Source organism: Ruegeria sp. E1, from assembly GCF_056534225.1.
Genome location: NZ_JBQFPE010000007.1, coordinates 166,563 through 222,354 on the forward strand (window position 1 = coordinate 166,563; position 55,792 = coordinate 222,354).

A 55,792-nucleotide genomic window follows, 5' to 3' on the forward strand; every position below is an offset into this window, starting at 1 on the left:
GCCCAGAATATTCGGGCTAAGCGTGACCGGATCACGGAAGATCGAAAGCAGTTGCGGGCTCGAACCAACAGCCCAGGCCACCGCAAACGTGATCAGCATACCTACGGACATTGTGCCGTAGACTTTGTTCATGTGGGCGCGAAGGCCCTCGTCAATCTCGGCAGCGCGCGCACCGGCCGCCGTCCGGATCGTGTCGAATTGTGCCATTAAAAGGGTCTCCCTTCATTCATCTGTTCCCGGCCCGCGAATGCAGGCAGGTTTCTCAGCAAATATCGGAGAGGATGGCCTCTGTTTCAAGGGTTTTACGCCCAAAACTCGGCAAAACTGTCGGTAATTTGCCATGGCCGCCCAAACAGGCGGCCCTGGCATCGGATCGAGGCGATTAATACAGTTGCTTTAGCCAGTTATCGGGCGCGTCCCAGATCGGGCGGGCGGCCTCGGATTGGGCGTCCTGACGGGTCAGGCCGATATCGCAAAGCGCGTCATCGTCCAGCCGTGCAAGGGCGCGACGCTGCCGGGCCAGGTTCAGATAGTCCAACAGTTTACCGCGAACTGCGGCAGCTGCGCAGCGTTTAGTTTGTGAAAGTGCGATTTGGGTCATATCTATTGCCCTTTCATGCTTTGTTGATGTTGATCCGGTATTGAATCAATTCTGTTGATCTATATGGCGTGACGTGGCACATTTTAAAAATGAATGTTTTTGACGTGTCCCATAAGGAATCTTGAAGATGCGAAATCTGGACATCACGACGCTTCGCTCATTCGTCGCAGTTGCCGATCATGGGGGCGTCACCCGGGCTGCGGGTTTTTTGCACCTGACGCAGTCTGCTGTGTCGATGCAGCTTAAGCGGCTGGAGGAATTGCTGGGGCTGGAACTCTTGGATCGCAGCGGTCGGACAATCGCTCTGACCGCATCGGGCGAGCAATTGCTGGCCTACGCAAGGCGCATGATCGCGCTGAATGACGAGATCATCTCGAAACTCACGGATCAGGCCTTTGAGGGCGAGGTGGTTCTGGGCGTGCCCCACGATATCGTCTATCCGGCGATCCCGCGCGTGCTGCAGCGGTTCAATGCTGATTTTCCACGGGTTCGCGTGCAGCTGGTGTCGTCCTACACCGTACAGCTTAAGGAAATGTATCAGCGCGGCGAATGCGACCTGATCCTGACCACCGAGGCGACCGGATCGGATAGTGCCGAGGTCATCGCCGAATTGCCGCTGCGCTGGATTGGCGCACCGGGTGGATCGGCATGGCGCAAACGGCCGCTGCCTCTGGCACTGGGACGGCGCTGCATGTTCCGACCGCAGGTGATTGCGGCGCTGGATGCGGCGGGTGTGTCCTGGGAGCTGTCCGTCGAAACCGAAAACGACCGCACGATCGAGGCCACAGTCAGCGCCGATCTGGCCGTACACGCCATGCTAGATGGAACCGAGGCCGCGCATCTTGAACAGATCGACTCGGGCGGTGTGCTACCGGAACTGCCCGCGCATTGCATCAACCTATATGGCGGCGACAGCGGGCGCGATTCGGTTGTCGATGCGCTGGCCGTGCTGGTACGTCAGAACTTTCGTATGCTCGGGGGCACGCCCCTTAAGGCTGTGGTCGGGTAGGGATCACGGGATTATCACGATCTTTCCGGTCGATTTCCGATCCCTCAGCAATTGCATCCCGTGTGCGACGTCGCCCAGCGGCAGAACGTGGCTGATATGAGGTTTGATGCGCCCCTCACTGTGCCATTGAAACAGCGTCGAGAAACTGTTGCGCACGATTTCGGGGCGGAATTTCAGGTAGCCGCCGATATACAGCCCAATCACGGTCAGGTTCTTGACCAGCAGGTGATTGGCCGGGATTTGCGGCACTTCGCCGCCCGCAAACCCGATGGGCAGCAGGCGGCCTTCGGGGTTTGTGGCGCGAAAGGCGGCTTTGAATACATCGCCTCCGATGGCGTCATAGACCACATCAGCCCCGCCAAGGTCCAGAACGCGGGCGCGCAGGTCTTCGTTGGCATCCACCAGATGATCGGCCCCCGCCTGACGAGCAACGGCCAGCTTGTCCGCTCCGCGCGCATGGGCGATCACCGTGGCCCCCATCAGTTTACCGATTTCGACGGCGGTAAGCCCAACGCCTCCTGCAGCTCCCGTGACCAAAAGCGTTTCACCCGGTTGCAGGTGTGCACGGTGATCCAGCGCGATATGGCTGGTGCCAAAAGCAATCTGCATCGCGGCGGCATCTTCAAAGCTGGTGGTCTCAGGCATGGGAATCGCGCGATCCGCGTCGAAAACGCCAAACTCGGCCAGACCGCCCTGGCCTGAATAGACAGCGACACGGTCACCCGGTTTGATGTTCGACACATTGTTTCCGATTTCGTCAACAATACCGGCGACTTCCAAACCCAGCGTAAAGGGTTGTTCCGGCGTGTCCTGATAGGTGCCTTTCTGCATCAGCAGGTCGGCAAAGTTCAGGCCACAGGCCTTGATTCGAAGGCGAATCTGCCCGTCCGCAGGTGTAGGGACATCCATTTCACAAAGCTCAGCCCTACAGCCTCTGGAGTCTACGCGGTAAGCAAGCATATCGGTCCTCCGGCCTTTTGGGGTATAGGCAGACCAGGCCGAGGGAAAGTCAATTCCAAAGGTAATTGTTGTTTGTATCCATGCTCGGCTGAAGTCACTTTGTTGCGCACATGGAAACAATTCATGCCTAGCTGCATTTTGTACAACCATAAACAACTGTTCGGAAAGACGAATACAACCCGCTTGAAAAAAAGACAAAATGCGTCAATATAGCCAACAGGTGCCGTTCGGGGGGCATGTTCCGAGTTAGGGAGTTGTTAACGGGCGACCCGCTAGGATTGCGGGGTGGCTAACGTAACGACGTCCCGAATGGTTGTTTGAGTTACAGAGGAGAGTTCCAATGACCCATCACGTCGATGTCCATGTGGGCAAACGCGTCCGACATCGCCGCTGGCTGATTGGCATGACCCAACAGCAGCTGGCACAGCAAGTTGGGATCAAGTTTCAGCAGATTCAGAAGTATGAAACAGGTGCCAACCGGATCAGCGCGTCTCGCCTGTGGGACATTGCCGAGGCATTGGAGGTTCCGGTCAGCTTTTTCTTCGAAGGTCTCGAAGAGGTTCAGAAGGACGACGCCGATAAAACATCGGTTCCAGCAGATCTGATGGGGGATAAAGAGGCTTTGGATCTTGTGCGTTCGTACTACGCCATTCCGGAAAACCAGCGCCGCCGCCTGTTTGAACTGGCCCGCGTGCTGAGCGAAGTCGCCTGATCGTTCCGGCTTGACAATATGGTGCCTTGGTCGCACGGGTATGCCATGCGATACACACCGTCCAGCGATCTAGAGATTGCCGAGAAAATGGCCGACGCGGCGCGCGCGGCCATTCTTCCTTATTTCCGCCAGCCAAGCCTTGTCGCGGATAACAAACTGTCTTCTGGCTTCGATCCCGTGACCATTGCCGACCGCGCGGCGGAGCAGGCAATGCGTGCGGTTCTGGCCGAATATCGACCGGATGACGGGATTCTGGGCGAAGAATTTGGCGAAAGCACGGGCACCAGCGGGCGAACCTGGGTGCTTGATCCCATCGACGGTACGCGCGGCTTTATCAGCGGTACTCCAACATGGGGCGTTCTGATCGCGCTTAGCACCGAAACAGGTCCGTTTCTTGGGGTCATCGATCAACCCTATATCGGCGAACGCTTTCTGGGCACCGAAGGCGTGGCCGTCTCCAAGGGACCAACCGGGCAGACCAATCTTGCAACTCGTAGCACCAGCGCAATCAGCGACGCGATTGTATTCACAACCTTTCCCGAAGTCGGCACACCGACCGAAGGTGAAGCGTTTCGAGCTGTTGCGGATCAGGCCAAGCTGACCCGGTACGGCATGGATTGCTATGCCTACGCGTTGCTTGCCGCCGGACAAGTCGATCTGGTGATCGAGGCGGGATTGAACTCCTACGACATCCAGGCCCCCATTGCGTTGATCCAAGCCGCGGGCGGGGTCGTCACCGATTGGCGGGGCAACCCTGCACATCAGGGTGGGCGGGCTCTGGCCGCGGCCAACGAAACGCTGCACGCCAATGCGCTGGAGATTCTGCAACAGTTCTGAAACCTGTTGCCGCCAACCAGCTGCGGGCGTAAACTGTCAGCGGCTGGTTCTTGAGTCCGTTTTCCACCAGCCAAGCACTTCTTTTGCATGAGACGGGCAAATGCAGGAGTGCGAAACATGCCTGAAATACTGATCCGAAATGCAGATACCATTCTGACAATGGATGACGCGCGCCGGGAACTTGTCGGTGCCGATATCCTGATCCGCGATGGTCAGATTGCGCAAATAGGTCACCGGCTTGAAACAAATGGTGAAATCCATGATGCAGCAGGATGCGTTGTCACGCCGGGGTTGGTGAATACGCATCACCACTTGTACCAAACCCTGACGCGAGCCGTACCTGGTGGTCAGGATGCCTTGCTGTTTGGATGGCTGAAAACGCTCTATCCGATCTGGGCGCGTTTCGGCCCGGAGCAGATGTTCACCTCGGCCCAGATCGGTTTGGCCGAACTGGCGCTGTCTGGTTGTACGCTAAGTTCCGACCACCTGTATCTGTATCCCAACGGCGCACGGCTGGATGATACGATTGCTGCAGCCGCCGAATTGGGGCTGCGGTTCCAGCCAACGCGCGGTGCCATGAGCATTGGTGAAAGTAACGGCGGCTTGCCACCCGACTCTTTGGTTGAGGCTGAAGGTGCGATTCTCAAAGATATGATCCGCGTGGTGGATGCGTTCCATGATCCCTCCGAAGGATCCATGTGCCGCGTCGGATTGGCCCCATGTTCGCCGTTTTCGGTAAGTCGTGGATTGATGCGGGATACGGCCTTGCTGGCGCGCGACAAGGGCGTGATGCTGCACACCCATCTGGCCGAAAACGACGAAGACATCGCCTATTCCCAGGCGCAATTCGGATGCCGTCCGGGGCAATATGCCGAGGATCTGGGTTGGACCGGGCCGGATGTCTGGCACGCCCATTGTGTCAAACTGGATGGGGCCGAGATTGATTTGTTTGCAAAAACCGGAACCGGTGTTGCGCATTGCCCTTGTTCGAATTGCCGCTTGGGCTCGGGCATCGCTCCGATACGCACCATGCGCGACCGGGGCGTCAACGTGGGTCTCGGCGCGGACGGTTCAGCCAGCAATGACAACGGCAACCTGGTGCTTGAGGCGCGGCAGGTGTTGTTGTTGCAGCGCGTTGCGAACGGTGCAGATGCCATGTCATCCCGCGAAGCGCTTGAGATTGCCACGCGCGGCGGTGCTGACGTGCTGAACCGCCTCGATTGTGGTCGCCTGATGCCGGGAAAACGGGCGGATATTGCCATATGGGATACGCGAGGCATCGAAAGCGCAGGCAGTTGGGATCCCGCCGCGCTGCTGCTGTCGGGACCGACAACAGTCAAGCACCTTTTCGTCGAGGGTCGTCAGATCGTCCGCGACGGTCAGATCACGACGATTGATCTGCCCAAAGCCATCGCGACCCAAAACCGCATGGCACAGGCGTTGATGCAATAGCGGATCCGCCCTTCATCTGTCCAAAAATATCCCCGCCGGAGGCATGTGCCGTCAGGCACATTCCCCGGCGATCCAAACTTCGACCACAGCCCGGTCGTCACCCATCATGATGGTTGGAAAAACCGCTTCCCAAAGACTGTCAGCCATTGCTTCGCGCTGGGCAATGCCGGGGGTCGAAGCCAGATCAAGCACCACCAGATCGGCCTCCATCCCCGGTGCGATATTGCCGATGCAATTCTCCATCCGCAGCGACCGGGCCGAGCCAATGGTGCCCAGCCAAAGCAACTGCGCCGGATGCAACGGGGTGCCGCGCAACTGACCGATTTCATAAGCCGCCGCCATAGTGCGCAGCATCGAGAAACTGGACCCCCCGCCGGTGTCGGTCGCAAGGCCGACACGGTGCCCCTGTCGCATCAAACCTTCCATGTCGAACAGGCCCGAGCCGATGAAGGTATTGGATGTAGGGCAATGGATCAGCGCCGCGTCCACTTCGCGCAACCGATCCCGTTCGCGCGCCTCCAGATGGATAACGTGCCCGTACAGTCCGTTTTTGCCCAGCAATCCGAATTGTTCATAGGTATCCAGATAGTCCCGCGCCTTCGGGAACAGCGACCGAACCCATTCGATCTCATCCGTCTGCTCACACAGATGCGTTTGCATCAGACAATGCGGATAGCCTGCCCACAGCGCCCCCATTGCCTCAAGCTGCTCTGGCGTAGACGTCGGTGAAAACCGTGGCGTAATCGCATAGGACAGGCGATCTATCCCGTGCCATTTCTCCAACAAGGCCTGAGACTGATCGTACGCCGTTTGCGCAGTGTCCTGCAGTCCGTCAGGTGCGTTGCGGTCCATGCAGGTCTTGCCTGCAACGACACGCTGCCCGCGTGCCTGCGCGGCGGTGAAGAACGCATCGACGCTTTCTGGATGGATCGTGCAGAAGCTGCACATGGTCGTGGTGCCATGCGCGGTGGTCAGGTCCAGATAACGGTTGGCAATTTCCGACGCATAGTCCACATCGCCGAACTTCATCTCTTCGGGGAAGGTATAGGTGTTCAGCCAGTCGATCAGCCTTTTGCCCCAGCTCGCGATCATAGCCGTCTGCGGGTAATGGACGTGCGGATCAATAAAACCCGCCATGATAAGGCGGTCGCCGTGATCCGTTACATTAGCGTCGGGATGCGCCTGCAACAGGTCCGCCGCTGATCCGACCGCCGCTATTCGGCCATCCTGAAGCAGCACCGCCTCATGTGTTTTGGCAGCCTCGGTTGGCTCAACCTCAAAAGGTGAAGCGTCGAAGCTGAGAACGCGACCTTTCAAGAGCGTCTTTTGCGTCATGTCATCAATTCTCCACCCGTTTCATTGCCGCGAGACAGCATAGGCGGGCGAAACTTGTGGGTAAATTGGCGCATTGTCATTGTTTTCCGGTAGCTGCTTCTTCTAATTAGGGGCCAATCGACGAGACAAGAGGGCAGCGCATGACCACAGGTATTGACGAGGCCGGACCAGAACAGCCCTCGGAAGGGGACGCCTACGCGTTGGACCAACGGACCGTGTCGGCAATTCTGTATGCGGTCGATGTCGAGGACCGCGAGAAGCTGATCGAATTGATGGATCCGCTGCACGCGGCCGATATCGCTGACCTTCTCGAACAGATTAACCCGTATGATCGCGCTCAGCTGATTCGGCTTTACGATAAAGAGTTCGACGGAGACATCCTGTCCGAACTGGATGAAGCCGTCCGGGAAGAGGTCATCAGCGTTTTGCGCCCCGACGTTCTGGTCGAAGCCGTCCGCGAGATGGAAAGCGACGACGTTGTTGACCTGCTGGAAGATCTGGAAGAGCCGCAGCAAGAGACAATCCTTGACGCGCTTGAAGATTCCGAGCGTCACGCAGCCGAACAGGCGTTGTCATATCCCGAAAACTCGGCCGGTCGTCTTATGCAGCGCGAAGTTGTCATGGCGCCCGAGCATTGGACGGTGGGTCAAGCCATCGACTTTATGCGGGCCAACGACGATCTGCCCGAGCAATTCTATCACGTCGTTCTGGTCGATCCCCGGCTGAAACCGATTGCGCAGGTAACATTGGGCAAGCTGATGGCGGCGCGGCGCGACAAGCCCCTGCAAGAGCTTGTCGAGGATGAGTTTCACACGATCCCCGTCGATCAGGACGAAGAGGATGTCGCCTATGCGTTCAATCAGTACCACCTGATTTCGGCTCCGGTGGTGGACGAGGACGGGCGTTTGGTCGGTGTGATCACCATCGACGATGCCATGGTCGTACTGGACGAAGAATACGAAGAGGACATGTTGCATCTGGCCGGTGTCAGCAATGAAAGCTCGTTGTCTGACAGTGTTGCCGCCACAAGCAAACGCCGCCTGCCATGGCTTGCGGTCAACTTGTGTACTGCGATCTGTGCCTCACTGGTGATTTCCCAGTTCGAGGCGGCGATTGATCAATTGGTGGCCCTTGCCATTCTGATGCCGATCGTTGCGTCAATGGGCGGAAATGCGGGCACGCAATCCCTGACCGTTGCGGTGCGGGCGCTGGCGACCCGAGACCTTACGGGGGCGAACGTCGCCCGCGTCATTCGGCGGGAATTGCTGGTGGGTCTGCTGAACGGGCTGAGTTTTGCAATCATCCTGGGCACGGTTGGCATGATGTGGTTCGATTCACCGATGCTGGGCGTCGTGATTGGAACGGCTTTGGTCGTGAACATGATCATCGCAGGCTTTGTTGGCACGGTAGTACCGGTGGTGCTGGACAAGCTGGGTGCAGACCCGGCGCTGGCGTCTGGAACTTTTGTGACGACGACAACGGACGTCATGGGGTTCTTCATCTTTCTGGGCCTTGCAAGCGTGGTGCTGTTGTGAACGATCTGACCGAAATCAAAGCTGCGGCCCGCAAGGCCGCGTTTGCCCGCCGCAAACAGGCATTCGACGCGCGCCCACCGGGTGCTGCCGGGCGCTTGTCCGAGGTTCTGGCGGGGCACCGGGGCGTATCTCTGTCGGGCTACATGCCGATCCGGACCGAGATCGATCCCCTACCTGCAATGGCCGAGGCTTCGGCCTATGGCCCGGTCGGGGTTCCGGTCATTCAGGGGGCAGATCAGGCGCTGCGGTTTTCCCGCTGGACGCCCGAAGGCCTGCTGCGCGACGGGCCGTTTGGCGCAAAAGTCCCCGAGGTTGACGACTATTTCGACCCGGAGATCCTGATCGTTCCTCTGGTCAGCTTTGACGCACAGGGTGGGCGGCTGGGCTATGGCGGCGGCTTTTATGACCGCACGCTGGAAGGGCTGCGCGCGAAACGCCCGACGCTTGCCATCGGATTTGCGTTTGACGCGCAAGAGTCCAGCGAACTGCCGCTGGAGCCCACGGATCAGCCGCTGGATATGGTGATCACCGAAAGCCGCGTTCTGACGTTCTGACCCGGATCAGGCCGGGTTGTTTTCGCGGAAATAATCCCACGCATCCACTTCGCGCCCATCGGGCAGGATGCAGACACCTGTTTGACCGTCCGCACCATCACGGATCTCGTACTTCGCGCCGTTTTCCACGCAAAAGGTTGCAGCGGGATTGGCTAACCCGGTTGACTGCTCTGGCGCGGGGTCACAGGCGGCGAGGGGCGTCAAAATTGCGACTGAAACAAGAAAACGATGCATTGGGTCTCTCCGGGTGAATGAATTTCGGCAGATTATGCAGACAGCTTAACCCCTTGTGCTTGGGGGATGCCACACTTAGGACGGGTCAGATGAGAATATTGTTTCTGGGTGACGTCATGGGGCGCGCGGGCCGCGCTGCCGTACAGCAGCATCTGCCGCGTCTGCGCGACGAATGGCGGCTGGATTTTGTCGTGATCAATGGCGAAAACGCATCGAACGGCATGGGGCTGACCGGGGATCACGCCAAGCTGCTGCTGGATGCCGGGGCCGATTGCCTGACGCTGGGCGATCATGCGTTCGACCAGAAGGACATGCTGCAGTTCATCGAGAAAGAGCCGCGCATAGTGCGCCCTGTGAATTTTGCCAAAGGCGCGCCGGGGCGGGGGCATCGCCTTTATACCGCGCCGGGTGGGCGCAAGGTGCTGGTGGTTCAGGTATTGGGGCAGGTTTTCATGAAACGGCCCTTCGACGATCCGTTCTCCGCTATCGAGCCCATCCTCAAGTCGCACCCCCGCGGCGGGCAGGCGCAAGCGATTATCGTGGATATGCATTGCGAGGCCACGTCCGAGAAGATGGCGATGGGCCACTATTGCGACAAGCGCGCCAGTCTGGTGGTGGGAACGCACACCCATGTTCCAACGGCAGATGCACAGGTTTTGCCCGGTGGTACCGCCTATCTGACCGATGCCGGGATGTGCGGCGATTATGACTCGGTCATCGGGATGGACAAGGTCGAGCCGATGCGCCGCTTTATCACCGGGATGCCCAAGGCCCGGTTCACCCCGGCCAACGGCGAGGCGACGTTAAGCGGGGTGTTTGTTGAAACGGATGATCGCGACGGTCACGCCAAAAGCGTGCAAATGGTCCGTGTGGGCGGTCGGTTGCAGCAGGCGGGTCCATAAAGCTTGCCCTGTAGCCTGCAATGCGTGAAACTGAACGTTAGGCGCGTAAGCCAGACCAGGGTTCGGACAGAATACCAAGAATGCAATTCCTTCAACTGACAGAGATGGGCAGTGCGGTACTGGCGCTTGTGATCGTTTCAGGCATGTTCGTCATGTTCCTGCGCGAGGTCTATCCGACCGAAGTTGTGGCCATCGGTGGCGTTGCCCTGATGTTGCTGACGGGGATTTTGCCCTATCAAAGCGCGTTGGCGGTTCTGTCCAACCCGGCACCATGGACCATCGCGGCGATGTTCATCATCATGGGGGCATTGGTGCGAACCGGTGCGCTGGATGCGTTCACCTCGGTGGCGCAGAAACAGGCGCAGGTGAACCCGCGCATCGCCATCGGTCTGCTGATGGCGTTTGTCATTGTCGCCTCGGCGGTTGTGTCGAATACGCCCGTCGTTGTGGTCATGATCCCGGTCTTCATTCAGATTGCCAGAACGCTGAATGTACCTGCATCGAAACTGCTGATCCCGCTGAGTTATGCGGCCATCCTTGGCGGTACGCTGACACTGATTGGAACCTCGACCAACCTGCTGGTCGATGGTGTGGCGCGCGCCGAAGGCATGGCGGCCTTCACCATTTTCGAGGTCACGCCGCTGGGCATCGCGCTGGTGATCTATGGCATGGTCTATCTGCGTTTCATCGCCCCGCATCTGCTGCCTGAACGCGATAGCATGGCATCGATGCTGAGCGACCGTTCAAAGATGAAGTTCTTTACTGAGGCCGTCATTCCCCCCGACAGCAACCTGATTGGACGCGAAGTAACGGGCGTGCAACTGTTCAAGCGTCAGGGTGTACGCCTGATCGACGTTGTGCGCGGCGACATCTCACTGCGGCGGAACCTCAAAGGGGTGACGCTGAATGTCGGCGACCGCGTGGTGCTGCGCACCGAAATGACCGAGTTGCTGAGCCTGCAGACCAACAAGGAACTGAAGCGGGTCGATCAGGTCTCGGCTGTTGAAACCAAAACGGTCGAGGTTCTGATCACCCCCGGCTGTCGCATGGTGGGTCGTACGCTTGGCGCGATGCGCCTGCGCCGCCGCTATGGTGTTTATGTGCTGGCGGTTCATCGCCGGAATCAGAATATCGGGCAGCAACTGGACGATCTGGTGGTTCGTATCGGTGATACTCTGCTGCTTGAGGGCGCGCCGGGTGATATTCAAAGGCTGGCAGCAGACATGGATATGGTCGACGTCACCCAGCCATCGGCCCGGGCATTCCGGCGCGGCCACGCACCTATTGCTATCGGGTCGCTGGTGGGGATCGTCGTGCTGGCGGCGCTGGGTCTTGCGCCGATCCTGCTTTTATCTGTGGTGGCTGTGGCCGTTGTTCTGATGACCCGATGTATCGACGCGGATGAGGCGTTTTCTTTTGTCGAGGGTCGCCTGCTGGCGCTGATCTTTGCCATGCTGGCCATTGGTGCCGCGTTGGGAGAATCCGGTGCCGTGTCGTTGATCGTCGAAGCGGTTGCCCCGGCGCTTGGCAACCTGCCGCCATTCCTGATCATCTGGGCAGTCTATCTGCTGACCTCGGTCTTGACCGAACTTGTGTCGAACAATGCCGTGGCCGTGGTTGTGACGCCCATTGCAATCGGTCTGGCACATGCGGTTGGAATTGATCCGCGCCCGATGGTGGTGGCCGTGATGGTGGCAGCATCCGCCTCGTTCGCGACACCGATCGGGTATCAGACCAACATGATGGTCTATGGCCCCGGCGGTTATCGGTTCACGGATTTTCTGAAGGTGGGCGTGCCTTTGAACCTGACCGTCGGGTTGCTGGCTTCGCTGCTTATCCCGCTGATCTGGCCGCTTTGAAACCAGCGCGGAATCGCCGATCTTAAGGCACGGGTCTTGTAAACGCTCAGCGGGCCACAATCTTTTAGTCAAAGAAAGATGTGAAAGGACAGGACGATGCCTTTTCCAAAGCTTGGGCAGGTCATTGTGGTTGGCGCAGTCATACTGGCGCTGTTGGGCAGCGAAATCCGTGCCGAGACCGTATCGGGAACCGCGACTTATCGCGAACGGATCGCCGTGCCCCAGGATGCGACGCTTTATGTCGAAGTTCAGGATATCTCGCGAGCAGATGCCCCGGCGGTGACTTTGGCAGCGCAGCGTTATGCACTGACAGCCGTGCCTGCTGCGTTCGAGTTGCAGGTGGATGATGCCCTGATCCGTGATGGGATGACCTATGCGGTCAGCGGGTCGATCTATCGCGGCGATCAATTGCTGTTTACCACCGATACCGTTCATCCGGTACTGACCAACGGGGCCGGGGATACGACCGACCTTGTGCTGGTCCAGGTCTCGGGCGATTCAGCGACAACGCTGGAAGACACCAACTGGACCGCAATCGGTATATACGGAGAGATCGTGGATGCTGAGCGCCCGCCGCAGCTTTCGTTTACGCAAGGAGGTGCATTCAATGGTTTCGGGGGCTGCAATCGCTTTATGGGTCAGGCGGACCTGACGGGTGAAACCCTTGAATTCCCCGATAACATGGCTGCCACTCTCATGGCCTGCCCGCCTGAACTGGAACAGATCGAGGACCAGTTCTTTGCCGCGTTGCAGAGCGTGACAACCTATGCAGTGGCTGGTGACAGTCTGGTACTTCTGGATGCCTCGGGCGAACCAGCGCTGAAATTCATCCGCACGCAATAATCACGCGACGGCGCGTGACCGCCCTGCGTTGCGGCCCGAAAAGATACAGCCACCCAGAAACGTGCCTTCGAGCGCGTTGTAACCGTGATAGCCGCCGCCCCCGAATCCCGCGACTTCCCCGGCTGCGAACAGGCCGGGGACGGTCTGACCGTCGGCGCCGATCATCTGACTGTCCAGATTGGTCTGCAGCCCGCCCAGCGTTTTGCGGGTGAGCACATGCAGCTTGACCGCGATCAGCGGGCCGTTCTTAGGGTCTAAAAAGCGGTGAGGCTTGGCTGTTCGGATCAGCTTATCGCCACGATAGTTGCGCGCGGCCAGAATGGCCATCATCTGCGCATCCTTCGAGAACGGATTATCGACCTGAGAATCCCGTGCTTCGATCTGTGCGCGCAGATGGGTCTCATCAATAAGCGCACCACCCAGATGGTTCATGCCCCGCACAAGCTCGGTCAGGGTGTTGGCGACGACAAAATCCTCGCCCTTTTCCTTGAACGCTTCGACCGGTGCCGTCGCCTTTGAACCTGAAAGGATGCGCTGGCGGATCACCTCTTTCCAACTGCCCGACGTGAAATCGGGGTTCTGCTCGGACCCGGACAGGGCGAATTCCTTCTTGATGACTTTCTGCGTCAGGACAAACCAACTGTATTCATGACCAGTTTTCAGAATCTCGCGTAGCGTGCCCAGAGTATCGAACCCCGGCAGGCAGGGCGGCTGCAAGCGGTTCCCTTCTGCGTCAAACCACATCGAGCTTGGACCCGGTAGAATACGAATGCCATGTGCAGGCCAGATCGGATCCCAATTGCGGACACCTTCGGTATAATGCCACATGCGGTCGCCATTGATAACGTGGCCCCCTGCCTTTTCGCTGATCGGGATCATGCGCCCGTCCACATGGAACGGCACACCCGCCACCATGTCTTTCGGAGGCTCACCCAAACGAGCCCGAGGCCAGTTCTTGCGCACCATTTCGAAATTGCCGCCAATCCCGCCCGAGGTGACGATGACCGACGGGGCATAGACCTCGAACTCGCCCAGTTCGTCCCGGTTTGTCTTGCCGCCGCGTTGCGCTGTGTCATCGGCAAGCACCTCGCCCGATACGCCCTTGGCTGCGCCGTTCTGCATGATGATATGGCTGACCTGATGGCGGAATTTCAGCTGGATCAACCCGGCATCCACATGTTCCTTCACACGGCGGACAAAGTGTTCCAGCACGCCCGGCCCGGTGCCCCAGGTGATGTGGAAACGCGGGACCGAGTTGCCATGGCCATCCGCATACGACCCGCCGCGTTCCGCCCAGCCAACCACCGGAAACCAGCGCAGGCCCATATCGTGTAGCCATGGGCGCATTTCCCCTGCGGCGAACTCGACATAGGCTTCGGCCCATTTTCGCGGCCAGGCATCTTCTTTTCGATCGAACTGAGCACTTCCCAGCCAGTCCCGCAGGGCCAGATCGTGACTGTCACGGATGCCCATGCGGCGTTGTTCGGGCGTGTCGACCATGAAAAGCCCGCCTAGGCTCCAGAACGCTTGACCGCCCAGAAAGTGCTCGGGCTCCTGATCCAGAACGATCACTTTTTTGCCGCGATCGCCAAGCTCGGCAGCGGCGGCCAGACCGGCCAGGCCACCACCCACGATAATCGCATCGGCAGTATTGTTGGTCATGAAATGTCCTTTCAGCGGTTGCGGAACCAGACAAGAAACGGGATTGCCACCAAATACATTGTAATCCCGTAGACCGCGGCAGGCAGCGCCAGAGGGCTGAACCCGCTGTCGGTTCCGGTGATCAGCGCCGCAAGCGTGATGCCCAGAGTTGAATTCTGTATGCCGGTTTCGATGGAAATGGTCTTGCTTTCCTTCCAGGACAGATTGGCGGCCCGAGCCACGCCCAACCCGATCAGCAACAATGCGACGTTCAGCGAAATCAGCCCCGCGCCCATGATGCCCAGATTGTCGACAAACAATTGCCAGTTCCCGGCCAAAGCTGCGATGACGATCAGTACGAACAGGATCGTGGCGAGTTTTGTAAGACCGGCTTCGATCCGGTTTGCAAACCCGGTTGCAAAGCTGCGAAGTGCCACACCGATCGAGACGGGCAGCGTTGTGATCAGAAACATCGCGATCGCAAGACCTGTGATTGAGACCTCAGGCGCAGCTTCGCCCATGAAATGATTTATGGTCCAGGCAACCAACACGGGCACCGTAACAATCGACAGCAGACTGATCACCGCCGTCAGACTGACCGACAACGCCACATCGGCTTTGGCGAGCTTTGAAAGGATATTGCTGGTCACACCGCCGGGGCAAAAGCTGAGCAGCATAAAGCCGACGGCAATCTCCGGTGGCAGGGCAAGCAGCTTGACCGTCACAAAGGCCGCAATGGGTAGCAGGACGACCTGCGATATTGCACCGATGGCAAACGGGTACCGGCGGCTGAGGACGCGCCTGAAATCGGCAAGTTCGAGCCCGACGCCAAGCGACAGCATAATGATGGCCAGCGACAGTGGCAGGCCCACATTGATAAGAAGATCCAAGAACAACTCCTCCCAAAGTCATTCCGATCAGCCTAGGCGAGGGGGCAAGGCGCAGGCAACCGCGCCGCTGCGTCATCCGTATCGTTGCGCGAACCTTCGCAGGATTTCACCGGGTTGGGTGACGTCGGCTGCGTGACAAATCTCGATCAGGCGCTGGGCATCCTCGGGTGGGAAATAGCCGTGATCCTTATAGATTTGGATACGCTCTTCAAAGTCATGCGCATCCGCTTCGGGGTGGAACTGCGTGGCGTAGACGTTCTTGCCCCAACGGATCATCTGATACGGGCAGGGGTCCGAGGCGACCAGATGTACGCAGCCATCGGGCAGGGATTGAACCGCTTCTTTATGGCCCACGAAGGCTTCGAATTTCGGGTTTAATCCGGCAGTCAGCGGATCTTCGGCACCAGCCTCGGTCAGGCGACAATCGGATGGCCCGACCGGTTCACCATATTTCTGTTTGCTGACATCTCCACCCAGATGCGCGGTCAGAATACCCAAGCCGTAGCAACAGCCCATGAACGGGTGATCCTGCGCGGTGATCTGCGGCATCAGACGCATGATCGCTTCTTCTATCTTGGCATCCAGTGCGGATTTGCTGGCCGGATCGTCACTCACGCACCCCGGACCACCACCGACGATGACGCCAGCATATTCGGTTACATCCAGCCCCTCGGGCAGGGTTTCGCAGTCCAGCCGAACGCGATGGGTCCTTTCAGGCGGCAGACCGGTTTTGTCCAGAATCGAGGCATACTCGGCATCTGACGCATCCGTTTCCGGGCGCAATTGCAGGATCAGAAATCGTTTCATGCGCTGCCTTTACTCACTACAGCGGCCAGAAGACAAGGATCGCGGGTATCGAAACCGCTATGATGAGGATTTCCAGCGGCAGCCCCATGCGCCAGTAGTCACCAAAGCGATAGCCTCCGGGCCCCAGCACCAGCGTGTTGTTCTTGTGTCCGATCGGTGTGAGAAATGCGGCCGAGGCGGCCACCGCAACCGTCATCAGAAACGGATCAGGCGACACTTCCAGCGTGCGGGCCATCTGTATGCCCACGGGGGCAGCGACAATTGCGGTGGCCGTATTGTTCAACACATCCGAAAGAGTCATCGTAACCACCATCAGCACGGTCAGAATAGCCCAGGCTGGCAGACCATTGGTCAGTTGGATCAATGCGTTGGCGATCAGCTCGGTCCCGCCCGAACTTTCCAGCGCACTGCCCAAGGGGATCATGGACCCCAGCAACACCACGACCGGCCATTCGATTTGGTCATAGAGGTCGGCAATGGGCATGATCTTGGCCAGCACATAGGCGATGACCACCAACCCCAGCGCGACAGGCAGATAGATTAGCCCGATGCTGGCCGCCAACACGGCGGCGGCGAACAAGCCTATGGCCAGCCAAGCTTTTTCATTCGCGGTTACGTTCAACCCGCGTTCCGCCAGCGGCAGACAGCCCAGCCATTCGGTCACATCCGCTCCCCGGTCACGCGGGCAGAGCAGCAGCAGGATGTCGCCCGCCTCAACCTCGGTCTTACGCACCTGGCTGGTGATACGGCGATCCTGACGCGAGATACCCATCAGCACAGTGCTTTGACGCCACGCCAACCCCAGCGCCTGCGCAGTGCGTCCGGTGATGCGCGCGTTTTCCGTCGCAACCACCTCGATCACTTCCAGCCCGTCGCCTTCGGCGGTCAGCACCTCTTGTCGGCGGGAATCCGAAAAATCAAGGTTGAGTGCTGCGCGGAATTCGTCCAGTGCCTCGGGCTTGGCTTCAAGAACCAGCGCGTCGCCCTCGTGCAGGATTGCGTTTGCGGCACGGCCGTATCGGCGTTTTCCATCGCGGATCAGACCGATCACGGCGACGTCGGACTTTTCCGCTGTTTCGTACAATTCGGCAACGCGTTTGCCGATATGGGTGGACTCGGCAGGAATCGTCAGTTCAGCGATGTAATCCGCCAGAACCTCGGATGTCTCTTTTTGCTCTCCCCGATCCGGCAGCAACCGCCAGCCGATCAAAGCCACAAACGCCAAACCGGCAAGGGCCGCAATCCCGCCGACCGGTGCAAAGTCGAACATGCGGAATGGCTCACCCAGCGTCTCAGCCCGGATCGAGGCGATGATGATATTCGGCGGTGTTCCGATCAAAGTCGCCATGCCCCCCAATATGGTGGCAAAGCTCAGCGGCATGAGGCTGAGGCCCACCGAGCGGCCAGCCTTGCGGGCCGTCTGAATATCGACCGGCATCAGCAGCGCCAAAGCGGCTACGTTATTCATAAACGCCGACAAGACAGCTCCGATCCCGCCCATCAGCGCGATATGCGCACCGAGGCCCCGTGAGGCATCGACCAGAGTGCGTGTGATCATGAAAACCGCGCCGGACCGGACCAATCCTGCAGATACGACCAGCACAAGGGCGACGATAATCGTCGCCGGATGACCGAACCCGGCAAAAGCATTGTCAACTGGCACGACGCCCAGAACAACGCCGATCATGAGGGCGGCAAAGGCCACAAGGTCGTACCGAAACCGCCCCCACAGCAGCATTGCGAATACAGTGATGAAAAGGGCAAAAAGAATGATCTGATCTGTCGTCATATCGCCACCATACCTTTGCGCGCGGGTCGGGCAAGCCGGTCTCTTGATCCCATCCCCCGCAAACGTCTATATGAGCGCCAAATACGCAATCACTGATGACGAGGACGCACTATGGCAGGCCATTCCAAATGGGCCAACATCCAGCACCGCAAGGGGCGTCAGGACGCCGCGCGGTCCAAGCTGTTTTCCAAGCTTTCCAAAGAGATCACCGTTGCCGCCAAGATGGGCGACCCCGATCCCGACAAGAACCCGCGCCTGCGTCTGGCGGTGAAAGAGGCTAAATCAAACTCGGTCCCCAAGGACGTAATCGACCGCGCGATCAAGAAGTCGGTCGCAGGCGAAGGTGATGACTACGAAGAAATCCGGTACGAGGGCTATGGCCCCAACGGCGTCGCGGTGATCGTCGAGACCATGACCGACAACCGCAACCGCACCGCGTCGACCGTGCGGTCCACCTTTTCCAAGAATGGCGGCAATCTGGGTGAGACCGGCTCGGTCGGGTTCATGTTCGACCGCAAGGGTGAGGTTGTTTATCCGGCGGACGCGGGCGATGCAGATACGATCTTTGAAGCCGCCATTGAGGCCGGTGCCGAAGATGTCGAAAGTTCCGAGGATGGTCACATCATCTGGTGCGCTGACACTGATCTGAACGATGTGTCAAACGCACTGGAAGGTGCGCTGGGTGAATCTGAATCGACCAAGCTGATCTGGAAGCCCACCACAACCACCGAGTTGGGCCTTGAAGACATGCAAAAGCTGATGAAACTGGTGGATGCGCTGGAGGACGATGATGACGTTCAGCGCGTCACAACCAATTTCGAAGCAACCGACGAGGTCATGGCGCAGCTTTGAGCCGCGTCAAAGCCTGAGTATTTGAAAGCCCTGGTCATATGACCGGGGCTTTTTTAATGCCCGATTGGGTGCTTGGCCGACAGCCATGAAGTCGATAGATTTGAAATCGAACGGCAATTCAGCCACCAAGAACGACCGGTCTCGGCACGAGCAAACACATGGCGGACAAATCCCCCGATCCTGCAAAGCGCAATGTTCCGATCCTGACCGGGCAAAGCATCCTTTCGCAGGTCGCGTGGACACTGGGTAGCCCGTCGGTGGTGCTGCCGTTTCTGGCGGTCTCGCTGGAAATGCCCATGTTTCTGGCGGGCGCGCTTGTTTCCATTCGTATGACCGGCAGTATGATCGCCGATGTTTTTCTTGCGCAGACCATCGCGGCCAGACAGCGAAAGAAACGTGCAATCGCTTTGACAGAAGTTGCGATTGGCGCCTGTCTGGTCATGGCTGTCGCGGTGGCTGCGACGGGCGTCGTGCCGATGATCGCGATTGCTTTTGTCCTGGCGTTTCTGCTGATCGGGCTGATCGAGGAAATTCAGGCGCTGATGTTCACCGATCTGTTGGGCGATCACGTCAAGTCCAAACATCGGATGGTGATGCGATACCTGCAACTTGGGGCCGGGGGTCTGGGTGCAATCGGTCTGGCGCTGCTGATCCACCAGATCACCAAGGACAATCCGCCCTTTTCGCGCCACTCTGCCGTTATCGCGGTGTCCGTCGGGTTTTTCATCCTGTCGGGGCTGTCCATTCTGGCCATGGCCGAGGCGGCGAAAAAGACGCCGGAAACCCAGAAAATTGCCAAAAAGCGCAGGTTTTCCGAGAATTTCACCGATATCCTGAAGATGTTCGAACAGCCCTGGTTTCGGCACTACATGGTCATGCGGCTGCCCATTGTCATTGTCTCGCTGTCCGTGCCCTTCTTTGCCCTGATCGCGGCCGAGGCGCATCACACATCGGCCAAGGGCCTGACCGCAATGATTGTGTCTTCGGCCTCGGGCTATCTGGTATCCGCGCCGCTTTGGCAGCTTGTAAACCTGAAATCCCATCGCGCGGTCATGGTCACCGGAACCCTGATGGTCGCTGTCACCGGCACGGTCTTGCTGGGGTTTCACTATCTCGGGGTGGATCACGACGTTCATCTTCACGCCGTAGCATTGTTCATTGTCACCGTGGCCGTCACCGGCGTCAGTTCTGCCCGCAAGTTGTATTTTATGGACGTGGCCCCCAGGGATCAGCGCGTGCAGGGGGCTGCGGCCGTCAAAAGCCTGTGCCGGATTTCGGCGGTCGTGATCTCATCCCTGCTGGCAGCGGTTGCGCACATGCACGAGGTCTCGCTAGCCGTGGCATTCATCAGCGCGGTCAGTCTGTTGGCCGCGGTTCTGTGCTATCGGGTCGTCGTTCCGAGCCAGCCCGAGGCGGTTGCCGACTGATCAGCCGTTCCGTGGCTGAGGGATCATATACACCTCCGCCGCCCGCCGGACCGCACGGGTCAAAGGCAGCAGCGCCGGGGACAGAATCCGCCCGACCTGCCATGTCAGCGGAACGTCCAGCGGAGCGTTTGGGTCTAACGCACGCAACCGCCCATCCTTGATCCATGGCCGCACCAGCGTTTCGGGGTTCATGCCCCATCCAAGCCCTGCAGCCGCCGCTTCGACAAACCCTTGCGACGAAGGCAGGAAATGCGTGGGCGGCGACAGGCGCTGGCCTGTTTTCTCTTGCATCCATGTCTGCTGCAACCTGTCCTTCTGGTTGAACGTCAGGCATGGCGCACGCGCCAAAGATTGGGCGGTCACGCCTTTGCTGAACCAGTTTTCAATGAAGGCCGGACTGGCGGTCGCCAGATAGCGCAATGACCCCAGCGCCACCGCGTCGCATCCGGTCACAGCCTGCCCGCCGACGGTCAACGCGGCGCTGACCTCACCCCGCTGCAACCATTCGGCGGAATGGTTCTGATCATCGATCACCAGATCGAACAGCATCCCGTCAACCTGCGCCATCGCATCGATGAACCAGACGGCCAGACTGTCGGCTGGCAACGCGATCCGAACCAGAGCCTGTTCGGCGTCGCTATCAACCGACAACTCCTGACTCAGTTGCGCTTCGAGCAGGCCGATGTCGTCTGCAAGTCGGGCGATCCGCAATCCGGTCGGGGTGCCGGTACAAGGGGTTCCCCGGTGGATCAGGGTTGCCCCCACGCGATCCTCCAGCGCCTTGATGCGCTGTGATATCGCTGACGGAGTTACCGCCAGTTCAGCCGCCGCCGCATCAAAGCTGCCAAGGCGCAGAATGGCGGACAGCGCAGACAGGTGATGTGGGTCGAATTTCATTAGAATTGCTAATCTAAAGTAAATCTCTTTAATTTGATAAAGCTCACCTCGTCCGTTAGTCAACGCTTGTTCGCAGGAGGTTGTCATGACGACATCGTTGATTTCAGGTTTCGCGCTGGGCTTTAGCCTGATCCTGGCGATTGGCGCACAAAACGCATTTGTTCTGCGACAGGGGCTGCGGCGCGAGCACGTGTTTGCTCTGTGCCTGACATGTGCCGTGTCAGACGCCATCCTGATCGCGGCCGGAGTGGCCGGATTCGGAACTTTGGCGCAAGCTGCGCCGTGGTTCGAGACCGTGATGCGCTACGGAGGGGCAGTGTTTCTTACATGGTACGCCCTGCGCAGTTTTCGCTCGGCATGGCAAGGCGGGGCCGCGTTGCAGGCCAAAGAGGGAGAGCGCAGCAGCTTGCGCGCGGCCTTGCTGACCGTGTTGGCCTTTACGTGGCTCAACCCGCATGTCTATCTGGATACGGTGGTCCTGATCGGATCAATCTCGGCCCAGTATGAGGATCAGATGGCCTTTGCCATCGGGGCCATGATTTCCAGCTTCGTTTTCTTCTTTTCGCTGGGTTACGGCGCCAGAATTCTGTCGCCTGTCTTTGCACGGCCCCGGGCGTGGCAGGGTTTGGACGTCGCGATTGGCGTGGTCATGCTGGGTATCGCGCTGAAACTTGTTACCATGTGAAGGGTTGTGGGCCGCCGGGTTTCGGTGTTCAACATCCCCATGAGCGCACCCTCGGATCAATCCCGACCGCTTGCCGGTATGTTTTGGATGTTTGCTGCCGGTCTGTCCTTTGTGGGCATGACCGCGCTGGTCAAGACGCTGGGCACGACGATGAACCCAATTCAGGCGGCGTTTTTGCGCTATGCACTGGGGCTGGTCTTTCTGTTGCCTGCGATCCGGTCGATCATGAATACCCGAATGACACAGCGAAACATAACCCTGTTTGGCATTCGCGGCGTGGTCCATGCGGCGGCGGTCATGCTGTGGTTCTTTGCCATGACCCGCATTCCTTTGGCCGAAGTCACGGCGATGAACTATATGACGCCGGTTTACGTAACCCTCGGCGCCGCAGTATTTTTAGGAGAGCGGCTGGCGTTTCGAAGACTTGCAGCGATCGGAGTTGCCCTGATCGGTGTTCTGATCATTTTGCGGCCAGGGTTCCGGGAAATCTCGCCGGGGCATGTTGCGATGTTGGGCACCTCGTTGGCATTGGGAGGGTCTTATCTGTTGGCCAAGGTGATGGTCCGCGACATCCGGCCATCGGTGGTTGTCGCGCATCTGTCGATCTGGACCACGATTGCCCTGATCCCCTTTGCTGTCGCCGTATGGGAGCCGGTCAGCCTGCGCGACATCAGCATCCTGTTTCTGATCGCCAGCTTCGCCACCGCAGGTCACTATTTCATGACCCTTGCCCTACAAGCCGCCCCGGTTGCCGTCACCCAACCGGTCACCTTCCTGCAGTTGATTTGGGCCACGGTGATGGGGGCCGCGGTTTTTCATGAACGCGTGGACATGTGGGTCGTGGCCGGCGGGACTCTGATTCTTGCAGCGGTCACGTTTATTACCTGGCGCGAGGCGGTCCTGAAACGTGCGGGCAACACACCGCCCCATGGCTCGGAGAGCCCGCCGTCGCGGTCGCGGAAGGTTGTTGATTGACGAGTCAATAAAAACCTTTTAGCCTTCACTCTGCGAGCTGTGGCAGAGAGGCTGATATGCCGAAACTGGGAATGGAACCGATCCGGCGGGACGCGATTGTCAAAGCGACAATCGCCGAACTTGGCGTGAAGAAGTCCCTTGATGTCACCGTCAGTCAGATTGCCAAACGCGCGGGCATGTCCAGCGCGCTGGCACATCACTATTTTGGCGGCAAGGATCAGATATTTCTGGCGGCCATGCGCCGCATTCTGGCGGATTTCGGTGCCGAAGCGCGTCAGCAGCTAAAGGACGCCACACCCGGCGAACGCCCCCATGCGATCATCCGGGCCTGCTTCGCGCCTTCGTGTTTTACACCAGACGTTATCGCCGCGTGGATGACCTTTTACGTTCTGGCGCAAACCAACAGCGATGCTTTGCGCTTGTGGCAGATCTATCAGGCGCGCATCCGGTCCAATCTGATTTGTGCGCTACGACCTATGCTCGCCGACCCGGTTGAGGCCGCCGAAGACATGATCGCCCTGATCGATGGTCTTTACATCCGCGCCGCACTCAGCGCACCGGAAGAGCCGCAACTGGCGGTAAATCACGCATTGCGTGTCCTCGCGACGTTTTTAGAGGCTGAACATGAAAAAACCTAACATTCTGATCCTGATGGTGGATCAGCTGAACGGTACCCTCTTTCCCGATGGTCCGGCAGACTGGTTGCACGCGCCTAATCTGAAGAAACTGGCGGCGCAATCGGCGCGTTTTGCAAATGCCTATACGGCCTCACCGCTTTGCGCGCCGGGGCGGGCCAGTTTCATGTCCGGACAATTGCCCTCGCGCACCGGGGTCTATGACAACGCTGCCGAATTCCGCAGCGACATCCCCACCTATGCGCACCATCTGCGCCGCGCCGGGTATTACACTTGCCTCAGCGGCAAGATGCATTTCGTCGGCCCCGATCAGTTGCACGGGTTCGAAGACCGCCTGACCACCGATATCTATCCCGCCGATTTCGGCTGGACCCCCGACTATCGCAAACCGGGTGAGCGGATCGATTGGTGGTATCACAACATGGGCTCGGTTACGGGCGCCGGCGTGGCTGAAATCTCGAACCAGATGGAGTATGATGACGAGGTCGCCTACAACGCCAAGGCCAAACTGTATGATCTGGCGCGAGGCAAGGACGACAGACCATGGAGCCTGACCGTCAGCTTCACCCATCCGCATGACCCCTATGTGGCGCGCCGTAAATACTGGGATCTCTACGAGGATTGCGAGCATCTGCTGCCGCAGGTTGCGGATTTGGGTTATGACAATCAGGATCCGCATTCCAAGCGCATCTTCGATGCTAATGACTGGCGTAGTTTCGACATCACCGAAGAAGATATCCGCAAATCGCGTCGGGCCTATTTCGCCAATATCTCGTATCTGGACGACAAAATCGGTGAAATCCTTGAGGTGCTGGAATCAACCCGGCAAGAGGCGATCATCCTCTTTGTCTCGGATCACGGCGACATGCTGGGTGAGCGGGGATTGTGGTTCAAGATGAACTTCTACGAAGGCTCGGCACGGGTGCCGCTGATGATCTCGGCACCGGGTCTGCCTGCGGGGCGGATCGATACGCCCGTTTCCACGATTGACGTCACACCAACGCTGGGCACGCTGGCCGGAATCGACATGGCGGAAATTGCACCTTGGACGGATGGCGAAGACCTTGTGCCACTGGCCACGGGTACCGAACGCACGGCTCCGGTCGCAATGGAATACGCGGCTGAAGCGTCCTACGCCCCGCTGGTTTCGCTGCGCTATGGCAAATGGAAATACAACCGCTGCGTACTGGACCCGGATCAACTGTTTGATCTTGAGGCGGATCCGCACGAACTGACCAATCTGGCTGACAAGCCCGAACATTCTGGAACCCTGCAAACCCTGCGCAACAAGTCGCAGGCGCGCTGGGATCTTGACCGTTTCGATGCCGAGGTCCGCGCAAGTCAGGCCGGGCGTTGGGTTGTCTACGAGGCACTGCGGCAAGGCGGGTATTACCCGTGGGATTACCAACCGCTGCAAAAAGCATCCGAGCGCTACATGCGCAACCACATGGACCTGAACACCGTTGAAGAAAGCCAACGCTATCCGCGCGGCGAATAACCCCTTCATCTTTTTGAAAATACTCCCGCCGGAGGCAAAGAGATTTTTCGACGAAAAATCTTGTCCCGCGCGGAACCGGAGACACGGGAATGCAAGCAGATTTTGTCATCGTTGGCGCAGGGTCCGCGGGGTGCGCCATGGCCTATCGTCTGGCCGAGGCCGGAGCCTCGGTTCTGGTGATCGAACATGGCGGCACCGACGCTGGACCGTTCATCCAGATGCCTGCCGCGCTTAGCTATCCGATGAACATGTCGCGCTATGACTGGGGCTATAAATCCGAGCCCGAGCCGCATCTGAACAACCGGCGACTGGCCTGCCCGCGGGGCAAAGTGATTGGTGGGTCATCCTCGATCAACGGAATGGTCTATGTGCGCGGCCACGCCCGCGATTTCGACACCTGGGCCGAGATGGGGGCGGATGGCTGGTCTTATGCCGATGTTCTGCCTTACTACAAACGGATGGAGACCTGGCATGACGGGGGCCATGGGGGCGACGCCACATGGCGCGGCACGGACGGGCCGCTGCATGTCTCGCGCGGCCCGCGTGAAAATCCTCTGTTCAAGGCTTTCGTCGATGCCGGTCAGCAGGCAGGCTATGAGGTGACCGGAGATTATAACGGGGAAAAGCAGGAAGGCTTTGGCCCGATGGAACAGACCGTCTGGAAAGGGCGGCGCTGGTCTGCGGCGAACGCGTATCTGAAGCCTGCACTCAGGCGCGCCAATTGCGATATCGTGCGCGGCCTTGCCACTCGTGTGGTGATTGAAAACGGTCGCGCGGTTGGCGTCGAACTGATCCGGGGCGGCAAAACCGAAATCATACACGCCCGACGCGAAGTCGTGCTGGCGGCTTCCTCGATCAACTCACCCAAGCTGCTGATGCTGTCGGGGATTGGCCCGGCCGCTCATCTGGCTGAGCACGGCATTGCCGTGATCGCGGACCGACCCGGTGTCGGGGCCAACCTGCAGGATCATCTTGAGCTTTATATCCAGCAGGCCTCGCTGCAGCCAATCACGCTATACAAACACTGGAACCTGATCAGTAAGGGCCTGATCGGGGCGCAGTGGTTGTTTACCAAAACCGGTCTGGGTGCGTCGAACCAGTTCGAAAGCGCCGCCTTCATTCGGTCGAAGCCCGGTGTCGAGTACCCGGATATTCAGTACCATTTCCTGCCCATGGCGGTGCGCTATGACGGGCAGGCAGCGGCCGAAGGGCACGGGTTTCAGGCGCATGTAGGGCCGATGCGCTCTCCGTCCCGAGGGGCCGTGACCTTACGGTCGAACAAGGCCGAGGATGCGCCCGTCATCCGCTTCAACTACATGAGCCAGGAACAGGATTGGGAGGATTTCCGCACCTGTATCCGGCTGACCCGCGAAATCTTTGGGCAGGATGCCTTCAAAGCCTTCGCCGGAAAGGAAATCCAGCCCGGCGCCTCAGTGCAAACAGATGAAGAGTTGAATGCGTTCATCGCCGAACACGCCGAAAGCGCCTATCATCCTTGCGGAACCTGCCGCATGGGCCGCGCCGACGACAAGACAGCGGTTGTCGATCCGCAGGGTCGGGTGATCGGGGTCGAGGCGTTGCGCGTGGCTGACAGTTCGGTCTTTCCACAGATCACCAACGGAAACCTCAACGCGCCGTCCATTATGGTGGGTGAGAAAACCTCGGATCACCTGCTGGGTAAAGACCCGTTGCCGAAGGCAAATGACAGACCGTGGATCCACCCGGGATGGGCGACTGCACAACGTTGATTACCCCGGTTTTTGCTCTCCGAAATCCGCAGGATTCTCAAAAACTTGATCCCGGTCAAAGAGGTCTTTTCCAGACCTCACTACCATATGGGCGTGATACCAAAAAGGAGCGAACAGGATGTCCCATACCCCGCATGAACTGGCCGAAGAATTCCCCGAGAAAGCCGAATTGATGAGCCAGCTCAAACAGACAGATGCGCATTTTGCGCGGCTGGCGGATGAGTATCACGAGGTCAACCGAACCGTTCACCGGGCTGAAACCAATGTTGAGCCGATGGAAGAACTGGCCGAGGTCGAACTGCGTAAGAAACGGGCACTGCTCAAGGATGAAATCTGGGCGATTTTGTCGAATAGTTGAGCGCAGGGCGGGGGCTCTGCCCCCGTCGCCTTTGGCGACTCCCCCGAGGTATTTTTGAACAGAAGAAGGTCAGGTGACTTCGTAAGGCAGCGTTCCACGTGTATGCGCATCGATCGTCAGGCGGCGTTCGAGTGGTGGAACAGACCTTTGGTGACAGGTCTGGCGCTCGCATATTCGGCATGAGATGCCGATCGGCTCATAGGCGCTGGCATTGTCGATATCCAGATTGTCGGCATAGACCAGCGCCTTTGCGTGCCGCGTTTCACACCCCAGCGCGATGGCGTAGCGGCGCACAGGGGCGCCGAACGATCCCCCTGACTTGGACACGTCACAAGCCAGCGAGATATAGCGCACCCCATCTGGCGTCTCGGCCAGTTGGCGTAGAAAGTGCCCCGGTGTTTCGAACGCCCGATGCACGTTCCACAGCGGGCAAGCCCCGCCAAAGCGCGCGAACTGTAGCCGCGTGGCCGAGTGGCGCTTGGTAATGGTCCCGGCCTGATCGACGCGGACAAAGAAAAACGGAATGCCCTTGGCTCCGGGCCGTTGCAGCGTGGACAGGCGATGCGCGACCTGCTCGATTGACGCGCCAAACCGGTTGCTGAGCACTTCAAGATCGTGCCGATCCTCTTGCGCGGCGGCGAGGAAGGTGGCGTAGGGCATCAGGGATGCGCCTGCGAAATAGTTGGCCAGGCCAATCTTGGCGATGGCGCGCGCCTCGTCGCTTTGGAATTTGGCGAAATCCAGCGTCGCCTCAAGCAGTTTGTCCTGACTGATTAGCGCCACCTGCAGCAGCATCTGGAACACCTGAGTTTGCGGTGCAGCGCGCGAGGACAGGCGCAGGGTCTTGTTGGTCACATCATAGCTGCGCAGCGCTTCCGCATCGGCAAAGCTGACCTGAATGCCCCGTTCGGCCAGACTGTTCAGGGCGGCCTGACGAATGCTGCCCGCCTCTTCGGCCCGCATCGAAAACCGTTCCGCCGCACGGTCGACAGCATCGATATAGTTGTCGCAATAGTGGAAGAAATCGCGCACCTCTTCCCAGGGGCTGGCGCGGGTTTGGGCGTCTTCGCGGCCCAGAGCCTCATCCAGCGAGGCCAGTCGTTCATGGGTCTGGCGATAGGTGCGATGTAACTCGATAAACGCGCGCGCTAGGGCGGGTGCGTTTGAGGCGGTCAGGCGAAGGTCAGCCAGCGGTGGCATGCTATCGGCAAACAGGGGATCGGCCAGTGCCTCACGCATGTCCGAGACAAGACGCTCGCTATCGCCGGTGCTCAGTTCGGTGACATCCATCCCGAACTCTTGCGCCAGTGCCAGAACAACGGTGGTCGAGATTGGCCTGTTGTTGTTCTCCATCTGGTTCAGGTAGGGCAGCGAAACGCCCAGCTTTGCGGCAAATTCCTTTTGCGTTAGGGTCAAGCGGGTGCGCATTTCACGCAGCTTCGCCCCTGCATAAAGCTTTTGGGTGGCCATAGCGTACCTTTGCAGATTTACTGATTTTGGACGCTAACTTTGCAAACCTGTTTGTGCAAGTGTCTACAGCCCCAGTTGTCGTTCACGCCATATGACCATGCTGATGGCAACAATCGCTAATATCGACGTGCTCAGCATAACCCAGAGCAAGGGCATGGCCCCGGTTTCGCGCGTCAGTAATGTGCCTGACAAAGCGCTAAGCGCGGCACCTCCGCCCAGCATGATGGCGCCGCTCAGGCCAGAAGCGGTTGCGGCAAGATGCGGGCGAACGGACAACGATCCGGCAGTGGCGTTCGGGATCGACATACCGTTGCCCAGGCCGACAAAGGTCATGAAGCCGAAAAAGCTGAGCGCGGTGCCCATGTCGGCCAGAAACAGCGCAGCTGAAAGGATAACGCCAATCGCGTTCAGCCAGCACCCCCACAGCACCATCCGGTTGACTCCAAAACGTACCGAATAGCGCCCGCTGATGAAGTTGCCGAAGAAATAGCCTATGGCAGGGGCCCCGAAATAAACGCCCACTTCGGAGGCGGACATGCCAAACAGCTCGGTCCCAATGAATGGTGCGCCGCCGAGATAGGCAAAGAAAGCTCCGGATGACAGGGCAGAGGACATGGAATATCCCCAGAACCGAGGCGAGGTCAGTAGCTCGGGGTATTCGCGGAATTGCTGGATCAACGTCTTTCCACTTTTGCCGGACGTTTCCCCGAAATCCCAATAGGTCAGCCCAAGCGCCAACGCGCCAACGGCAAAAGGCAGCCAGAAATTCGCTTTCCAGCCAAAGGCTTCTTCCAGAAACCCGCCGACGGCGGGGCCGACCATCGGAACCACCGCCATGCCCATTGTCACATAGCCAAGCATCGACGCGGCCTGATCCTGCGCATACATGTCGCGCACGGCGGCGCGGCTGAGCACGATGCCCACAACGATAATGGCCTGACACATTCGGAAGATCAGAAAGACCTCGGCGGTGGGTGCATAGATACAGCCTAGCGTAGCCAGCAGGAAGAGCACCAACCCCCACAAAAGAACCGGGCGGCGCCCCGCCTTGTCAGCAAGCGGCCCGATCAGGATCTGCAGGACGGCATTGACCAGCAGATACAGTGCAATCGATAGCTGCATGATTTTGTAGTCAGCCTCGAAATGCAGCGCCATGTTGGGCAGGCTTGGCAGGAACAGATTCATGCTGAGCGCCGACAGCCCCGACAGCAAGACGAGCGTCAAAATTGTCGGTGGAGACCGATGTGTGGAGAGTGTACTGAACTGCATGGTTCACATGTATAGGCAGCTTTGACGGGAATGCCATTCATCATTGCGTGTCAGAACGAAACTTAGCTAATTTACAATATTCTTGTCGGCACTTGCCAATAATTTGCAAATTTGCTGAATAGTTCTTTGGCCCTGTGTCTTGGCCCTGTATGTTCTGCGCAAATTTCACAGGGGACTAACGCCATGAAAGACATCCTTTCCGAGCTTGAAGACCGCCGCAACAACGCGCGGCTGGGTGGTGGACAAAGACGCATCGACGCCCAGCACGGGCGTGGTAAGCTGACTGCGCGCGAACGGATCGAGTTGCTGGTGGATGAGGGCAGCTTTGAAGAGTTCGACATGTTTGTCAGCCACCGCTGCACTGATTTCGGGATGGAAAAGCAAAAACCCGCCGGGGACGGCGTTGTGACCGGCTGGGGCACCATCAATGGGCGCATGGTTTATGTGTTCAGCCAGGACTTTACGGTGTTCGGTGGCTCGCTGTCGGAAACCCATGCGCAAAAGATCTGCAAAATCATGGACATGGCGATGCAGAACGGCGCGCCGGTGATCGGTATCAACGACTCGGGCGGCGCGCGTATTCAGGAAGGCGTGGCCTCGCTTGCCGGCTACGCCGAGGTGTTCCAGCGCAACATCATGGCCTCGGGCGTGGTGCCGCAGATCAGCGTGATCATGGGGCCGTGTGCCGGTGGGGCGGTTTATAGTCCGGCCATGACCGACTTTATCTTCATGGTCAAAGACACCTCTTATATGTTTGTCACCGGTCCGGATGTGGTAAAAACCGTCACCAACGAGGTCGTCACCGCCGAGGAACTCGGTGGCGCGTCGACTCACACCCGGAAATCCTCGGTCGCGGATGGCGCCTTTGAAAACGACGTCGAAGCGTTGGCCGAGGTTCGCCGTCTGGTCGATTTCCTGCCGCTCAATAACCGCGAGAAACCGCCCGTACGTCCGTTCTTTGACGAACCGGACCGGGTGGAAACCTCGCTGGATACGCTGATCCCGGACAATCCGAACACGCCCTACGATATGAAGGAACTTATCACCAAGGTCGCGGACGAAGGGGATTTCTACGAAATTCAGGAAGACTATGCCAAGAATATCATTACCGGCTTTATCCGGCTTGAGGGCCAGACGGTGGGCGTGGTGGCCAACCAGCCGATGGTTCTGGCGGGGTGTCTGGATATCGACAGCTCGCGCAAGGCGGCGCGGTTCGTCCGGTTCTGCGATTGTTTCGAGATCCCGATTCTGACGCTGGTGGACGTTCCGGGCTTTCTGCCCGGCACCAGTCAGGAATATGGCGGGGTGATCAAGCACGGTGCCAAGCTGCTGTTCGCCTATGGCGAGGCGACGGTGCCCAAGGTCACCGTGATCACCCGTAAAGCCTATGGCGGGGCGTATGACGTGATGGCGTCCAAGCACCTGCGCGGCGATTTCAACTATGCCTGGCCCACGGCCGAGATTGCGGTGATGGGGGCCAAGGGCGCGACCGAGATCATCCACCGTGCCGATCTGGGGGATGCCGAGAAGATCGCGGAGCACACGCAGAACTATGAAGACCGGTTTGCCAATCCCTTCGTCGCCGCCGAGCGCGGCTTCATCGACGAGGTGATCATGCCGCAATCCACCCGCCGCCGCGTGTCCCGTGCGTTTGCCAGCTTGCGGAACAAGCAGCTGAAAAACCCGTGGAAAAAGCACGACAACATTCCGCTTTAGAATTGGTTCGGGCGGATCATCCCGCCCAACTTTTCACCGTATCCCAAACAGGAAGCCTGAGTTTTCTCATAGGATGAAACGCTGGACAGATCATATCATCACACGACCCGGTTGCGTCAGGCGCTCGCTGACTTTCGGTTTGACGCTAGCTGCATGGTGCGCAGGGCAGGCGACGGCCAACAACCTGCTACCTGTCCCATCTGGACAACCGGTCGAACTGAGCAATGTACTGCTCGACACAAACCCGGGTGAGTTGTGGGTGCGGTTTCGGTTCATTGCCCCCAAGATCGGATCGACCGTGGGGCAAATCACCTATGATGTTGCCATCATCGACATGGCCCATCTGTGCGAGGTGCTGGCGGTGCCATATGTCGTTCAGCATGATCTGGACCCGGCGCGGATCGTTATCTCGTTTGCGGACCGGCCACTGGATTTTGGCACTTCCTCGCCCGAGGCGACGCAGTTCTTTGAGGCCTATCGGCTGGAACAGTCCCGCTGTATCTGGGAGGGGCTTTGACAATGGAAACCCCATTTCGTGACGCCAAAGCGTTTCATCAGATCACAGCAGAGGTACCAATGCCGACCCCATCCTTTGACGGATGCTCTTGTTCCGTTTCGTCCGCTCAAATGATTCATGAGGTTTCGCCATGATCAAACATCGCGGATTTCCCGGTCGCCTGCAGGGAACAGATTTTCAATTCACCATTCGCCGCGCCAACCCCAAGGGTGTGACGCCGCTAACCCGACGCGAAAGGTTTCGCGATCGCAAACCCGCCGATAAACGAGCTGACACGGCCTTTTTGACTGCACTATGGGAACATTTCGGCGATCAGCCCTTCGAACGCGGCAATCTGGATGCCGGGCGGCTTAGCTGGTTTTTCGGGCGTGAGGTGGTGGCCGCAGAAGATCCCTTTGATCCGGCCAGCTATGATGCACTGCTGGTGATCGATCTGGATGTGGCGCGCGCGTCGTTCCCTGACATCTTTGACAGGGTGCAATAAACGTGAACCACGCTGCGGAATATCTCTGCCATCGGCGCGAAATGGCGACCCCGACCGGCGTTGGCCGGGGTCACGCGTTGGTGTCAGAAGTTCAGCTGCGCCGCCAGCTGTACGCGGCTGCCGTCGAACGTCCGTCCAGTGGGTTCGTCATTTCGCTCGCCGTAGATATATTCGGCGCTGAGCGTCAGACTGTCGGTCGCCTTATAGAAGGCGTTGACGTGGATCGTCTCAAGCTCGGTAAAGGACAGGGTGCCGGTCGAGGTCGGCAGGTCATAATCCTCGTACCCGTAAGCGATGCCGACATTCCATTTCGGAGTGATGTCCTGACGGAATTCGACGGTATAGCCATCGACGTCATTCGCCTCGCCGCCGACAATCGCATCACCCAGGCCAATCAGGTAGGGACCAATCGCTTCACCGTTGACGTAGTTGACCTGAAACAGGCCACCTTCCCAGGGACGGATCGAGCCCGACAGGGTAAAGCCGGTCTGATCGACCTCGACCGATCCCGATTCTGCCTTGCCGTACAGAACCGAGGCCCGTGCAAGGTATTTACCGTCATTGTACTCGACCGCACCGGTCAGGACGGGATCATCGGAATTGGATCCGCTGACATTCTCTTCGATCGAGAAGCTGACGGTCGTCGCCGAACCAAAGGTGTTGGTGTAGCGGATCTGCGGCACACGGGCGAACGGGATACCTACGGGTCCATTAAATTCGACCGAGGTGGGGTAGGTGTCCAGCGGCATGAAGTTGGTCCAGGTCTGACCGATCAGCCAGTGGTCCCCGATGCCGATATTGGCGTGACGCAGCCGCAATTCGGCGGTGCCGTTGGATGCGAACAGGTCCAGCTCAAGCTGGCCGCTGATATCGCCGATTGCGCTGGGCGTGTTGGTCCGCAGCCCGATGCGCGACTGCCGGACCGTAGCGCCAAAAGAGCCGCTGGTCGCGGCCGACGGCTCGCCGATGACGTTCACGAATGCGGTGTCACCCTGATCAAAGTCGAAATCGTAAAAGAAGTCGGCCTTCACGTATCCGTAAACGTCCAGAGTGGTGTTTCCGATCCTCAGATCACCAGTTCCCGATCCGGCATTTGCAGCCTCCAATGCTTCGACCCGGGCGCGCAGCGCGTCCAGTTCGTCTTGCGTTTGCGCCATGGCTTGCACACCGGTCACGCAAAGCGTGCTGGCAGCAAGCAGGCAGGCGGTTTTGCCCTTTATTGTCATGGAGATAATTCCTTGTATGCGAGTGTGCACGGGAACGGTTTCACGCCACTGCAGAATTTGAAAATCACCAAATCGGGAGAAATCGATCTCGGAATTTCAACGAAATTTGAGGTTTTCAGCACCGGATTTCACGTACCGGTGAAAGCGGTCTCCAAGGCGTTGCACAGCCCCGGAAAAATTTCTTTTGCGCGCGCAGCAAGGCGTGAACTGAGACCGGAAAGAAATCCGGGTTTCAACCCGGTTTGTAACGGAACTGTGACGCGGCGGGCCGGGCAGCGTGGGGAATGGGACAAACGGCGCATCGGCGCGAATTTGCGCGGTGCCGATCTTGATGAGCAGGTTTCAGCCGGAATCTCAAATGGAAACAATCTTCTATTGGCGACAGAAATTGTGCCGGGCAATCTGACCCAGCCGTGCGGCTCTACTTTGCCTGCGTCGCACATGCACCTACTATTCCGTACCCCTTCCTTCCGCGGGCAGGCTTGTGTTTCCCACAATGACCTGTCCGCGGTTTTCTTTTTTGCGCGCGCATCCGAAGAAAAGAGGCAGAATTCTGCTAATAATTGTCCATCGCTGCCGTTGATATTGAATAACAAGGCCCGATTGCCCCATCTGGCACCAAAGACGTCAACATACCAAAAGGGGCAGACATCATGCGATTCTCGAAACTCATCCTTGCAATGGCAACTTGTGCCGGGCTTGCGGCCTGCGGCGATACGACTGGCGAACAGGCACTGCTTGGCGGCGGCGCGGGCGCGGTTGGCGCGGCGGTCCTCAATGCCGATCCGTTGCTGGGCGCGGCTGTCGGGGCCGCGGGCAATGTGCTGTACTGCAAGACGCAGCACAACTGTAACTAACGCTGAATTTATCGGGGCCGGTCAGGTCCCGACCGTCATCACGCATCACGCCGTCGTGGGGTTTCAACCTCGCGGCGGCGTTTTGCGTTTCCAGAACACCAAGACAAAGGACGTTCCATGTTCAACAAGATCCTGATCGCCAACCGGGGCGAGATCGCCTGCCGGGTTATCAAGACCGCCCGCAAGATGGGTATCGGCACCGTTGCCATCTATTCGGATGCGGACAAGAACGCCCTGCATGTCTCGATGGCGGATGAGGCGGTGCATATCGGCCCGCCGCCTGCGAACCAGTCTTACATCGTGATCGACAAGGTGATGGACGCCATTCGCCAAAGCGGCGCTCAGGCGGTGCATCCCGGTTACGGCTTCCTGTCAGAAAACTCGAAATTTGCCGAGGCGCTGGAAGCCGAAGGCGTCGCCTTTGTCGGCCCGCCGGTGGGTGCGATTGAAAGCATGGGCGACAAGATCACCTCGAAAAAGATCGCGCAGGATGCGGGTGTTTCGACGGTGCCCGGCTATATGGGGCTGATCGAAGACGCGGATGAGGCAGTCAAGATATCGAACGACATCGGCTATCCGGTGATGATCAAAGCCAGCGCTGGCGGTGGCGGCAAGGGGATGCGGATCGCATGGAACGATGAAGAGGCGCGCGAGGGCTTTCAGTCGTCCAAGAACGAAGCGGCGAATTCCTTTGGCGACGACCGGATTTTCATCGAGAAATTCGTGACCCAGCCGCGCCATATCGAAATTCAGGTTCTGTGTGACAGCCACGGCAATGGCGTCTATCTGGGCGAGCGCGAATGCTCGATCCAGCGCCGCAACCAGAAAGTTGTCGAGGAGGCGCCTTCGCCCTTCCTCGATCCCGAAACCCGCAAGGCGATGGGGGAACAGGCGGTCGCGCTTGCCAAGGCGGTGGATTACGCCAGCGCCGGGACGGTCGAATTTATCGTAGATGGTGAAAAGAACTTCTACTTCCTCGAAATGAACACCCGCCTGCAGGTGGAACACCCCGTCACTGAACTGATCACCGGTGTCGATCTGGTTGAACAGATGATCCGGGTGGCCGCAGGCGAAAAGCTGACCATCACGCAGGATGATGTAACCCTGACCGGGTGGGCCATCGAAAACCGTCTGTATGCAGAAGATCCGTATCGTGGGTTCCTGCCGTCGATTGGTCGTCTGACCCGCTATCGCCCACCGCAGGAAACGGCTGCGGGTCCGATGCTGGTCAATGGCAAATGGCAAGGCGACGCTCCCGAAGGCACGGCTGCCGTGCGCAACGATACCGGCGTCTACGAGGGCGGCGAGATCAGCATGTATTACGACCCGATGATCGCCAAGCTGTGTACATGGGCCCCAACTCGTGAGCAGGCGATCGAAGCGATGCGCGTTGCTTTGGACAGTTTTGAGGTGGAAGGCATCGGTCATAACCTGCCCTTCCTGTCGGCTGTGATGGATCACCCCAAATTCGTCAGCGGCGATATGACAACCGCCTTCATCGCCGAAGAATACCCCGATGGTTTCGAAGGCGTTGAATTGCCCGAGGCCGACCTGCGCCGCATCGCAGCCTCTTGCGCCGCGATGCATCGGGTGGCCGAGATTCGGCGCACCCGCGTGTCGGGCCGGATGGACAATCACGAACGCAAGGTTGGCAGCGATTGGGTTGTGACCTTGCAAGGGCAGGAGTTTGCCGTCGGGATAGATGCAGACAAGGATGGCTCGACTGTGCGCTTTGCCGATGGCACCATATCGCGCGTTGCCTCTGATTGGACACCCGGTGACCAATTGGCCGTTCTAGATGTCGATGGCAGCCCGCTTGTTCTGAAGGTTGGCAAGGTTTCGGGCGGCTTCCGCATTCGCAATCGCGGTGCGGATATCAAGGTGCACGTGCGCACCCCGCGTCAGGCAGAGCTGGCCCGCCTGATGCCTGAAAAACTGCCGCCCGATACCTCGAAAATGCTGCTCTGCCCGATGCCCGGCCTTGTTGTGAAGGTCGATGTCGAGGTCGGTCAGGAAGTGCAGGAGGGGCAGGCGCTGTGCACCATCGAGGCGATGAAGATGGAAAACATCCTGCGCGCCGAGAAAAAGGGCAAAGTCGCCAAGATCAATGCCGGTGCAGGCGACAGCCTTGCCGTGGACGACGTGATCATCGAGTTCGAGTGATCATGACCGCGCTTTTTCCATATCCTCACGGGTTTCTGGCGGTCTCCGCCGGGGTCATTAGGTGTGGAAAAAGCGTTCAGCCACCCTCGCGGCGTTCGCGGATTTCGCGTTCGCGCAGGGGGGTCTTGTCGATGGATCGGCCAATCTCTCGGACGCTCCATGGGCTGGGCTTGCGCAGTTTGACGACACCGTCCTTATCGACAAACACCATCTGGAACCCGCGCGGGCGCAACTGTGACCGGATCGGGGATCGCGCCGAAGGATCTGTGTCAGTCAAAACAATCACATCCCGGTCGCGCATCGCTGCCTCACCCTCAAGCAACATATCGATCTGCTGCTGGAAACGCGGGTCGGCGGGGGTATCCGCAAAGACGACAATGGGGCGGTTGATCCACAGAAACTCGTCCAGCGTGCTGTCACCTGCGGGGCGCACAAAGGCGTCCTCAGTGGGTGCAGTCCCGTCGGCGGCCAACGCGGCCAGCGGGAATAGTGCCGAGAAAACAAGGGCAAGCGTTCGGGTCATGGGGCCTCCTGTTCCATCGAATATAGCCTCTGTTCAGCGGAATGCGACCGTCGGAATGCGGATGGCCTTCAAAAAAACGTACCTGCTTGGCGTTGTGGTGGACTAGGCGCATGGAAATCACACTGCATTTCGGGGCGCATCGCTGTGCCACCACCAGTTTTCAGGAATACATGCGCCGCAATGGCCTGGCGCTGGCAGAACAGGGCACTTTGTTCTGGGGGCCGCAGGACGTCAGGGAAACCGATCTGTCAGGGCTCAAGTCAATGACCAATGCCTCCCATGCCGCCCTGCAACGCGAACTTGACCGATGCGCGGCAAAGGGCATCACGCATCTTTTGGTCAGCGAAGAGAATTTTCTGGGCATGATGCAACAGAACCTCAACAGGGGCGAGCTTTACCCCGAGGCGAAGCTGCGTGCCCAATTGGTGGCCGAAGCCTTCGGCGGGCGCGTGACGCGGATCGGTCTGAATATCCGCGCGCTTGGCGACTACTGGACCTCGGTGGCGGGCTATGCGGCCCGAAACCGGAAACATTTCGACGGCCAAATGCGCTGGAAAAAGATCGCAAGGCATGATCGTAGCTGGCAGGGGGTGATCTCTGATCTCGCCCACGCCTTTCCTGAAGTACCCGTGCAGGTGTTGCCGTTCGAGGAGTTCTCGGGCCGCTCGGATCTGCAGCTGGCGCAACTACTGGGTATAAAAGCCCCGACCAATGGGGCGGACTTATGGCTCAACAAGGGTGCAGAACAGGTCACGCAAGGCCCCAATAGCACCCAATATATGAAACTTTTGACAAAATACGCAGATGACCTGTCGTGGCTGGAGTCAGGAGCGGACGGTCTGGCAACGCTTTGCCTGCGTCCCGAAACAGTATGCGACGAGGCCACGCCCGCTTGAGACAGAATTGACGAGAGGAACCCGAAATGACCGACACGAAGGATTGGCAGGCGCTGGCCGAAAAAGAGCTGCGCGGACGCCCGTTGGATGATCTGACCAAAGAAACGCTGGAAGGTATCGACGTCAAGCCGCTCTATACGGCTGAGGACACCGCCGACCTGCCGCATATCGGGTCGCTTCCGGGGTTCGGCCCGTTCACGCGCGGGGTAAAGGCCACGATGTATGCGGGGCGTCCCTGGACGATCCGGCAGTATGCGGGCTTTTCAACGGCCGAGGAATCCAACGCGTTCTACCGCCGCAATCTGGCTGCAGGTCAGCAGGGGGTTTCCGTGGCTTTCGATCTGGCCACGCATCGCGGGTATGACAGTGACCACCCGCGCGTTGTTGGGGATGTTGGCAAGGCCGGTGTGGCCATCGACAGCGTCGAGGATATGAAGATCCTGTTCGACGGCATCCCGCTCGACAAGGTCTCGGTCTCGATGACCATGAACGGTGCGGTGATCCCGATTCTGGCAAGCTTCATCGTCGCGGGCGAAGAGCAGGGCCATGACAAATCCGTCCTGTCCGGCACCATTCAGAATGACATTCTGAAAGAGTTCATGGTGCGCAACACCTATATCTACCCGCCGGAACCGTCGATGAAGATCATCTCGGACATCATTGACTATACCTCGAATGAGATGCCCAAGTTCAACTCGATCTCGATCTCGGGCTATCACATGCAAGAGGCCGGGGCGAATTTGGTGCAGGAGTTGGCCTATACGCTGGCCGATGGCCGCGAATATGTACGCGCTGCGACGCAGGCCGGGATGGACGTTGACAAGTTCGCAGGCCGTCTGTCCTTTTTCTTCGCCATTGGCATGAACTTCTTTATGGAGATCGCCAAACTGCGCGCGGCCCGTACGTTGTGGCACCGGGTGATGACAGATTTCGGGGCGAAATCCGAGCGTTCCAAGATGTTGCGGACGCACTGCCAGACGTCGGGCGTCAGTCTGCAGGAACAAGACCCATATAACAACGTGATCCGTACCGCCTACGAAGCGATGAGCGCCGTATTGGGCGGCACGCAAAGCCTGCACACCAACGCTCTGGACGAGGCGATTGCCCTGCCCACCGATTTCTCGGCCCGCATCGCGCGGAATACGCAGTTGGTTTTGCAGGAGGAAACCGGCGTGACCGATGTGGTCGATCCGCTTGCGGGTTCCTACTACGTCGAAAGCCTGACCAATGAACTGGTCGAAAAAGCCTGGGCCCTGATGGAAGAGGTCGAGGAAATGGGCGGCATGACCAAGGCGGTCGCCAGTGGAATGCCCAAGCTGCGCATCGAAGAAAGCGCGGCGCGGCGTCAGGCGATGATCGACCGGGGCGACGAAGTGATCGTCGGCGTCAATAAATACCGCAAGGAACAGGAAGACCCGATCGACATTCTTGACGTCGACAACGTCGCCGTACGCGAGGCACAGGTCGCCCGGCTGGAACGCATCCGCGCCACGCGTGATGAGGCCGCGTGCCAGCAGGCGCTGGCCAACCTCACCACCACCGCTCGCGAAGGCGGCAACCTTCTGGCCGCCGCCGTCGAGGCCGCTCGCGCCCGCGCATCCGTAGGAGAGATCAGCATGGCAATGGAAAAAGAGTTCGGTCGCCACCGCGCCGAGGTGAAAACGCTGGCCGGTGTCTATGGCGCGGCCTATGAAGGCGACGAAGGCTTTGCCGCGATCCAGAAATCCATCGAAGACTTTGCCGAGGCCGAAGGTCGCCGTCCGCGCCTGCTGGTGGTCAAGATGGGCCAGGACGGGCATGACCGGGGGGCCAAAGTAATCGCGACCGCCTTTGCAGATATAGGGTTTGATGTGGATGTTGGACCGCTATTCCAGACCCCCGCCGAGGCGGCGCAGGATGCGGTGGACAATGACGTGCATGTGGTCGGCATTTCTTCGCAGGCTGCCGGGCACAAGACACTGGCACCGCAACTGGTCGAGGAGCTGAAGAAAGCCGGAGCCGAGGATATCATCGTTATCTGCGGCGGCGTGATCCCACAGCAAGACTATCAATTCCTTCACGATAACGGCGTCAAAGCGATCTTTGGCCCGGGGACAAATATTCCCGAAGCCGCACAGGACATCCTGCGGCTGATCGGCGAAGCCCGCGCTTAGGTCGAGATTTTTCGTCGAAAAATCTTATGCTAGAGAATCTTCGACGAAGATTTTCTAGCCGGGAGGGCGCATATGAAACTGGATCATCTGGCAGTTGCTGGCGAAACGCTGGGAGAGGCCTCGGCCCATCTGGAACAGGTGCTGGGCATTCAATTGCAGGACGGCGGCAAGCACGAAAAGTTCGGAACCCATAACCGGCTTCTGGGTCTGCGCGACGGGCTCTATCTGGAAGCCATCGCCATTGACCCACAGGCCCCTAATCCGCAGCGCACCCGATGGTTCGACCTGGACCGGTTTCAGGGCGCGCCGCGCCTGACCAACTGGATCTGCCAGGTGCCGGATATCGAGGCGTCTTTGACGGTGTTTCCCGATGGCGTCGGCCAGCCCATTGACCTCAGCCGGGGCGCGCTGCGCTGGCGCATGGCGGTGCCGCCAAACGGGCGTCTTCCGTTCGACAACCTGTTTCCCGCGCTTATCCAGTGGCAGGGCGATCTGCATCCGGCGCGGATGCTGCAAGACAGCGGCTGCCGCCTGCGTCGCCTGATTGTCAGCCACCCGGATGCGCTGGAACTGGCCAAATGCGTGGGGGCGCTTGACTACGTTGCCTTCGATAGCGGTCCGGCGGCGCTGCGCGCCGAGATCGAAACGCCGCACGGGTTGCGTGTGCTGGAATGAACATCCGGCAAGCCAGACTTGAAGATGCGCCCGCAATTGCCGCGATCACCAACGCAATCATCCGCGATACACTGGTGACTTTCACCACCGATTTGCGCAGCATTGAAAGCATTGCTGCCGACATAGAAACCCGGGGTGCCGCATTTCTGGTTGCGGAACGGGATGGCAGCGTCGAGGGCTTTGCGACCTACAATGCCTTCCGGTCGGGCCCCGGATACGCACATTGCAAAGAGCATTCGATTCAACTGGCACCAGAAGCCCGAGGTCGCGGCGCCGGCCGCGCGCTGATGGCTGCCTTGGAATCGAATGCAATCGCCGAAAACGTCCACGTCCTGATTGCGGGCGTGTCTTCGGCCAACCCGGATGCAATTGCTTTCCACGCCGCACTGGGGTTTGTCGAAACCGGCAGACTGCCCGAAGTGGGCCGCAAATCGGACCGGTGGCTGGATCTAGTCCTGATGCAGAAAATTCTGACCCCGCAGTGATCTGTCGCACCTGACAGTTGCGATCCGGCGCGCTAGGGTTCCCTCATGTCGATCTGGACCAGAATATCCGACGCGCTCAGTGCGCTTGCCCAGGGCGAAAGCCTGACGGCGGTTTTTGAGAAACTGCGAACGCCGCCCGAACGGTCGGTGGCCTTTGCCATTGCCGTCATCGCGCTGGGGGCCAAGATGGCCAAGGCAGACGGGCAGGTGACGCGCGACGAAGTCACCGCCTTTCGCGAGGTGTTTCAGATCGCCCGTGAGGATGAGGCCGGGGCCGCTCGTGTGTTCGATATGGCGCGCACGGATGTGGCGGGCTATCAGGACTACGCCCGCAAGGTTTCAAAAATGTTTGCCGATGACAGCACCACGCTCTGCGATTTGATGGAGGGGCTGTTTCACATCGCCATGGCGGACGGCTTCTATCACCCCAACGAAAACGAGTTCTTGGAAGAGGTTAGCCGCATCTTTGGCCAGACCGAGGCGCAATTTCTGGCCCTGCGTGCGCGATTTGTGCCAGATGCTCCGAACGACCCATACACCGTGCTGGGGGTCCCCCGCGATGCACCCCTACCGGAAATTCGCAAGGTCTGGCGGCAACTGGTGCGCGAGACACATCCCGATGCGATGATGGCCCGAGGCGTCCCGGAAGAGGCCGTGCGTCTGGCCGAAAAGAAGATGATCGATATCAACCGCGCCTGGGATGAAATCAACGGCGCACGGGTCTGAACCATGCGTCTGGCGACCTACAATATCGAATGGTTCGCCAATCTATTTGACCGCAATGACAAGCTGATTGCTGATGACAGCTGGTCGGGGCGTCACGACGTCACCAAGGCGCAGCAGATCGAGGCCATAGCCAAGGCGCTGACGGCTGTGGATGCGGATGCCATCCTGATCGTCGAGGCCCCCAATACCGGCAAATCCCAGAACACCGTCCGCGCCCTGCAACGCTTTGCCGAGACATTTGATCTGCGGACCTCCAACGCGGTCATGGGCTTCGCCAACGACACCCATCAGGAACTTGCGCTGCTGTATGATCCTGACGTCGTGAAACTGCGTCATGACCCCAAGGGCGATCCCGCGGGGGATACAGGCAGCCGCGACGCGCCCCGGTTCGATACCGTCTTTCGCATTGATCTGGATGTGGATGCGACCGAGGATTTCGTGCGGTTCTCGAAACCCCCGATGGAACTCGCAGTTGAAACCCGCGCCGGCAACACATTCCGACTGATCGGCGCGCATCTCAAGTCCAAGGCCCCGCATGGGGCAGCCTCGCGGGACGAGGCGATCCGTATTTCGATTGCCAACCGGCGCAAGCAATTGGCGCAAGCCATCTGGCTGTCGCAACGGGTCAAGGCGCATATCGCCGACAATGAGCCGGTCGTCCTGCTGGGGGATCTGAACGATGGTCCGGGGTTGGATGAGTTTGAACATCTCTTTGGACGCTCCTCGGTGGAAATCCTTTTGGAAGCAGGTCTTTACGACCCCCATGCGGTGCAATCACACAGCCAGCGACTAGGCCCCACCTTGTCAACGGCGCGGTTCGCCCGCCCTGATCAAGGGGAGTATCTCGAGGCGCTGCTGGATTACGTAATGGTCAGCCACGATTTGCGCGGACGCCAGCCGAACTGGCGCATCTGGCACCCATTTCGCGACGCGGCTTGCTACGACAACGCTGAACTCAAAGCGGCGCTGCTGGCGGCGTCAGATCATTTCCCGGTCACGCTGGACATCGATCTGTAACCTTTCAACCCTGCCTGTCCTCGCCTATATTCCATTCATGCAACGCCTTCTGCTCATCTCCGCGACAATCGTCGCAACATCACTGCCCGCCTCGGCGCAAGAGGATGATGGCAAATCGCTGATGGAAAGAGGGGCAGAGCTTTTTCTGGAAGGCCTGCGGCAGGACATGGAGCCGACGCTGGAAGAGCTTCTGGGGCTTGCTGATCAGATCGGTCCCGCCATGCAATCATTCCTTCAGGAGATGGGTCCTGCATTGGCCGAACTTGCAGCAGAGGTTCAGGATTGGAGCGCCTACGAGTTGCCCGAGATGCTGCCCAACGGCGACATCATCATCCGCAAAAAGCCAAAGCCCAAAAAGCCGACCCCACCAGAGCAGCAAGAAGCCACCCCCGAATGGTTCACCGACATTTGAGGCGGCATCGCCTAGCCACGCATGATCACGCGTATTTCCGATTTCAGCGCGCCTGCCAGCGAGTTGAGGCGCGCTTCGGCCACTTCGTTGAACAACGGGGCTGCGGCCTTGGGCAAGGTCAGTTCCAGCTTTTGCTTTTTGGGATAGAACCGCAGTTTCCCCATCGTCGCGTCCGGCTGCATCCACAACATGGCGCCGAATCGCATGGCTTTGCCCAGAATTTCCGCCTCTTGCTGTCCGCGTTCGTCCAGCAGTTCGTACATCGGAGTAAAGCGATTATCTTCGCGCTTGTTGCGGTATCGGTGCTGCAGGGCCAGACCGATAAACACGCGCTCGGAATGTTTCAGCCCGCTCATATTGGCGCGGGTGACGTATTCGAAACAGGCTTCGGCCCGATAATCGGGATGGGCGCGCCAACTGACGTCATGCAGCAGGCAGGCGGCCTTTATCAGGCGCAGCTTTTGCGGTGGCGCGGATTTGAACAGAGGCATCACGAAATCGAACAGATGCTTGCCGAACCCCGGCAGGCGGGCATCCTTGGCCTCGGCAAAGCGGCTGGCTTCGATCAACGGGTCGCGGTCCCGAAGGCGTTGTGGCATTTGCTGATACAGCAGCCCCTCGCGAATACCGTAGCTTGAGACTGCGATATCCTTGGGTTTGAATGTTCGGATCAGCCGCGACAGCACATCCATCGCATAAGGGATCAGCGCCATGCGCGAGCTTGAGACGCCTGCTGCAATGCGCAGCGTTTCCGGGTCGCCCTTTTCTATGAATTTGATAGTCTCGCGGACCGAGTGATGGGTCATCCGGTATTCGTGCAGCACGTTCAGCGGATACCCCCGGCGCAGCATGTCCAGCCGTGCAAAGGCGCGCCAGCTGCCGCCGACCAGAAACAGACGGTCGCGCTGCGGGCCCATCTGATCGCGCATCTCTTCCAGCGTTGCCTTGATATGCGCCTTGCGCGCGCGCCGCCCGCCCTTGATATCGCGCAGCTTGAGCGGCCCGAGCGGTGATGTCATCCGCCGACCCACATCCCCTTCACCGATCTCGGCCAGTTCGACAGACGAGCCGCCGATATCGCAGATCAGCCCATAAGCACCGGGCCAGCCCAGCAACACGCCCTGTGCCGACAGGCGGGCCTCTTCCTCACCGTCAACGACGCTGATGATCACACCGGTCTGCGCCTCGACCTCGCGGCAGAACTCGGGCCCGTCTTCGGCCTCGCGCACGGCGGCGGTGGCGACGGCGTGCAGGGCAGGCAGGCCCAGATCCTTCGCTAGCGCCTGAAACCGCAAAATCGCGGCCAGCGCACGCTCGCGCCCGCGCGGGTTCAGGCGACCCGTGTCGGACAGTCCGGCGCCCAATTCGCACATGACCTTTTCGTTGTAGAAATAGGCAGGCGAACGCGCCGCGCCATCAAAGATCACCATCCGGACCGAGTTTGAGCCCACATCCACAACGCCGACCCGAGATAGCGCCCGCGCGCCCGGATCGTCAAACAACGGTTTGCCAAACGGGCCGTAATCCGCTGCGTCAGTCTCGGCGGTTTTGTCCATGGGATCCCCAATCCTTGCGGCGTCAGGATGCGAAATCGTCAACTCTGGGTCAATCATCGGAATCGCCGTCGGCGTTCAGTGTGTTCAATACGCGCACCGCCAGCGCACGGGTGATGTCGCGTTTCTCGCTCAGCGCCAGATCGTCGAGATGTTCGACCACTTTTGCCGCAGCCTCAAAACTGCGATCCATGTGCTTGACCAGATAGGCAATCACCTCGGGCCCAGGGCTTAGCTGACGGTCTACAAACAGCTTTGCCAGCACGGCGCCCAGCAGCGCATCGTCGGGGCTTTCCAGCGCCACATGGTGCGCGCCCTGAACCCGGCTTTGCAGATCGGGCAGCGACAGGTTCCACAGATTCGGAACCAACCGCCCTGTCATCAGCAGGGCATTGCCCTCGGCCAGAACCAGATTGTGCAGGTGGAACAGGGTTTTCTGCTGCTCGGCATCGCCGGCGATCAGGGGCACATCCTCGACCGCAATGGGCCTTTGCGCCAGTTCGGGCACATCGTCATAGCGCAGGGCGACCGACGGGATGATCCGGCCCCCGGTTTCGGCAGCCCAGACATGCGCCAGATGGGTCTTGCCCGCCCCGGCAGGTCCACTGAGAACCAGTTTATTGCCTGGCCATGACGTGGCCGAGATCATCGCGACCGCCAGCGCATTTGCGGGCGAAACAAAGAAATCCTCGCGCCCCAAGGCGGTCTTGGACGGCAGATCAAAGCTTAGCTGCGTGGCCATTTACTCGTGGTCCTGTGCCTGTCCTTCAAGGCCGGTATACAGGCGACTTTGCAGATACTGAGCCGTGGCAAATCGTGCCAGAACACCAAGGGCTGCCGCCACCGGGACGGCAATCAGCATTCCGACAAATCCGAACAGTGCGCCAAACACGGACAGCGCCAGCAGCAGCCAGACCGGGTGCAGGCCAACCGAACTGCCAACCAGTTTGGGGGTCAGAAAGTTACCCTCGGTCACTTGTCCAACCATGAAGACCCCGGCGACCATAGCAACATGGGTCCAGTCGCCCCAGAACTGAAACAGCGCCAGACCGATAGCAAGGCTGCCGCCGATCAGCGCGCCAAGATAGGGGATGAACGTCACCAGACCGGCGATGAAGCCGACGATCAGACCAAATTGCAGGCCAACCACCATCAAGGCGACTGCATAATAGGTGCCCAGGATAAGGCAGACCGTACCCATCCCGCGCACGAACGAGGCCAGCACCGCATCAATCTCGCCCGCCAGCCGTTTGATCGTCGGGGCGTGGTCGCGCGGCAGCAACTCGCCCAGACGCGCGATCATCCGGTCCCAGTCCATCAACAGGTAAACCGCCACCACCGGAACGATGACCAGCAACACCACCACGTTTATCGCCGACCCCAGCGAGGCCAGCACGGTTTGCAGCACGTCCCCGGTTTTGGATTTCAGCGTTTCGCCGAAAGAGACCAGCAATTGATGCGTGTTCGACTCGCGATCCAAAAGCGCCGGGAACTGTTTTTCAATAAATGCCCGCAACTCTTTGAACAGATGCGGTAATACGTCGATCAGGTCCAGAAGCTGCGTGATCAGGGCGGGCACCACCATCAGGATCATCAGCACAAAGCCCAGCACGCCCACGACCGTGATCAAACCGGTTGCCGCCATGCGCGACAGGCCCAGTTTTTCCAGCCGGTCGGCCACCGGATCAAGGAAATAGGCAATCGCGCCACCTATGACAAAAGGCAACAGCACATCGCCCAGCAGCCACAGGATCAGGATAAAAACCGCGGCAGCCACGCCCCAGTATCTGAGCTGATCCTTAACCGGCAAAGCCATCGCATGTTCCCCTGTTACGGCGTCCCAAGGCGTTCTTGACCCAATGAAGCTTGCGATGCAAGGGCTTCATGGGGCAGGGGAAACGCCATGTTTCCGGCGATCAAAACTCAGAACACGCGGACACCCTGCCGGTCGAGTTCGGCGTGAACGGGGCTCAGGTTCATCTGGTCAGGATCCTGGTTGGTTTTCAGCGACAGCGCGGCAGCAATTCCGGCACCTTGCCCCATGACTGCGCAGCAGGCCATGTTGCGCGTCGCCGCATGAGCCACCCGATCCGCCCCGTGCGAGCGGCCCGCGACCAGCAGGCCCTTGATCCCTTTGGGCAACATCGAGCGATAGGGGATCTGCATATACCGCCCCGTCGTCGGCAGGATCAGGATGCCATAGCCGTCGATGAATTCGGGGTAGATGCCGATCGTGTCCTCGAACCGGCCCTGATGGCGGGCGTCATCCTCGGTCATGTTGTAAACGGCGTCGATCTTGCGGGTGTCGCGGATACCGATGGTCATGCCGAAATTGCGCAGCCGGGCGTTTTCACAGCCGGGCATGAAGCGCCGCAGGGCCTCGATGGCCAGCATGGATTGACGCCGCCCTTCGATCTCGCCGCGCGTCATGCTGTCGGGGTCGGTGCCGTCGATCTGATCCAGATGGATCAGGTTCATATAGGTCAGCTCTCCGGTATCATGCATCGCGCCCCAAGTGCCCGCGATGGTGTTCAGATGTGGCGGGATCAGACCCTGATCAATGGCCTGCTGGAACGGTTTGTAGACGAAGGGCGAGAACATGTCGTCCTCTTTGCCCGAGGTTTCGATGTTCCATTCACCACCGCCGCCCCAGTCCTTGTAGGTCTGCGGGTCGGCCTTGACGCCTTCCATAAAGGCGCGCTTGTCGACACCGGCCAGATGGAACATGACCGAGGCCGCCATCATCTTCTCCGGCGCGGTCTTATGCGTCGGCGCGCCCGCGCGATGGGCCACATCGGCATCCCCGGTGGCGTCGATCACAACGCGGGCCAAAATCGCCTCGCGCCCGGCCTTGGATTCAGTAATCACCCCGGTGATCCGATCCCCTTCCATGATCGGAGCGACGAATTGACGGTGCAGCATGGGATGCACGCCCGCCTCTTCGATCAGACGGTCGGCGACCAGCTTGAACCCTTCGCTGTCCAGCTCATAGCTGAGCGACTGGCTTTCCGGAACCGCCGCACCCATCTCCTTGGCGCGGGTCTCAAACTCCATGCCGATGCCGCCAGCTTCGACGGTCTGTTCGTGGCGGTACCAGGCAAAGCCTTCGACGCCAACGGCGGTGATGTTACCGCCCATGCAGCCGAAGCGGTCCATGATCGTCACCTCGGCCCCTGCGCGGGCGGCGGCCAACGCTGCGGCCAGCCCGGCGGGGCCAGAGCCGACGACCAGAATATCCGTATGGTGGACCACCGGGATCTGACGGGCGGGTTCGGTTATAGTCTGCATCGACGCCTCAGGATTCTAAGTTTTTGCAACATTTTAGTTTCCTGATTGACGGGTCAACAAAAATTGCGACGTGCCAACGGTCGCAAAAAGGTCAAAGCATGATTGCCCCCGGCGGGGCTTTGGCATAATCACCTTTTGATGTCCGAATTCACCTTTGAAGGTTAAACAATGCGCCTCAGCCGTTACTTTCTGCCCGTTCTCAAGGAAAACCCATCCGAGGCTCAGATCGTCAGCCATCGGCTGATGCTGCGCGCAGGTATGATCAAGCAGGCCGCAGCCGGTATTTATTCCTGGCTGCCCATGGGTTTCAAAGTGCTGCGCAAGCTGGAAAACATCGTGCACGAGGAACAGGCGCGCGCGGGGCACATCGCCATTCAGATGCCGATCCTGCAATCGGCGGACCTGTGGCGTGAATCCGGGCGGTATGACGATTACGGTCAGGAAATGCTGCGGATGAAAGACCGGCATGATCGAGACATGCTGTATACGCCCACGGCCGAAGAGCTGGTGACGGATATCTTCCGCGGCCACGTCAACAGCTACAAGGACCTGCCGCTGACGCTCTACCAGATCCAGTGGAAATTCCGCGATGAGATTCGCCCGCGTTTCGGCGTGATGCGGGGGCGCGAGTTCTACATGAAAGACGGCTACAATTTCGATCTGACCAAAGAAGACGCGCTGCACGCCTATAATCGCCATCTGGTCAGCTATCTGCGCACGTATGAGCGCATGGGCTTGCAAGCGATCCCGATGCGTGCGGATTCCGGGCCCATTGGTGGCGATGACACGCATGAATTCCTGGTTCTGGCCGATACCGGCGAATCCGAGGTGTTCTATGACAGCGCCGTCACCGATTTGACCTTCGGCGACCGGGACATCGACTATAACAACCGCGAACAGTGTCAGGCGATCTTGGAAGAGTTCACCTCGAAATACGCCCGCACCGACGAAACTCATGACGAGGCGCTGTTCAACCAGATCCCCGAGGAACGCCGCCGTGTGGCGCGTGGGATCGAGGTTGGCCAGATTTTCTATTTCGGCACCAAATATTCCGAACCTTTGGGCGCAACGGTCCAAGGCCCCGATGGCAAACCCGTCCCTGTCCATATGGGCAGCCACGGCATCGGCGTCAGCCGCCTGATCGGCGCGATCATCGAGGCCAGCCATGACGATAAAGGTATCATCTGGCCCGAGGGCGTGACTCCCTTCCACTGCGGGATCGTCAATCTGAAACAGGGTGATGACGAGGCGGACGCGGCCTGCGAAAGCCTCTATAACGCGCTGACGGCACTGGGACTTGAACCGCTCTATGACGACCGCAACGAACGTGCAGGGGGCAAGTTCGCCACCATGGACCTGATCGGTCTGCCCTGGCGGATCACCGTTGGCCCGCGTGGTTTGAAAAACGGTGTGGTCGAGCTGACCAGCCGCCGCACCGGCGAAAGCGAAGAGCTTAGCCCCGAAGCCGCAGTCACAAAAATAGCGGAAATCTACGCTGGCATCGCCTGATCACGGCGATGCGACAGCCTTTTATGACCCTTTGACTGTTGGCCGAACGGCCAGCAGATCACCATCGGCATTGCGGCCTCGGGCCACCACGATGGGACGGCCCATCTGGCGCACCAGATCGCTTAGCTCAAAGCCCAGAAACCGCAGACCGCAGACCCGTTCATTCGTGGCGTGATCCGTGATGCACAGGGATCCCTGACGGAATGCCAGACGATATCCCTTGTCCTTAAGGATCTCCTTAAGGCTGCCCCAGCTCGCGGCAGTTGCGAACAAAGGACGTATCGCTGCACGCAGCAACGCCGCCGTTTCGCAATCCAGTTCTGATGATGCCTTGCGGGCCAAAACAGGGCCCGGTTCATAAAACTCTTCTTGAATACCCATGAGCGACCTCCCGCTCTTACTCTTTAAAATGTGTCCCCCGAACTATAGGGTGACAAAGTTACACAAAATTAGCAAATGGCGAAACAAAATTGCGTCGTTAATGTTGCCTAACGGACTCGCATTTTCATTCGATTGCTCACATTGACTTCATAGCTGAAACAATGACCCGAAGTCTGTGAAGGACTTCACAACTGTGAGTTTATCGCCATGAAATCGTATTCTCGGTTGGCTGGTGCGGTTTCGGCGGCAGTCAGCGATGATTCGTGACCAAATGCACCGAATGACGCTCGCGGTTGCGGGAATCCTCTGTTAGCTGTGCCGCGATCCCCGAACGGCTTGACCAACCGGAGATTTGCCGAAAAGGTCGCCGCAAAACAAATGCCGGAGCAGTGATGGCCAAGACGCCCCCGCCTTTTGCCCCATTCGAATGGAAGATCGCCTGGCGCTATCTGCGCGCCCGCCGCGCCGAGGGCGGCGTCAGTGTCATGACGTGGATTTCGCTGATCGGGATCACGCTGGCGGTTTTTGCACTGATCGCGACACTGGCAGTGCGATCCGGGTTCCGGTCAGAATTTGTAGGTACCATTTTGGGCGCCAACGCGCACGTGACCGTCTACACAGCGGGCGAGATTGACGCGCAGGGCAGGGTGGACCGAACGCTGGCCGACTTTGATGCCATGGCCACCCGAATTGCTAAGGTGCCGGGTGTTGAACGCGCGGCCCCTTTGGTCAAAGGTCAGGTTCTGCTGACCAACCGCGACCGCAGCACCGGGGTCGAAGTCTATGGCATCCGCCCTGACGATCTGTTCAGCCTGCCGGGAATTGCCGACAGCGATCAGGCTTACGGAGACTTGTCGCAGTTCGAAAATGGCATCGCCATCGGGTCCGGCGTGGCCCGCGCCATTGGCGCAACGGTCGGTGACCGGGTCAGGATGACGTCGCCTAACGGGGTCAGAACGGCCTTTGGCACTTCGCCTCGCGTAAACGCCTATGACGTCGTCTATGTGTTTTCCGCCGGTCGCTATGACATCGACCGCACGCGGGTCTACATGCCCTTTGCCGAGGCGCAGAGCTTTTTCAACCGCGATGGTGTTGCGGACGAGATCGAGGTGATGGTCGAAAAGCCCGAAGCGATGGACCCGGTACTGATCCCGATCCTTGAAGCCGCCGGCGAACGCTCACAACTCTGGACGTGGCGCGACGCCTCGGGTGGGTTCCTGCGCGCGCTTGAAGTTGAGGACAACGTGATGTTCATCATCCTGTCGATCCTCGTCCTGATTGCGACGATGAACATCGTTTCCGGCCTGATCATGTTGGTCAAGAACAAGGGGCGCGACATCGGTATCCTGCGCACCATCGGCCTAAGCGAAGGGTCGGTGCTGCGCGTGTTCTTCATCTGCGGTGCGTTCACCGGGATCATCGGCACAGCGATGGGCGTCATTCTGGGCTGCCTGTTCGCGCTCTATATCGATCCGATTTTCTCATTCGTGAACTATGTGATGGGTGGCGGTGTCTGGGACCCGGCGATCCGTGGCATCTATGCGCTGCCTGCGGAATTGCACCTGTCGGATGTTCTCAAAGCCGTGGGATTGTCTTTGGGCCTCTCCTTCCTTGTCACCTATTTTCCCGCCCGCCGTGCCGCGCGGCTGAACCCGGTTGAGGCGCTGCGCTATGAGTGATGTGAGATTGCGGCTGAACGGCCTGACCAAAACCTATCTCAAGGGCACTCCCGGCGAGGTGCAGGTGCTGCGCGGTGCAAATCTGGAGCTGCGCGCGGGCGAGGCTGTGGCGCTGGTGGCCCCTTCTGGTGCGGGGAAATCAACGCTGCTGCATATCGCGGGGCTTTTGGATTCGCCGGATGCGGGCGCGGTCGAAGTGGCCGGGCAGGCCGTGACCGGCAAAGGCGACCGCACCAGAACCGCCATCCGGCGGCAAGATGTGGGCTTTGTCTATCAGTTCCACCATCTGTTGCCCGAGTTCACGGCGCTTGAAAACATCGTCTTGCCGCAACTCGCCAACGGCAGTTCGGACAAAGCTGCAAAGGACCGCGCGATGAGCCTACTGGACCGGGTAGGGGTCGCCCCGCGCGCTGATCACCGTCCGGCGGCGCTTTCGGGGGGCGAACAGCAGCGCGTGGCCTTCTGCCGGGCGCTTGCCAATGCTCCTCGGGTGCTGTTGGCGGACGAACCGACAGGCAATCTGGATCCCGAAACCTCGGATCAGGTGTTCGATGCGCTGATGTCTCTTGTGCGCGAGGCTGGCCTGTCCGCGTTGATCGCGACGCACAACCTGGACCTCGCCGCGCGCATGGACCGGGTGGTGCGGCTTGAGGGCGGGTTGCTCAGGCCAGCTGAGTGATTGCGACACCGATCGCCATGACGGTGATGCCGCCCGCGCGCATTAATGTCAGCGGCGTGACCTGAGCGCCAAACAGGCCGAAATGATCAATCGCCGCCGTGCTGATCAACTGCCCCAACAGGACGAAAAATACCGCGTTGCCGACCCCGAAATGGGGCGCGACATGGGTGATCGACAACACGTAGAACGCGATCAGAACACCGGCCAGCAACAGATGTTTCGGCGCTTGCGCCACCTTGGCAAAGGCGTGACCGCCGGGCAGCACAAGCAGCGTCAGCGCCGAGGCCGCAAAAGCGATGGCAAACAAAATGACGGCTGCGGTTGTTGGTGATCCGATGATGCGGCCAAGGGCTGCGTTCAACGCGGCAAGGATGGGAACACCAATGCCCGCCGCCAGCATGATCGCTGCGTAATGTGTCATGAACCGCCCCTTTGCGCTGAACTCGTTGATCTGGATCATTGCGACTTCGCGCCCACCGGGCAAGCCTGCAAATGTCGGATTGCGAAGGAGGAAGCGATGACAGGCTGGCCGGTTAAATCATGTGTTGTGGCGGCGGTTCTTTCTGCATCAGCGCCCGTTTGGGCGCAGGATGCCGAGATCGGCGAAGAGATTTACAACCACTATTGCGCGACCTGCCACGGATTGGACGCGACCGGGCACGGACCAATGGCCGGTGTGCTTGTAATCCAGCCCGCCAACCTCAAATCGCTGGCCGATGCGGATGGCAAATTCCCCACCGCCCGGGTCGTGGCGCGGATCGATGGGCGCGACCCTCTGGTCAGTCATGGCAGTCCGATGCCGGTCTATGGCCCCTATTTCGAGGGGCAGGATACCGCGATCAAAACACCTGCGGGGCAGCCCATATTGACCAGCAAGCCGATTGCCGATCTTGTCGCCTATCTGAAAACCCTGCAGGGGGAATAGGAAGTTTAGCCGCAAATCCCCTCGATCTCGGCCTCGGCCCAGGGCAGCAACACGGCACTTTCGCGCCTGTTTCCGGGCAGCGCGGCCAGATCGAAATGCGGTTCCAGCATGTCATGCAGCCTCTGGGTGCGCGACGCGCCCGGATCCAGAGCACGACAGCAGACATATTCCTCGACGATCGACCCTTGCTGTTCATAGCCATAGGCCAGAAAATCCGCCGAGGTCTCAAGGTCAAACAAATACGGGTCGTCCTGACGCCCATGCTCGGCAGCAGCGCGCAGCGGGTGATATCCGGTCGTTTTGCGGTTCTGCCACTGCCAGACATGGGTTAGCTCATGCGCCAGCAACATGGCGGCGATCAGGTTCATCCGGTCGGGGTATTCCGACATATAGTCGTCCAGATACCAGTCCCGGGTGAAATAGACCCGGTTGAACAGGGCAACGGCTGCGGGCTTGCCGGTGACGGTTTCGGTTTTCACCGGTGGCAGGATCAACTCGCGACAGGCCAATCTCGGACGCGCCTTGCGGGTATAGGTGATGGCCGCGACGGGCGCGCCTTTGACCAGCCGCACACGGTCAAGGTCAAGCGTTTTGCCGTGAATGTTCCCGGCAAATGCGCGCTCTTGATCGGTCAATTGGCGACCGCAGGATGCAAACAGGATCAGGATCAAAATCAGAAAAAAGCGCGCCATAGTCACAAGCCTAATGCGCGTGCCCGTCGCTGCAAGCCGTTTTCAAAGGCTCATGGCCAAAACCCGGCTGATTTCCGTCAGCGACCTGCCCGACTGTTCCATCCAGATGTTGAACGCGTCCTGCACGGCGGCCATTGCCTTTTTCGACGTCGCGGGTTTGTCGATCACCCCCTCGGCGATCAGCCGCGCTGTCACATCGCGCGACAGGATAAAGCTGTCACGCCCCGCAAAGCGCATCGCGTATTGCGCCGAGGCCCCGCCCAGCCGCGATCCGCGCTTGCCAAGCATCGCCAGCAGCCCGACATAGTCGGTCGATGGCCAGCCGCCCAAAACAGCTCCGGCCCCGCCTTCCTCGCGCAGTTCCAGAAGGAAGGCTGCATTGTCGCGGACTGACGCGATCTTTGTCCCATTACGGACAATTCGTGTGTCCTGCAGCAGGGCGTCGAATTTTTCATCATCCATGAAGGCGCAGCGACCGACATCAAACCTGTCGAACGCGGTTTCAAAGCCGTCCCACTTGGCCTCGATCACTTTCCAGCTAAAGCCCGCCTGAAAGACCGTTTTGGTAATGATGGAAAGCCATCGGTCCTCGGGCATCGCCGCAAGTTCTGCCGCTGATTTCGGCCTCTCCAGTTTGCTGTCCAGCGCCTGTGACCCGCCATGGCGCTCTGCTGCCAGCGCATAGATCTGATCGAAATGTTGCATCGCAAATGCCCTCCACCCAACAAGAGTTGTTATTCCACCATGGCTTGGCAAGGGGAATTCGTCTGCGTTTTGCGTGTCGAAACCGGGGTCCGGCAGGCCAGCGCAAACAATTGGGAAGTTTTGTAATTGACTGGTCAATCAATTTCCCGCAATCTGCCGCCGTGAAAGACCAGGCACGCGTGGTGACGTATTGGTTGGGCAGGGAAGAAAGGGCCGGATGCCGTGGCTGTTATGATTTAACGGCGACGCCAAATGGTCCCTTTTTAATGCCCACCCGATCGTGCATGTTGCGGTAGAGCTTCGGCGACTGAATGTTCTGCGGGTGAACCCACTGCCGCGCGGGGCAAATAATAAAGACAGGGAGAAAAGCAATGAAAAAACTTGGTGTGAGCCTTTTGGCATTGACCGTAGCAAGCGCTGCCGGTGCGGCGGATATGGGCGCCGTGGATGAGCCGATCAAACTGGCGATCAACGAATGGACCGGTCAGCACGTCACCACCCATGTTGCAGGTGAGATGTTGAAAGCCGCAGGCTACAATGTCGAATATGTAACTGCAGGTATGATGAACCAGTTCCAGGCTTTGGCCGATGGGGACATCACGGCGACGCTTGAGATTTGGTCGTCCAACGTATCCGACGAATATGCCAAGAAAATTGACGAGGGCACCGTTGTTGAAATCGGCGATCTGGGCCTGGATGCCAAGGAAGGCATCGCCTATCCGGCCCACGTTGCCGAACTGTGTCCCGGCCTGCCCGC

At 59.2% G+C, this 55,792-nt stretch carries 56 protein-coding genes (2 of these 56 only partly in view); 34 read left to right on the forward strand and 22 right to left on the reverse strand.

What is annotated here, in order from left to right:
* A protein-coding gene (locus ACR0FG_RS10960) for a Bax inhibitor-1/YccA family protein (RefSeq protein WP_480892941.1) crosses the window boundary here: on the reverse strand, positions 1-207 show its start. It extends 531 nt beyond the left edge of the window; the window shows 207 of its 738 coding nt (coding positions 1-207); its start codon is at positions 205-207; the stop codon falls past the left edge of the window.
* Positions 208-382: 175 nt separating this feature from the next.
* A complete protein-coding gene (locus tag ACR0FG_RS10965; protein WP_480892943.1) occupies positions 383-601 on the reverse strand; it encodes a DUF1127 domain-containing protein in 219 nt (72 codons plus the stop codon).
* 127 nt (positions 602-728) lie between these two features.
* Between ACR0FG_RS10965 and ACR0FG_RS10970 the strand changes: the two genes are divergently transcribed.
* The gene (locus ACR0FG_RS10970; protein ID WP_480892945.1) at positions 729-1,610 is read left to right on the forward strand and encodes a LysR family transcriptional regulator; all 882 of its coding nucleotides are present in this window, start codon (positions 729-731) and stop codon (positions 1,608-1,610) included.
* A gap of 3 nt (positions 1,611-1,613) precedes the next feature.
* Here the strand turns inward: ACR0FG_RS10970 and ACR0FG_RS10975 are convergent, their stop codons facing one another.
* On the reverse strand, positions 1,614-2,570 hold the full coding sequence (locus ACR0FG_RS10975; RefSeq protein ID WP_480892947.1) for an NADPH:quinone oxidoreductase family protein: 957 nt from the start codon (positions 2,568-2,570) through the stop codon (positions 1,614-1,616).
* 340 nt (positions 2,571-2,910) lie between these two features.
* On the opposite strand from ACR0FG_RS10975, the gene ACR0FG_RS10980 reads away from it, so the two are divergent.
* The 3 genes from ACR0FG_RS10980 to ACR0FG_RS10990 all read left to right on the forward strand — a co-directional run bounded on the left by ACR0FG_RS10980 (position 2,911) and on the right by ACR0FG_RS10990 (position 5,571).
* Positions 2,911-3,282, forward strand: coding sequence for a helix-turn-helix domain-containing protein (locus ACR0FG_RS10980; protein WP_170710327.1), 372 nt, complete (start codon positions 2,911-2,913; stop codon positions 3,280-3,282).
* Positions 3,283-3,327: 45 nt separating this feature from the next.
* On the forward strand, positions 3,328-4,119 hold the full coding sequence (gene hisN, locus ACR0FG_RS10985; protein ID WP_480892949.1) for a histidinol-phosphatase: 792 nt from the start codon (positions 3,328-3,330) through the stop codon (positions 4,117-4,119).
* A 117-nt stretch (positions 4,120-4,236) separates the two neighbouring features.
* Entirely contained in the window at positions 4,237-5,571 is a 1,335-nt protein-coding gene (locus ACR0FG_RS10990) for an 8-oxoguanine deaminase (protein WP_480892951.1), read from the forward strand.
* A 51-nt stretch (positions 5,572-5,622) separates the two neighbouring features.
* On the opposite strand, the gene guaD is transcribed toward ACR0FG_RS10990, so the two are convergent.
* The gene (guaD, locus tag ACR0FG_RS10995) at positions 5,623-6,906 is read right to left on the reverse strand and encodes a guanine deaminase (protein WP_480892953.1); all 1,284 of its coding nucleotides are present in this window, start codon (positions 6,904-6,906) and stop codon (positions 5,623-5,625) included.
* Positions 6,907-7,046: 140 nt separating this feature from the next.
* On the opposite strand from guaD, the gene mgtE reads away from it, so the two are divergent.
* Together mgtE and ACR0FG_RS11005 are read left to right on the forward strand one after the other, a co-directional pair.
* Entirely contained in the window at positions 7,047-8,441 is a 1,395-nt protein-coding gene (gene mgtE / locus ACR0FG_RS11000) for a magnesium transporter (protein WP_480892954.1), read from the forward strand.
* Positions 8,438-8,995 carry a 5-formyltetrahydrofolate cyclo-ligase gene (locus ACR0FG_RS11005; RefSeq protein ID WP_480892956.1) on the forward strand — a complete coding sequence of 186 codons (558 nt, stop codon included), beginning with the start codon at positions 8,438-8,440 and terminating at the stop codon, positions 8,993-8,995. The genes mgtE and ACR0FG_RS11005 overlap by 4 nt, the downstream gene beginning before the upstream one ends.
* Before the next feature lie 6 nt (positions 8,996-9,001).
* Here the strand turns inward: ACR0FG_RS11005 and ACR0FG_RS11010 are convergent, their stop codons facing one another.
* Positions 9,002-9,229 carry a putative hemolysin gene (locus ACR0FG_RS11010; RefSeq protein WP_480892958.1) on the reverse strand — a complete coding sequence of 76 codons (228 nt, stop codon included), beginning with the start codon at positions 9,227-9,229 and terminating at the stop codon, positions 9,002-9,004.
* 89 nt (positions 9,230-9,318) lie between these two features.
* On the opposite strand from ACR0FG_RS11010, the gene ACR0FG_RS11015 reads away from it, so the two are divergent.
* The 3 genes from ACR0FG_RS11015 (at position 9,319) to ACR0FG_RS11025 (ending at position 12,833) form a co-directional block, all read left to right on the forward strand.
* Positions 9,319-10,131 (forward strand): TIGR00282 family metallophosphoesterase, encoded by an 813-nt coding sequence (locus tag ACR0FG_RS11015; protein ID WP_480892959.1) that lies wholly within the window; start codon positions 9,319-9,321, stop codon positions 10,129-10,131.
* An 80-nt stretch (positions 10,132-10,211) separates the two neighbouring features.
* The gene (locus tag ACR0FG_RS11020) at positions 10,212-11,990 is read left to right on the forward strand and encodes an SLC13 family permease (RefSeq protein WP_480892961.1); all 1,779 of its coding nucleotides are present in this window, start codon (positions 10,212-10,214) and stop codon (positions 11,988-11,990) included.
* A 96-nt stretch (positions 11,991-12,086) separates the two neighbouring features.
* Complete coding sequence (locus ACR0FG_RS11025) at positions 12,087-12,833, forward strand: YbaY family lipoprotein (protein WP_480892963.1); 747 nt, start codon at positions 12,087-12,089, stop codon at positions 12,831-12,833.
* Here ACR0FG_RS11025 and ACR0FG_RS11030 read toward each other — a convergent pair whose 3' ends face one another.
* From ACR0FG_RS11030 to ACR0FG_RS11045, 4 genes are all read right to left on the reverse strand, one after another.
* On the reverse strand, positions 12,834-14,495 hold the full coding sequence (locus ACR0FG_RS11030; protein WP_480892964.1) for an FAD-binding dehydrogenase: 1,662 nt from the start codon (positions 14,493-14,495) through the stop codon (positions 12,834-12,836). It abuts the gene before it with no gap.
* Positions 14,496-14,506: 11 nt separating this feature from the next.
* Entirely contained in the window at positions 14,507-15,364 is an 858-nt protein-coding gene (locus ACR0FG_RS11035) for a bile acid:sodium symporter family protein (RefSeq protein WP_480892966.1), read from the reverse strand.
* Between the two features lie 72 nt (positions 15,365-15,436).
* Positions 15,437-16,171, reverse strand: a complete 735-nt coding sequence (locus tag ACR0FG_RS11040) for a glutamine amidotransferase (protein ID WP_480892968.1) — start codon at positions 16,169-16,171, stop codon at positions 15,437-15,439.
* Positions 16,172-16,187: 16 nt separating this feature from the next.
* Positions 16,188-17,960, reverse strand: a complete 1,773-nt coding sequence (locus ACR0FG_RS11045) for an SLC13 family permease (protein ID WP_480892970.1) — start codon at positions 17,958-17,960, stop codon at positions 16,188-16,190.
* 111 nt (positions 17,961-18,071) lie between these two features.
* On the opposite strand from ACR0FG_RS11045, the gene ACR0FG_RS11050 reads away from it, so the two are divergent.
* Entirely contained in the window at positions 18,072-18,812 is a 741-nt protein-coding gene (locus ACR0FG_RS11050; RefSeq protein ID WP_170710303.1) for a YebC/PmpR family DNA-binding transcriptional regulator, read from the forward strand.
* A 158-nt stretch (positions 18,813-18,970) separates the two neighbouring features.
* Positions 18,971-20,239: an MFS transporter gene (locus ACR0FG_RS11055; protein WP_480892972.1), complete on the forward strand. Its 1,269-nt coding sequence runs from the start codon at positions 18,971-18,973 to the stop codon at positions 20,237-20,239.
* Here the strand turns inward: ACR0FG_RS11055 and ACR0FG_RS11060 are convergent, their stop codons facing one another.
* Positions 20,240-21,136, reverse strand: a complete 897-nt coding sequence (locus ACR0FG_RS11060) for a LysR family transcriptional regulator ArgP (RefSeq protein WP_480892974.1) — start codon at positions 21,134-21,136, stop codon at positions 20,240-20,242.
* Between the two features lie 85 nt (positions 21,137-21,221).
* Between ACR0FG_RS11060 and ACR0FG_RS11065 the strand changes: the two genes are divergently transcribed.
* From ACR0FG_RS11065 to ACR0FG_RS11090, 6 genes are all read left to right on the forward strand, one after another.
* A complete protein-coding gene (locus tag ACR0FG_RS11065) occupies positions 21,222-21,821 on the forward strand; it encodes a LysE/ArgO family amino acid transporter (protein ID WP_170710300.1) in 600 nt (199 codons plus the stop codon).
* 39 nt (positions 21,822-21,860) lie between these two features.
* Entirely contained in the window at positions 21,861-22,796 is a 936-nt protein-coding gene (locus ACR0FG_RS11070; protein WP_480892976.1) for a DMT family transporter, read from the forward strand.
* 56 nt (positions 22,797-22,852) lie between these two features.
* Positions 22,853-23,434 (forward strand): choline-binding transcriptional repressor BetI, encoded by a 582-nt coding sequence (betI, locus tag ACR0FG_RS11075; protein WP_480892977.1) that lies wholly within the window; start codon positions 22,853-22,855, stop codon positions 23,432-23,434.
* Positions 23,421-24,929 carry a choline-sulfatase gene (gene betC / locus ACR0FG_RS11080; RefSeq protein ID WP_480892979.1) on the forward strand — a complete coding sequence of 503 codons (1,509 nt, stop codon included), beginning with the start codon at positions 23,421-23,423 and terminating at the stop codon, positions 24,927-24,929. The genes betI and betC overlap by 14 nt, the downstream gene beginning before the upstream one ends.
* Positions 24,930-25,018: 89 nt before the next feature.
* A complete protein-coding gene (gene betA, locus ACR0FG_RS11085; protein ID WP_480892980.1) occupies positions 25,019-26,677 on the forward strand; it encodes a choline dehydrogenase in 1,659 nt (552 codons plus the stop codon).
* A 118-nt stretch (positions 26,678-26,795) separates the two neighbouring features.
* Complete coding sequence (locus ACR0FG_RS11090) at positions 26,796-27,035, forward strand: HP1242/YdcH family protein (protein WP_480892982.1); 240 nt, start codon at positions 26,796-26,798, stop codon at positions 27,033-27,035.
* A gap of 69 nt (positions 27,036-27,104) precedes the next feature.
* Here ACR0FG_RS11090 and ACR0FG_RS11095 read toward each other — a convergent pair whose 3' ends face one another.
* Together ACR0FG_RS11095 and ACR0FG_RS11100 are read right to left on the reverse strand one after the other, a co-directional pair.
* On the reverse strand, positions 27,105-28,505 hold the full coding sequence (locus ACR0FG_RS11095) for a helix-turn-helix domain-containing protein (protein ID WP_480892983.1): 1,401 nt from the start codon (positions 28,503-28,505) through the stop codon (positions 27,105-27,107).
* Between the two features lie 63 nt (positions 28,506-28,568).
* Positions 28,569-29,774, reverse strand: a complete 1,206-nt coding sequence (locus tag ACR0FG_RS11100; protein WP_480892985.1) for a multidrug effflux MFS transporter — start codon at positions 29,772-29,774, stop codon at positions 28,569-28,571.
* 183 nt (positions 29,775-29,957) lie between these two features.
* Here ACR0FG_RS11100 and ACR0FG_RS11105 point away from each other — a divergent pair, with 183 nt between their 5' ends.
* The 3 genes from ACR0FG_RS11105 to ACR0FG_RS11115 all read left to right on the forward strand — a co-directional run bounded on the left by ACR0FG_RS11105 (position 29,958) and on the right by ACR0FG_RS11115 (position 32,491).
* Positions 29,958-31,490, forward strand: a complete 1,533-nt coding sequence (locus ACR0FG_RS11105; protein ID WP_480892987.1) for an acyl-CoA carboxylase subunit beta — start codon at positions 29,958-29,960, stop codon at positions 31,488-31,490.
* Positions 31,491-31,563: 73 nt separating this feature from the next.
* On the forward strand, positions 31,564-32,007 hold the full coding sequence (locus tag ACR0FG_RS11110) for a DUF6497 family protein (protein ID WP_480892988.1): 444 nt from the start codon (positions 31,564-31,566) through the stop codon (positions 32,005-32,007).
* A gap of 130 nt (positions 32,008-32,137) precedes the next feature.
* Positions 32,138-32,491, forward strand: coding sequence for a hypothetical protein (locus tag ACR0FG_RS11115; protein WP_480892990.1), 354 nt, complete (start codon positions 32,138-32,140; stop codon positions 32,489-32,491).
* A gap of 83 nt (positions 32,492-32,574) precedes the next feature.
* Here ACR0FG_RS11115 and ACR0FG_RS11120 read toward each other — a convergent pair whose 3' ends face one another.
* On the reverse strand, positions 32,575-33,717 hold the full coding sequence (locus tag ACR0FG_RS11120; protein ID WP_480892992.1) for a DcaP family trimeric outer membrane transporter: 1,143 nt from the start codon (positions 33,715-33,717) through the stop codon (positions 32,575-32,577).
* A 653-nt stretch (positions 33,718-34,370) separates the two neighbouring features.
* Here ACR0FG_RS11120 and ACR0FG_RS11125 point away from each other — a divergent pair.
* Positions 34,371-34,574 carry a hypothetical protein gene (locus ACR0FG_RS11125; protein WP_170710288.1) on the forward strand — a complete coding sequence of 68 codons (204 nt, stop codon included), beginning with the start codon at positions 34,371-34,373 and terminating at the stop codon, positions 34,572-34,574.
* A 117-nt stretch (positions 34,575-34,691) separates the two neighbouring features.
* The gene (locus ACR0FG_RS11130) at positions 34,692-36,737 is read left to right on the forward strand and encodes an acetyl-CoA carboxylase biotin carboxylase subunit (protein ID WP_480892995.1); all 2,046 of its coding nucleotides are present in this window, start codon (positions 34,692-34,694) and stop codon (positions 36,735-36,737) included.
* Positions 36,738-36,813: 76 nt separating this feature from the next.
* On the opposite strand, the gene ACR0FG_RS11135 is transcribed toward ACR0FG_RS11130, so the two are convergent.
* Entirely contained in the window at positions 36,814-37,260 is a 447-nt protein-coding gene (locus tag ACR0FG_RS11135) for a DUF4174 domain-containing protein (RefSeq protein WP_170710286.1), read from the reverse strand.
* Between the two features lie 110 nt (positions 37,261-37,370).
* Between ACR0FG_RS11135 and ACR0FG_RS11140 the strand changes: the two genes are divergently transcribed.
* The 7 genes from ACR0FG_RS11140 (at position 37,371) to ACR0FG_RS11170 (ending at position 43,624) form a co-directional block, all read left to right on the forward strand.
* Positions 37,371-38,156, forward strand: a complete 786-nt coding sequence (locus tag ACR0FG_RS11140) for a hypothetical protein (RefSeq protein ID WP_480892997.1) — start codon at positions 37,371-37,373, stop codon at positions 38,154-38,156.
* 26 nt (positions 38,157-38,182) lie between these two features.
* A complete protein-coding gene (gene scpA, locus ACR0FG_RS11145; RefSeq protein WP_170710284.1) occupies positions 38,183-40,309 on the forward strand; it encodes a methylmalonyl-CoA mutase in 2,127 nt (708 codons plus the stop codon).
* 72 nt (positions 40,310-40,381) lie between these two features.
* Positions 40,382-40,984 carry a VOC family protein gene (locus tag ACR0FG_RS11150; RefSeq protein ID WP_480892999.1) on the forward strand — a complete coding sequence of 201 codons (603 nt, stop codon included), beginning with the start codon at positions 40,382-40,384 and terminating at the stop codon, positions 40,982-40,984.
* The gene (locus tag ACR0FG_RS11155; RefSeq protein WP_480893001.1) at positions 40,981-41,469 is read left to right on the forward strand and encodes an N-acetyltransferase family protein; all 489 of its coding nucleotides are present in this window, start codon (positions 40,981-40,983) and stop codon (positions 41,467-41,469) included. Before ACR0FG_RS11150 ends, ACR0FG_RS11155 begins: the two co-directional genes overlap by 4 nt.
* A gap of 45 nt (positions 41,470-41,514) precedes the next feature.
* Positions 41,515-42,195 carry a TerB family tellurite resistance protein gene (locus tag ACR0FG_RS11160; protein ID WP_480893002.1) on the forward strand — a complete coding sequence of 227 codons (681 nt, stop codon included), beginning with the start codon at positions 41,515-41,517 and terminating at the stop codon, positions 42,193-42,195.
* A gap of 3 nt (positions 42,196-42,198) precedes the next feature.
* Positions 42,199-43,212: an endonuclease/exonuclease/phosphatase family protein gene (locus ACR0FG_RS11165; RefSeq protein WP_480893003.1), complete on the forward strand. Its 1,014-nt coding sequence runs from the start codon at positions 42,199-42,201 to the stop codon at positions 43,210-43,212.
* Positions 43,213-43,249: 37 nt separating this feature from the next.
* The gene (locus ACR0FG_RS11170; RefSeq protein WP_480893005.1) at positions 43,250-43,624 is read left to right on the forward strand and encodes a hypothetical protein; all 375 of its coding nucleotides are present in this window, start codon (positions 43,250-43,252) and stop codon (positions 43,622-43,624) included.
* Between the two features lie 11 nt (positions 43,625-43,635).
* On the opposite strand, the gene ACR0FG_RS11175 is transcribed toward ACR0FG_RS11170, so the two are convergent.
* From ACR0FG_RS11175 to ACR0FG_RS11190, 4 genes are all read right to left on the reverse strand, one after another.
* Positions 43,636-45,180, reverse strand: coding sequence for a Ppx/GppA family phosphatase (locus tag ACR0FG_RS11175; RefSeq protein WP_170710278.1), 1,545 nt, complete (start codon positions 45,178-45,180; stop codon positions 43,636-43,638).
* Positions 45,181-45,229: 49 nt separating this feature from the next.
* Positions 45,230-45,919 (reverse strand): P-loop NTPase family protein, encoded by a 690-nt coding sequence (locus ACR0FG_RS11180; protein WP_480893007.1) that lies wholly within the window; start codon positions 45,917-45,919, stop codon positions 45,230-45,232.
* Entirely contained in the window at positions 45,920-46,993 is a 1,074-nt protein-coding gene (locus ACR0FG_RS11185; protein ID WP_480893009.1) for an AI-2E family transporter, read from the reverse strand.
* Between the two features lie 107 nt (positions 46,994-47,100).
* Positions 47,101-48,465: an FAD-dependent oxidoreductase gene (locus ACR0FG_RS11190; RefSeq protein WP_480893011.1), complete on the reverse strand. Its 1,365-nt coding sequence runs from the start codon at positions 48,463-48,465 to the stop codon at positions 47,101-47,103.
* 168 nt (positions 48,466-48,633) lie between these two features.
* On the opposite strand from ACR0FG_RS11190, the gene proS reads away from it, so the two are divergent.
* Positions 48,634-49,974: a proline--tRNA ligase gene (gene proS / locus ACR0FG_RS11195; RefSeq protein ID WP_480893013.1), complete on the forward strand. Its 1,341-nt coding sequence runs from the start codon at positions 48,634-48,636 to the stop codon at positions 49,972-49,974.
* 21 nt (positions 49,975-49,995) lie between these two features.
* Here proS and ACR0FG_RS11200 read toward each other — a convergent pair whose 3' ends face one another.
* The gene (locus ACR0FG_RS11200) at positions 49,996-50,355 is read right to left on the reverse strand and encodes a hypothetical protein (RefSeq protein WP_170710273.1); all 360 of its coding nucleotides are present in this window, start codon (positions 50,353-50,355) and stop codon (positions 49,996-49,998) included.
* A 392-nt stretch (positions 50,356-50,747) separates the two neighbouring features.
* Between ACR0FG_RS11200 and ACR0FG_RS11205 the strand changes: the two genes are divergently transcribed.
* Positions 50,748-52,034, forward strand: coding sequence for a lipoprotein-releasing ABC transporter permease subunit (locus tag ACR0FG_RS11205; protein ID WP_480893015.1), 1,287 nt, complete (start codon positions 50,748-50,750; stop codon positions 52,032-52,034).
* On the forward strand, positions 52,027-52,713 hold the full coding sequence (locus ACR0FG_RS11210; protein WP_480893017.1) for an ABC transporter ATP-binding protein: 687 nt from the start codon (positions 52,027-52,029) through the stop codon (positions 52,711-52,713). The genes ACR0FG_RS11205 and ACR0FG_RS11210 overlap by 8 nt, the downstream gene beginning before the upstream one ends.
* Here ACR0FG_RS11210 and ACR0FG_RS11215 read toward each other — a convergent pair.
* Positions 52,697-53,134 (reverse strand): DMT family transporter, encoded by a 438-nt coding sequence (locus ACR0FG_RS11215; protein ID WP_170710595.1) that lies wholly within the window; start codon positions 53,132-53,134, stop codon positions 52,697-52,699. The two genes, ACR0FG_RS11210 and ACR0FG_RS11215, sit on opposite strands and share 17 nt — an antisense overlap.
* A 96-nt stretch (positions 53,135-53,230) precedes the next feature.
* Between ACR0FG_RS11215 and ACR0FG_RS11220 the strand changes: the two genes are divergently transcribed.
* Positions 53,231-53,638: a c-type cytochrome gene (locus ACR0FG_RS11220; protein WP_480893019.1), complete on the forward strand. Its 408-nt coding sequence runs from the start codon at positions 53,231-53,233 to the stop codon at positions 53,636-53,638.
* A gap of 5 nt (positions 53,639-53,643) precedes the next feature.
* Here ACR0FG_RS11220 and ACR0FG_RS11225 read toward each other — a convergent pair whose 3' ends face one another.
* Complete coding sequence (locus ACR0FG_RS11225; RefSeq protein ID WP_170710269.1) at positions 53,644-54,330, reverse strand: hypothetical protein; 687 nt, start codon at positions 54,328-54,330, stop codon at positions 53,644-53,646.
* A gap of 42 nt (positions 54,331-54,372) precedes the next feature.
* Positions 54,373-55,035 carry a DNA-3-methyladenine glycosylase I gene (locus tag ACR0FG_RS11230; RefSeq protein ID WP_480893020.1) on the reverse strand — a complete coding sequence of 221 codons (663 nt, stop codon included), beginning with the start codon at positions 55,033-55,035 and terminating at the stop codon, positions 54,373-54,375.
* Between the two features lie 371 nt (positions 55,036-55,406).
* Here ACR0FG_RS11230 and ACR0FG_RS11235 point away from each other — a divergent pair, with 371 nt between their 5' ends.
* Positions 55,407-55,792 carry the 5' portion of an ABC transporter substrate-binding protein gene (locus tag ACR0FG_RS11235; RefSeq protein WP_480893021.1) on the forward strand. The gene runs 565 nt beyond the window's last position, so 386 of the gene's 951 nt are visible here — the first part of the coding sequence; it begins with the start codon at positions 55,407-55,409; its stop codon lies beyond the right edge, outside the window.

What these genes read in the sequence shown, in the direction of transcription:
- ACR0FG_RS11125 (WP_170710288.1), top strand. Translation starts at nt 34,371, where the DNA reads ATGCGATTCTCGAAACTCATCCTTGCAATGGCAACTTGTGCCGGGCTT.
- hisN (WP_480892949.1), top strand. Translation starts at nt 3,328, where the DNA reads ATGCGATACACACCGTCCAGCGATCTAGAGATTGCCGAGAAAATGGCC.
- proS (WP_480893013.1), top strand. Translation starts at nt 48,634, where the DNA reads ATGCGCCTCAGCCGTTACTTTCTGCCCGTTCTCAAGGAAAACCCATCC.
- ACR0FG_RS11105 (WP_480892987.1), top strand. Translation starts at nt 29,958, where the DNA reads ATGAAAGACATCCTTTCCGAGCTTGAAGACCGCCGCAACAACGCGCGG.
- ACR0FG_RS11050 (WP_170710303.1), top strand. Translation starts at nt 18,072, where the DNA reads ATGGCAGGCCATTCCAAATGGGCCAACATCCAGCACCGCAAGGGGCGT.
- ACR0FG_RS11100 (WP_480892985.1), bottom strand. Translation starts at nt 29,774, where the DNA reads ATGCAGTTCAGTACACTCTCCACACATCGGTCTCCACCGACAATTTTG.
- ACR0FG_RS11150 (WP_480892999.1), top strand. Translation starts at nt 40,382, where the DNA reads ATGAAACTGGATCATCTGGCAGTTGCTGGCGAAACGCTGGGAGAGGCC.
- ACR0FG_RS11095 (WP_480892983.1), bottom strand. Translation starts at nt 28,505, where the DNA reads ATGGCCACCCAAAAGCTTTATGCAGGGGCGAAGCTGCGTGAAATGCGC.
- ACR0FG_RS11225 (WP_170710269.1), bottom strand. Translation starts at nt 54,330, where the DNA reads ATGGCGCGCTTTTTTCTGATTTTGATCCTGATCCTGTTTGCATCCTGC.
- guaD (WP_480892953.1), bottom strand. Translation starts at nt 6,906, where the DNA reads ATGACGCAAAAGACGCTCTTGAAAGGTCGCGTTCTCAGCTTCGACGCT.
- betA (WP_480892980.1), top strand. Translation starts at nt 25,019, where the DNA reads ATGCAAGCAGATTTTGTCATCGTTGGCGCAGGGTCCGCGGGGTGCGCC.
- ACR0FG_RS11230 (WP_480893020.1), bottom strand. Translation starts at nt 55,035, where the DNA reads ATGCAACATTTCGATCAGATCTATGCGCTGGCAGCAGAGCGCCATGGC.
- ACR0FG_RS10990 (WP_480892951.1), top strand. Translation starts at nt 4,237, where the DNA reads ATGCCTGAAATACTGATCCGAAATGCAGATACCATTCTGACAATGGAT.
- ACR0FG_RS11070 (WP_480892976.1), top strand. Translation starts at nt 21,861, where the DNA reads ATGAGCGCACCCTCGGATCAATCCCGACCGCTTGCCGGTATGTTTTGG.
- ACR0FG_RS11190 (WP_480893011.1), bottom strand. Translation starts at nt 48,465, where the DNA reads ATGCAGACTATAACCGAACCCGCCCGTCAGATCCCGGTGGTCCACCAT.
- scpA (WP_170710284.1), top strand. Translation starts at nt 38,183, where the DNA reads ATGACCGACACGAAGGATTGGCAGGCGCTGGCCGAAAAAGAGCTGCGC.
- ACR0FG_RS11215 (WP_170710595.1), bottom strand. Translation starts at nt 53,134, where the DNA reads ATGACACATTACGCAGCGATCATGCTGGCGGCGGGCATTGGTGTTCCC.
- betI (WP_480892977.1), top strand. Translation starts at nt 22,853, where the DNA reads ATGCCGAAACTGGGAATGGAACCGATCCGGCGGGACGCGATTGTCAAA.
- ACR0FG_RS10970 (WP_480892945.1), top strand. Translation starts at nt 729, where the DNA reads ATGCGAAATCTGGACATCACGACGCTTCGCTCATTCGTCGCAGTTGCC.
- ACR0FG_RS10965 (WP_480892943.1), bottom strand. Translation starts at nt 601, where the DNA reads ATGACCCAAATCGCACTTTCACAAACTAAACGCTGCGCAGCTGCCGCA.
- ACR0FG_RS11015 (WP_480892959.1), top strand. Translation starts at nt 9,319, where the DNA reads ATGAGAATATTGTTTCTGGGTGACGTCATGGGGCGCGCGGGCCGCGCT.
- ACR0FG_RS11180 (WP_480893007.1), bottom strand. Translation starts at nt 45,919, where the DNA reads ATGGCCACGCAGCTAAGCTTTGATCTGCCGTCCAAGACCGCCTTGGGG.
- ACR0FG_RS11110 (WP_480892988.1), top strand. Translation starts at nt 31,564, where the DNA reads ATGAAACGCTGGACAGATCATATCATCACACGACCCGGTTGCGTCAGG.
- ACR0FG_RS11135 (WP_170710286.1), bottom strand. Translation starts at nt 37,260, where the DNA reads ATGACCCGAACGCTTGCCCTTGTTTTCTCGGCACTATTCCCGCTGGCC.
- ACR0FG_RS11020 (WP_480892961.1), top strand. Translation starts at nt 10,212, where the DNA reads ATGCAATTCCTTCAACTGACAGAGATGGGCAGTGCGGTACTGGCGCTT.
- ACR0FG_RS11200 (WP_170710273.1), bottom strand. Translation starts at nt 50,355, where the DNA reads ATGGGTATTCAAGAAGAGTTTTATGAACCGGGCCCTGTTTTGGCCCGC.
- betC (WP_480892979.1), top strand. Translation starts at nt 23,421, where the DNA reads ATGAAAAAACCTAACATTCTGATCCTGATGGTGGATCAGCTGAACGGT.
- ACR0FG_RS11090 (WP_480892982.1), top strand. Translation starts at nt 26,796, where the DNA reads ATGTCCCATACCCCGCATGAACTGGCCGAAGAATTCCCCGAGAAAGCC.
- mgtE (WP_480892954.1), top strand. Translation starts at nt 7,047, where the DNA reads ATGACCACAGGTATTGACGAGGCCGGACCAGAACAGCCCTCGGAAGGG.
- ACR0FG_RS11115 (WP_480892990.1), top strand. Translation starts at nt 32,138, where the DNA reads ATGATCAAACATCGCGGATTTCCCGGTCGCCTGCAGGGAACAGATTTT.
- ACR0FG_RS11040 (WP_480892968.1), bottom strand. Translation starts at nt 16,171, where the DNA reads ATGAAACGATTTCTGATCCTGCAATTGCGCCCGGAAACGGATGCGTCA.
- ACR0FG_RS10980 (WP_170710327.1), top strand. Translation starts at nt 2,911, where the DNA reads ATGACCCATCACGTCGATGTCCATGTGGGCAAACGCGTCCGACATCGC.
- ACR0FG_RS11165 (WP_480893003.1), top strand. Translation starts at nt 42,199, where the DNA reads ATGCGTCTGGCGACCTACAATATCGAATGGTTCGCCAATCTATTTGAC.
- ACR0FG_RS11030 (WP_480892964.1), bottom strand. Translation starts at nt 14,495, where the DNA reads ATGACCAACAATACTGCCGATGCGATTATCGTGGGTGGTGGCCTGGCC.
- ACR0FG_RS11155 (WP_480893001.1), top strand. Translation starts at nt 40,981, where the DNA reads ATGAACATCCGGCAAGCCAGACTTGAAGATGCGCCCGCAATTGCCGCG.
- ACR0FG_RS11160 (WP_480893002.1), top strand. Translation starts at nt 41,515, where the DNA reads ATGTCGATCTGGACCAGAATATCCGACGCGCTCAGTGCGCTTGCCCAG.
- ACR0FG_RS11010 (WP_480892958.1), bottom strand. Translation starts at nt 9,229, where the DNA reads ATGCATCGTTTTCTTGTTTCAGTCGCAATTTTGACGCCCCTCGCCGCC.
- ACR0FG_RS11130 (WP_480892995.1), top strand. Translation starts at nt 34,692, where the DNA reads ATGTTCAACAAGATCCTGATCGCCAACCGGGGCGAGATCGCCTGCCGG.
- ACR0FG_RS11120 (WP_480892992.1), bottom strand. Translation starts at nt 33,717, where the DNA reads ATGACAATAAAGGGCAAAACCGCCTGCCTGCTTGCTGCCAGCACGCTT.
- ACR0FG_RS11205 (WP_480893015.1), top strand. Translation starts at nt 50,748, where the DNA reads ATGGCCAAGACGCCCCCGCCTTTTGCCCCATTCGAATGGAAGATCGCC.
- ACR0FG_RS11025 (WP_480892963.1), top strand. Translation starts at nt 12,087, where the DNA reads ATGCCTTTTCCAAAGCTTGGGCAGGTCATTGTGGTTGGCGCAGTCATA.
- ACR0FG_RS10975 (WP_480892947.1), bottom strand. Translation starts at nt 2,570, where the DNA reads ATGCTTGCTTACCGCGTAGACTCCAGAGGCTGTAGGGCTGAGCTTTGT.
- ACR0FG_RS11210 (WP_480893017.1), top strand. Translation starts at nt 52,027, where the DNA reads ATGAGTGATGTGAGATTGCGGCTGAACGGCCTGACCAAAACCTATCTC.
- ACR0FG_RS11065 (WP_170710300.1), top strand. Translation starts at nt 21,222, where the DNA reads ATGACGACATCGTTGATTTCAGGTTTCGCGCTGGGCTTTAGCCTGATC.
- ACR0FG_RS11055 (WP_480892972.1), top strand. Translation starts at nt 18,971, where the DNA reads ATGGCGGACAAATCCCCCGATCCTGCAAAGCGCAATGTTCCGATCCTG.
- ACR0FG_RS11170 (WP_480893005.1), top strand. Translation starts at nt 43,250, where the DNA reads ATGCAACGCCTTCTGCTCATCTCCGCGACAATCGTCGCAACATCACTG.
- ACR0FG_RS11140 (WP_480892997.1), top strand. Translation starts at nt 37,371, where the DNA reads ATGGAAATCACACTGCATTTCGGGGCGCATCGCTGTGCCACCACCAGT.
- ACR0FG_RS11045 (WP_480892970.1), bottom strand. Translation starts at nt 17,960, where the DNA reads ATGACGACAGATCAGATCATTCTTTTTGCCCTTTTCATCACTGTATTC.
- ACR0FG_RS11060 (WP_480892974.1), bottom strand. Translation starts at nt 21,136, where the DNA reads ATGAAATTCGACCCACATCACCTGTCTGCGCTGTCCGCCATTCTGCGC.
- ACR0FG_RS11220 (WP_480893019.1), top strand. Translation starts at nt 53,231, where the DNA reads ATGACAGGCTGGCCGGTTAAATCATGTGTTGTGGCGGCGGTTCTTTCT.
- ACR0FG_RS11175 (WP_170710278.1), bottom strand. Translation starts at nt 45,180, where the DNA reads ATGGACAAAACCGCCGAGACTGACGCAGCGGATTACGGCCCGTTTGGC.
- ACR0FG_RS11185 (WP_480893009.1), bottom strand. Translation starts at nt 46,993, where the DNA reads ATGGCTTTGCCGGTTAAGGATCAGCTCAGATACTGGGGCGTGGCTGCC.